The organism is Sulfolobus islandicus Y.N.15.51 (assembly GCF_000022485.1).
Taxonomy (GTDB): Archaea; Thermoproteota; Thermoprotei_A; order Sulfolobales; family Sulfolobaceae; genus Saccharolobus; species Saccharolobus islandicus.
Genome location: NC_012623.1, coordinates 460,670 through 518,340 on the forward strand (window position 1 = coordinate 460,670; position 57,671 = coordinate 518,340).

59 protein-coding genes and 8 pseudogenes (2 of these 67 running past the window's edge) are annotated in these 57,671 nt (G+C 35.7%); 23 read left to right on the top strand and 44 right to left on the bottom strand.

Features of this window, described 5'->3' with window-relative positions:
* The 10 genes from YN1551_RS02380 to YN1551_RS02425 all read right to left on the bottom strand — a co-directional run.
* Nucleotides 1-22: the start of a hypothetical protein gene (locus tag YN1551_RS02380; protein WP_009989099.1), read on the bottom strand. 365 nt of this gene lie to the left of the window's left edge; the window shows 22 of its 387 coding nt (coding positions 1-22); the start codon lies at nucleotides 20-22; its stop codon lies off the left edge, out of view.
* Nucleotides 19-636, bottom strand: a complete 618-nt coding sequence (locus tag YN1551_RS02385; protein ID WP_009989100.1) for a hypothetical protein — start codon at nucleotides 634-636, stop codon at nucleotides 19-21. The genes YN1551_RS02380 and YN1551_RS02385 overlap by 4 nt, the downstream gene beginning before the upstream one ends.
* Nucleotides 627-1,502, bottom strand: coding sequence for an ABC transporter ATP-binding protein (locus YN1551_RS02390; RefSeq protein ID WP_012716600.1), 876 nt, complete (start codon nucleotides 1,500-1,502; stop codon nucleotides 627-629). The genes YN1551_RS02385 and YN1551_RS02390 overlap by 10 nt, the downstream gene beginning before the upstream one ends.
* Before the next feature lie 34 nt (nucleotides 1,503-1,536).
* Nucleotides 1,537-1,899: a DsrE family protein gene (locus YN1551_RS02395; RefSeq protein WP_009989104.1), complete on the bottom strand. Its 363-nt coding sequence runs from the start codon at nucleotides 1,897-1,899 to the stop codon at nucleotides 1,537-1,539.
* A complete protein-coding gene (locus YN1551_RS02400; protein WP_009989105.1) occupies nucleotides 1,896-2,174 on the bottom strand; it encodes a hypothetical protein in 279 nt (92 codons plus the stop codon). Before YN1551_RS02400 ends, YN1551_RS02395 begins: the two co-directional genes overlap by 4 nt.
* The gene (locus tag YN1551_RS02405; protein WP_009989106.1) at nucleotides 2,174-3,403 is read right to left on the bottom strand and encodes a YeeE/YedE family protein; all 1,230 of its coding nucleotides are present in this window, start codon (nucleotides 3,401-3,403) and stop codon (nucleotides 2,174-2,176) included. The genes YN1551_RS02400 and YN1551_RS02405 overlap by 1 nt, the downstream gene beginning before the upstream one ends.
* 3 nt (nucleotides 3,404-3,406) lie before the next feature.
* Nucleotides 3,407-3,655: a sulfurtransferase TusA family protein gene (locus tag YN1551_RS02410; RefSeq protein WP_009989107.1), complete on the bottom strand. Its 249-nt coding sequence runs from the start codon at nucleotides 3,653-3,655 to the stop codon at nucleotides 3,407-3,409.
* A gap of 81 nt (nucleotides 3,656-3,736) precedes the next feature.
* Nucleotides 3,737-4,072, bottom strand: coding sequence for a DsrE family protein (locus tag YN1551_RS02415; RefSeq protein WP_009989109.1), 336 nt, complete (start codon nucleotides 4,070-4,072; stop codon nucleotides 3,737-3,739).
* Complete coding sequence (locus YN1551_RS02420) at nucleotides 4,065-4,427, bottom strand: hypothetical protein (RefSeq protein ID WP_009989112.1); 363 nt, start codon at nucleotides 4,425-4,427, stop codon at nucleotides 4,065-4,067. The genes YN1551_RS02415 and YN1551_RS02420 overlap by 8 nt, the downstream gene beginning before the upstream one ends.
* Nucleotides 4,428-4,470: 43 nt before the next feature.
* Nucleotides 4,471-5,445, bottom strand: a complete 975-nt coding sequence (locus tag YN1551_RS02425; protein WP_012717128.1) for a sulfurtransferase TusA family protein — start codon at nucleotides 5,443-5,445, stop codon at nucleotides 4,471-4,473.
* 299 nt (nucleotides 5,446-5,744) lie between these two features.
* On the opposite strand from YN1551_RS02425, the gene YN1551_RS02430 reads away from it, so the two are divergent.
* From YN1551_RS02430 to YN1551_RS02440, 3 genes are read left to right on the top strand one after another with little or no spacing between them, the layout of a single operon-like run.
* Complete coding sequence (locus YN1551_RS02430) at nucleotides 5,745-6,965, top strand: YncE family protein (RefSeq protein ID WP_012714317.1); 1,221 nt, start codon at nucleotides 5,745-5,747, stop codon at nucleotides 6,963-6,965.
* Between the two features lie 10 nt (nucleotides 6,966-6,975).
* Nucleotides 6,976-7,887, top strand: coding sequence for a hypothetical protein (locus tag YN1551_RS02435; RefSeq protein WP_012714316.1), 912 nt, complete (start codon nucleotides 6,976-6,978; stop codon nucleotides 7,885-7,887).
* The gene (locus tag YN1551_RS02440; protein ID WP_012717129.1) at nucleotides 7,872-8,408 is read left to right on the top strand and encodes a TQO small subunit DoxD; all 537 of its coding nucleotides are present in this window, start codon (nucleotides 7,872-7,874) and stop codon (nucleotides 8,406-8,408) included. The genes YN1551_RS02435 and YN1551_RS02440 overlap by 16 nt, the downstream gene beginning before the upstream one ends.
* Here the strand turns inward: YN1551_RS02440 and YN1551_RS02445 are convergent.
* Both YN1551_RS02445 and YN1551_RS02450 read right to left on the bottom strand, forming a co-directional pair.
* Nucleotides 8,405-9,409 carry a hypothetical protein gene (locus tag YN1551_RS02445; RefSeq protein ID WP_012717130.1) on the bottom strand — a complete coding sequence of 335 codons (1,005 nt, stop codon included), beginning with the start codon at nucleotides 9,407-9,409 and terminating at the stop codon, nucleotides 8,405-8,407. The two genes, YN1551_RS02440 and YN1551_RS02445, sit on opposite strands and share 4 nt — an antisense overlap.
* A complete protein-coding gene (locus tag YN1551_RS02450) occupies nucleotides 9,375-10,088 on the bottom strand; it encodes an ATP-binding cassette domain-containing protein (RefSeq protein ID WP_012714313.1) in 714 nt (237 codons plus the stop codon). The genes YN1551_RS02445 and YN1551_RS02450 overlap by 35 nt, the downstream gene beginning before the upstream one ends.
* A 292-nt stretch (nucleotides 10,089-10,380) precedes the next feature.
* Here YN1551_RS02450 and YN1551_RS02455 point away from each other — a divergent pair, with 292 nt between their 5' ends.
* Complete coding sequence (locus YN1551_RS02455; protein WP_012717131.1) at nucleotides 10,381-11,988, top strand: hypothetical protein; 1,608 nt, start codon at nucleotides 10,381-10,383, stop codon at nucleotides 11,986-11,988.
* A gap of 50 nt (nucleotides 11,989-12,038) precedes the next feature.
* A complete protein-coding gene (locus tag YN1551_RS02460) occupies nucleotides 12,039-12,701 on the top strand; it encodes a helix-turn-helix domain-containing protein (protein ID WP_009989122.1) in 663 nt (220 codons plus the stop codon).
* Here the strand turns inward: YN1551_RS02460 and YN1551_RS02465 are convergent.
* The 4 genes and pseudogenes from YN1551_RS02465 to YN1551_RS02480 form a co-directional block, all read right to left on the bottom strand.
* Nucleotides 12,698-13,372, bottom strand: coding sequence for a hypothetical protein (locus tag YN1551_RS02465; protein WP_012717132.1), 675 nt, complete (start codon nucleotides 13,370-13,372; stop codon nucleotides 12,698-12,700). The genes YN1551_RS02460 and YN1551_RS02465 overlap by 4 nt on opposite strands.
* Nucleotides 13,373-13,639: 267 nt before the next feature.
* Complete coding sequence (locus YN1551_RS02470; RefSeq protein ID WP_012715675.1) at nucleotides 13,640-14,884, bottom strand: IS256-like element ISC1332 family transposase; 1,245 nt, start codon at nucleotides 14,882-14,884, stop codon at nucleotides 13,640-13,642.
* Nucleotides 14,885-14,928: 44 nt separating this feature from the next.
* Nucleotides 14,929-16,335: pseudogene (locus YN1551_RS02475) on the bottom strand (hypothetical protein); the annotation flags it as partial.
* 48 nt (nucleotides 16,336-16,383) lie between these two features.
* Complete coding sequence (locus YN1551_RS02480) at nucleotides 16,384-17,109, bottom strand: hypothetical protein (RefSeq protein ID WP_012714310.1); 726 nt, start codon at nucleotides 17,107-17,109, stop codon at nucleotides 16,384-16,386.
* Nucleotides 17,110-17,716: 607 nt separating this feature from the next.
* Here YN1551_RS02480 and YN1551_RS02485 point away from each other — a divergent pair.
* Both YN1551_RS02485 and YN1551_RS02490 read left to right on the top strand, forming a co-directional pair.
* Nucleotides 17,717-18,502 (top strand): helix-turn-helix transcriptional regulator, encoded by a 786-nt coding sequence (locus YN1551_RS02485; RefSeq protein WP_012716593.1) that lies wholly within the window; start codon nucleotides 17,717-17,719, stop codon nucleotides 18,500-18,502.
* Nucleotides 18,503-18,569: 67 nt separating this feature from the next.
* Nucleotides 18,570-19,103 (top strand): hypothetical protein, encoded by a 534-nt coding sequence (locus tag YN1551_RS02490; protein WP_012717134.1) that lies wholly within the window; start codon nucleotides 18,570-18,572, stop codon nucleotides 19,101-19,103.
* A gap of 92 nt (nucleotides 19,104-19,195) precedes the next feature.
* On the opposite strand, the gene YN1551_RS02495 is transcribed toward YN1551_RS02490, so the two are convergent.
* Both YN1551_RS02495 and ilvD read right to left on the bottom strand, forming a co-directional pair.
* Complete coding sequence (locus YN1551_RS02495; protein WP_012717135.1) at nucleotides 19,196-20,599, bottom strand: carboxypeptidase M32; 1,404 nt, start codon at nucleotides 20,597-20,599, stop codon at nucleotides 19,196-19,198.
* 30 nt (nucleotides 20,600-20,629) lie between these two features.
* Nucleotides 20,630-22,306 (bottom strand): dihydroxy-acid dehydratase, encoded by a 1,677-nt coding sequence (ilvD, locus tag YN1551_RS02500; RefSeq protein ID WP_009990927.1) that lies wholly within the window; start codon nucleotides 22,304-22,306, stop codon nucleotides 20,630-20,632.
* Nucleotides 22,307-22,526: 220 nt separating this feature from the next.
* On the opposite strand from ilvD, the gene tatA reads away from it, so the two are divergent.
* From tatA to YN1551_RS02525, 5 genes and pseudogenes are all read left to right on the top strand, one after another.
* Entirely contained in the window at nucleotides 22,527-22,802 is a 276-nt protein-coding gene (tatA, locus tag YN1551_RS02505) for a twin-arginine translocase TatA/TatE family subunit (RefSeq protein ID WP_009990928.1), read from the top strand.
* A gap of 10 nt (nucleotides 22,803-22,812) precedes the next feature.
* Nucleotides 22,813-23,682 (top strand): annotated as a pseudogene (tatC, locus tag YN1551_RS02510) (twin-arginine translocase subunit TatC).
* Nucleotides 23,683-23,732: 50 nt separating this feature from the next.
* Complete coding sequence (locus tag YN1551_RS02515; protein WP_012716587.1) at nucleotides 23,733-24,350, top strand: class I SAM-dependent methyltransferase; 618 nt, start codon at nucleotides 23,733-23,735, stop codon at nucleotides 24,348-24,350.
* A 43-nt stretch (nucleotides 24,351-24,393) separates the two neighbouring features.
* Nucleotides 24,394-24,918, top strand: a complete 525-nt coding sequence (locus tag YN1551_RS02520; RefSeq protein ID WP_012716586.1) for a DUF998 domain-containing protein — start codon at nucleotides 24,394-24,396, stop codon at nucleotides 24,916-24,918.
* 103 nt (nucleotides 24,919-25,021) lie between these two features.
* Complete coding sequence (locus YN1551_RS02525; protein ID WP_012717136.1) at nucleotides 25,022-25,291, top strand: hypothetical protein; 270 nt, start codon at nucleotides 25,022-25,024, stop codon at nucleotides 25,289-25,291.
* Here the strand turns inward: YN1551_RS02525 and YN1551_RS02530 are convergent, their stop codons facing one another.
* The 9 genes from YN1551_RS02530 to aldhT form a co-directional block, all read right to left on the bottom strand.
* Nucleotides 25,292-25,642 carry a Zn-ribbon domain-containing OB-fold protein gene (locus YN1551_RS02530; protein WP_009990935.1) on the bottom strand — a complete coding sequence of 117 codons (351 nt, stop codon included), beginning with the start codon at nucleotides 25,640-25,642 and terminating at the stop codon, nucleotides 25,292-25,294.
* Nucleotides 25,639-26,796: a thiolase family protein gene (locus tag YN1551_RS02535; RefSeq protein WP_012717137.1), complete on the bottom strand. Its 1,158-nt coding sequence runs from the start codon at nucleotides 26,794-26,796 to the stop codon at nucleotides 25,639-25,641. The genes YN1551_RS02530 and YN1551_RS02535 overlap by 4 nt, the downstream gene beginning before the upstream one ends.
* Entirely contained in the window at nucleotides 26,793-27,467 is a 675-nt protein-coding gene (locus YN1551_RS02540; RefSeq protein ID WP_048052270.1) for an SDR family oxidoreductase, read from the bottom strand. Before YN1551_RS02540 ends, YN1551_RS02535 begins: the two co-directional genes overlap by 4 nt.
* 171 nt (nucleotides 27,468-27,638) lie before the next feature.
* Nucleotides 27,639-27,848: an SDR family NAD(P)-dependent oxidoreductase gene (locus YN1551_RS18050; RefSeq protein WP_080513563.1), complete on the bottom strand. Its 210-nt coding sequence runs from the start codon at nucleotides 27,846-27,848 to the stop codon at nucleotides 27,639-27,641.
* A gap of 415 nt (nucleotides 27,849-28,263) precedes the next feature.
* Nucleotides 28,264-28,458 carry a helix-turn-helix domain-containing protein gene (locus YN1551_RS17355; protein WP_338054703.1) on the bottom strand — a complete coding sequence of 65 codons (195 nt, stop codon included), beginning with the start codon at nucleotides 28,456-28,458 and terminating at the stop codon, nucleotides 28,264-28,266.
* A 2-nt stretch (nucleotides 28,459-28,460) separates the two neighbouring features.
* Nucleotides 28,461-28,697 carry a hypothetical protein gene (locus tag YN1551_RS17360; protein ID WP_012716585.1) on the bottom strand — a complete coding sequence of 79 codons (237 nt, stop codon included), beginning with the start codon at nucleotides 28,695-28,697 and terminating at the stop codon, nucleotides 28,461-28,463.
* A gap of 40 nt (nucleotides 28,698-28,737) precedes the next feature.
* Nucleotides 28,738-28,944 (bottom strand): hypothetical protein, encoded by a 207-nt coding sequence (locus tag YN1551_RS17365; protein ID WP_238527869.1) that lies wholly within the window; start codon nucleotides 28,942-28,944, stop codon nucleotides 28,738-28,740.
* 115 nt (nucleotides 28,945-29,059) lie between these two features.
* Nucleotides 29,060-29,971 (bottom strand): proline iminopeptidase, encoded by a 912-nt coding sequence (pip, locus tag YN1551_RS02555; protein WP_012717139.1) that lies wholly within the window; start codon nucleotides 29,969-29,971, stop codon nucleotides 29,060-29,062.
* Nucleotides 29,972-30,052: 81 nt separating this feature from the next.
* Complete coding sequence (gene aldhT / locus YN1551_RS02560) at nucleotides 30,053-31,489, bottom strand: 2,5-dioxopentanoate dehydrogenase (protein ID WP_012717140.1); 1,437 nt, start codon at nucleotides 31,487-31,489, stop codon at nucleotides 30,053-30,055.
* Between the two features lie 86 nt (nucleotides 31,490-31,575).
* On the opposite strand from aldhT, the gene YN1551_RS02565 reads away from it, so the two are divergent.
* Nucleotides 31,576-32,460 carry a fumarylacetoacetate hydrolase family protein gene (locus tag YN1551_RS02565; RefSeq protein WP_009990945.1) on the top strand — a complete coding sequence of 295 codons (885 nt, stop codon included), beginning with the start codon at nucleotides 31,576-31,578 and terminating at the stop codon, nucleotides 32,458-32,460.
* A gap of 34 nt (nucleotides 32,461-32,494) precedes the next feature.
* Here YN1551_RS02565 and YN1551_RS02570 read toward each other — a convergent pair whose 3' ends face one another.
* Nucleotides 32,495-33,907, bottom strand: coding sequence for an MFS transporter (locus YN1551_RS02570; RefSeq protein ID WP_187146884.1), 1,413 nt, complete (start codon nucleotides 33,905-33,907; stop codon nucleotides 32,495-32,497).
* Nucleotides 33,908-34,371: 464 nt separating this feature from the next.
* Between YN1551_RS02570 and YN1551_RS02575 the strand changes: the two genes are divergently transcribed.
* Nucleotides 34,372-35,673 carry an MFS transporter gene (locus YN1551_RS02575; protein ID WP_012712201.1) on the top strand — a complete coding sequence of 434 codons (1,302 nt, stop codon included), beginning with the start codon at nucleotides 34,372-34,374 and terminating at the stop codon, nucleotides 35,671-35,673.
* Here YN1551_RS02575 and YN1551_RS02580 read toward each other — a convergent pair.
* Entirely contained in the window at nucleotides 35,670-37,004 is a 1,335-nt protein-coding gene (locus YN1551_RS02580; RefSeq protein WP_012716582.1) for a hypothetical protein, read from the bottom strand. The genes YN1551_RS02575 and YN1551_RS02580 overlap by 4 nt on opposite strands.
* Nucleotides 37,005-37,039: 35 nt before the next feature.
* Nucleotides 37,040-38,161, bottom strand: coding sequence for an arabinonate dehydratase (gene araD / locus YN1551_RS02585; protein WP_012716581.1), 1,122 nt, complete (start codon nucleotides 38,159-38,161; stop codon nucleotides 37,040-37,042).
* A 93-nt stretch (nucleotides 38,162-38,254) separates the two neighbouring features.
* On the opposite strand from araD, the gene YN1551_RS02590 reads away from it, so the two are divergent.
* Complete coding sequence (locus YN1551_RS02590) at nucleotides 38,255-39,478, top strand: HD domain-containing protein (protein ID WP_012716580.1); 1,224 nt, start codon at nucleotides 38,255-38,257, stop codon at nucleotides 39,476-39,478.
* A gap of 73 nt (nucleotides 39,479-39,551) precedes the next feature.
* Here the strand turns inward: YN1551_RS02590 and YN1551_RS02595 are convergent, their stop codons facing one another.
* Complete coding sequence (locus tag YN1551_RS02595) at nucleotides 39,552-41,495, bottom strand: Sip1-related alpha-galactosidase (protein ID WP_012717143.1); 1,944 nt, start codon at nucleotides 41,493-41,495, stop codon at nucleotides 39,552-39,554.
* A gap of 63 nt (nucleotides 41,496-41,558) precedes the next feature.
* Between YN1551_RS02595 and YN1551_RS02600 the strand changes: the two genes are divergently transcribed.
* Nucleotides 41,559-43,076, top strand: a complete 1,518-nt coding sequence (locus YN1551_RS02600) for an MFS transporter (protein ID WP_012717144.1) — start codon at nucleotides 41,559-41,561, stop codon at nucleotides 43,074-43,076.
* A gap of 25 nt (nucleotides 43,077-43,101) precedes the next feature.
* Here the strand turns inward: YN1551_RS02600 and YN1551_RS02605 are convergent, their stop codons facing one another.
* Together YN1551_RS02605 and YN1551_RS02610 are read right to left on the bottom strand one after the other, a co-directional pair.
* Nucleotides 43,102-44,253 carry an LUD domain-containing protein gene (locus YN1551_RS02605; RefSeq protein ID WP_012714293.1) on the bottom strand — a complete coding sequence of 384 codons (1,152 nt, stop codon included), beginning with the start codon at nucleotides 44,251-44,253 and terminating at the stop codon, nucleotides 43,102-43,104.
* Complete coding sequence (locus tag YN1551_RS02610) at nucleotides 44,246-45,145, bottom strand: heterodisulfide reductase-related iron-sulfur binding cluster (protein WP_012717145.1); 900 nt, start codon at nucleotides 45,143-45,145, stop codon at nucleotides 44,246-44,248. The genes YN1551_RS02605 and YN1551_RS02610 overlap by 8 nt, the downstream gene beginning before the upstream one ends.
* 63 nt (nucleotides 45,146-45,208) lie before the next feature.
* Here YN1551_RS02610 and YN1551_RS02615 point away from each other — a divergent pair, with 63 nt between their 5' ends.
* Entirely contained in the window at nucleotides 45,209-45,838 is a 630-nt protein-coding gene (locus tag YN1551_RS02615; RefSeq protein WP_012714291.1) for an MBL fold metallo-hydrolase, read from the top strand.
* Between the two features lies 1 nt (nucleotide 45,839).
* On the opposite strand, the gene YN1551_RS02620 is transcribed toward YN1551_RS02615, so the two are convergent.
* The 4 genes and pseudogenes from YN1551_RS02620 to YN1551_RS02630 all read right to left on the bottom strand — a co-directional run bounded on the left by YN1551_RS02620 (nucleotide 45,840) and on the right by YN1551_RS02630 (nucleotide 47,068).
* On the bottom strand, nucleotides 45,840-46,058 hold the full coding sequence (locus tag YN1551_RS02620) for a hypothetical protein (RefSeq protein WP_012714290.1): 219 nt from the start codon (nucleotides 46,056-46,058) through the stop codon (nucleotides 45,840-45,842).
* Nucleotides 46,059-46,192: 134 nt separating this feature from the next.
* A pseudogene (locus tag YN1551_RS15680) lies at nucleotides 46,193-46,417 on the bottom strand (zinc ribbon domain-containing protein); the annotation flags it as partial.
* Between the two features lie 29 nt (nucleotides 46,418-46,446).
* Nucleotides 46,447-46,881 carry a PIN domain-containing protein gene (locus YN1551_RS02625; RefSeq protein ID WP_012716576.1) on the bottom strand — a complete coding sequence of 145 codons (435 nt, stop codon included), beginning with the start codon at nucleotides 46,879-46,881 and terminating at the stop codon, nucleotides 46,447-46,449.
* Complete coding sequence (locus tag YN1551_RS02630) at nucleotides 46,841-47,068, bottom strand: AbrB/MazE/SpoVT family DNA-binding domain-containing protein (protein ID WP_012716575.1); 228 nt, start codon at nucleotides 47,066-47,068, stop codon at nucleotides 46,841-46,843. Before YN1551_RS02630 ends, YN1551_RS02625 begins: the two co-directional genes overlap by 41 nt.
* Before the next feature lie 333 nt (nucleotides 47,069-47,401).
* Here YN1551_RS02630 and YN1551_RS02635 point away from each other — a divergent pair.
* Nucleotides 47,402-48,059, top strand: a pseudogene (locus tag YN1551_RS02635) (IS110 family transposase); the annotation flags it as partial.
* A 354-nt stretch (nucleotides 48,060-48,413) separates the two neighbouring features.
* A pseudogene (locus YN1551_RS02640) lies at nucleotides 48,414-48,827 on the top strand (transposase); the annotation flags it as partial.
* A gap of 6 nt (nucleotides 48,828-48,833) precedes the next feature.
* Here the strand turns inward: YN1551_RS02640 and YN1551_RS18055 are convergent.
* A pseudogene (locus tag YN1551_RS18055) lies at nucleotides 48,834-49,024 on the bottom strand (hypothetical protein); the annotation flags it as partial.
* Nucleotides 49,025-49,180: 156 nt separating this feature from the next.
* Between YN1551_RS18055 and YN1551_RS02645 the strand changes: the two are divergent.
* On the top strand, nucleotides 49,181-49,666 hold the full coding sequence (locus YN1551_RS02645; protein ID WP_012714287.1) for a MaoC family dehydratase: 486 nt from the start codon (nucleotides 49,181-49,183) through the stop codon (nucleotides 49,664-49,666).
* Here the strand turns inward: YN1551_RS02645 and YN1551_RS02650 are convergent.
* From YN1551_RS02650 to YN1551_RS02665, 4 genes are read right to left on the bottom strand one after another with little or no spacing between them, the layout of a single operon-like run.
* Nucleotides 49,659-50,162 (bottom strand): hypothetical protein, encoded by a 504-nt coding sequence (locus YN1551_RS02650; RefSeq protein ID WP_012716573.1) that lies wholly within the window; start codon nucleotides 50,160-50,162, stop codon nucleotides 49,659-49,661. The genes YN1551_RS02645 and YN1551_RS02650 overlap by 8 nt on opposite strands.
* Nucleotides 50,163-50,171: 9 nt before the next feature.
* Nucleotides 50,172-51,593: a hypothetical protein gene (locus YN1551_RS02655; protein ID WP_012717147.1), complete on the bottom strand. Its 1,422-nt coding sequence runs from the start codon at nucleotides 51,591-51,593 to the stop codon at nucleotides 50,172-50,174.
* Complete coding sequence (locus YN1551_RS02660; RefSeq protein ID WP_012717148.1) at nucleotides 51,574-53,241, bottom strand: hypothetical protein; 1,668 nt, start codon at nucleotides 53,239-53,241, stop codon at nucleotides 51,574-51,576. Before YN1551_RS02660 ends, YN1551_RS02655 begins: the two co-directional genes overlap by 20 nt.
* The gene (locus YN1551_RS02665; protein WP_012714283.1) at nucleotides 53,238-53,801 is read right to left on the bottom strand and encodes a hypothetical protein; all 564 of its coding nucleotides are present in this window, start codon (nucleotides 53,799-53,801) and stop codon (nucleotides 53,238-53,240) included. The genes YN1551_RS02660 and YN1551_RS02665 overlap by 4 nt, the downstream gene beginning before the upstream one ends.
* A gap of 55 nt (nucleotides 53,802-53,856) precedes the next feature.
* Here YN1551_RS02665 and YN1551_RS02670 point away from each other — a divergent pair, with 55 nt between their 5' ends.
* Nucleotides 53,857-55,218 (top strand): hypothetical protein, encoded by a 1,362-nt coding sequence (locus tag YN1551_RS02670; RefSeq protein ID WP_012717149.1) that lies wholly within the window; start codon nucleotides 53,857-53,859, stop codon nucleotides 55,216-55,218.
* Nucleotides 55,219-55,244: 26 nt separating this feature from the next.
* On the opposite strand, the pseudogene YN1551_RS02675 reads toward YN1551_RS02670, so the two are convergent.
* Nucleotides 55,245-55,757, bottom strand: a pseudogene (locus YN1551_RS02675) (MFS transporter); the annotation flags it as partial.
* 236 nt (nucleotides 55,758-55,993) lie between these two features.
* On the opposite strand from YN1551_RS02675, the gene YN1551_RS16970 reads away from it, so the two are divergent.
* Together YN1551_RS16970 and YN1551_RS02685 are read left to right on the top strand one after the other, a co-directional pair.
* On the top strand, nucleotides 55,994-56,158 hold the full coding sequence (locus tag YN1551_RS16970; RefSeq protein WP_009990129.1) for a hypothetical protein: 165 nt from the start codon (nucleotides 55,994-55,996) through the stop codon (nucleotides 56,156-56,158).
* Entirely contained in the window at nucleotides 56,145-57,236 is a 1,092-nt protein-coding gene (locus YN1551_RS02685; RefSeq protein ID WP_048052272.1) for a hypothetical protein, read from the top strand. Before YN1551_RS16970 ends, YN1551_RS02685 begins: the two co-directional genes overlap by 14 nt.
* 36 nt (nucleotides 57,237-57,272) lie before the next feature.
* Here the strand turns inward: YN1551_RS02685 and YN1551_RS02690 are convergent.
* A pseudogene (locus YN1551_RS02690) lies at nucleotides 57,273-57,671 on the bottom strand (MFS transporter); its annotated part runs 435 nt beyond the window's last position; the annotation flags it as partial.

The following is a 57,671-nucleotide window of genomic DNA, read 5'->3' on the forward strand; positions in this document are numbered from 1 at the left end:
AATATATGCCTACTCTCATCATATCTGCACCTTCCTAAAGGCATAGTATGCTAGGTGACCCAAAATTAGATCTAGTGGCAAAAGATAATTAAATATAATCATATTTCCAGTTATTTCTATTCCAAGAACGAGGAAGATTAAGCTTATACTTATGAAGAAGCTTCTAAAGGGTCTTTTAATCAATATTGCAATCAAATAGGAGGAGTTACAGAGGAGTAAGTATTCGGATATGAAAATGCTTATCCATGTTATGGGTGGAGTAAATGATGATAGAAGAAATACTAATTCTGCAATCAAGAGAAATAGTCCACCTATTAGCAAAACATCAATGAAATATGATAGAAGAAATATTGCCCTCCTATTTCTCATTTGTAAAAACGATATTATTGTTCCGTCATATAGATCTTGCCCCATCCCTAGACATATATTCCTTATAACTAGTGTAGATAATATTATACCTATTGTAAATGTAATTATATTGAATAGGAGCTGATCAACGCTTGCATTTCTAGTCTGGGGATGAAAGAAATTAAATGATGCCACTATACTAACACTTAAGGCCAACTCTAAGTCAATGTACGAGAGTAATCCATATTCACCATATCGATGCTTGATTAGAAAACTAACTACTCCCACCCCGTCTCCCCTTTGATACTTTTATCTATTATAGAATTTCTAACGTAAAATATCCTTACCCCAGCATTGGATAAGATTTTAGAAATTTCAGCTAAGTTTCCAGAAATCCTTATCTGGTTACCTATGACTTCTATCCTCCTATCCTTTAACGCTTCTAGAGCCTTACCTATATTATCAACCACTATGTAAAACTCTTCGAGAAAATTATTTCTTAATAGCTTATCTACTTTGCCGAAGAACTTCATAATTCCATTGTTTATTGCCAGGACGTGAGTTGAGAACGCTAAAATTTCAGCTGGTATATGGGATGATATGAGTACAGTTAAGCCCATTTTTTCTCTTAACACTGCAAAAGTGTTGTAAACCTCGTATCGTGATGTTATGTCCAGATTAGCTGTAGGTTCATCTGCTATAATTATTTCCGGATTTTTTATCAAGGAAAAGACTATTTGTAATTTCTGCTTAGTACCAGCTGAAAGTTCTCTAACTTTATTTTTCATAAAATGTACTAGATTAAAGTCTTCTAATAACCTTTTAGCGTCGCTGAGAGGATAGCTAAATTCACTGGAGACTTCCTTCACTATGTCAATTACAGTAAGGTATGGTGGTAAAAATGGCCTATCCAATATTATCCCAACTTTTCTTGGTATTTTATTGCTATTCCAAGGATCCTCTCCTAAAACACTTATATAGCCTGATGTTCTATTTATTAGCCCGCCAATTATTTTAAGCAGTGTTGATTTCCCAGCACCATTAGGACCTATTACTAAGGTTATACTCTTTTCCTCTATGGAGAATGTAAGGCCATGGAGTACCTCAATATCGCCATACCTCTTTGTTAAATTGATAGCATCAATCACGCTCATATTACGAAATACGTTATTGACACTAAAAAACTTTTTAAAAGATTAATGTGGCTTTAGCCTCGGAACTCTTTAATGCGAATTCCGAAACACCGCTTATCTTAACCTTATCCAATAGCCTTTCATGATTAACGTTCTTAACTTTCATTCCAAATTCACATGCTGTAAGTTCTATATCATCACCTCCTAATTCTATTAGATTTTCATAGTAATAGGATAATGGCTTTACGTTAGGTAGCTGTATTTTCTCTATTTCCTTTGTTACTCCCCTTAACCCATCCATGGTGAAGAACATGTACACTTTATTTCCAGAAGAGGCGTAGCCTATGGCAGTTATATAGGCCATATAGAGTTTTTCATCTTCTCCAGATATTACCATTATTGCATATAAATCACTCATTGTTTATTCGCCTCCTCCAATTCTCTAACCGTCTTAACTAGATTATACCAGAAGAATATGAGTCCCAAATAAACTACTACATAACAAATATATCTGGTTGCCTCTATATATCCTTGCAATTGTGATGGGGATATGTAAGCTGAAAATACGCCGTTTTCTAATGCCACATTATTGTTGGAAACTATGTATTGTACTGAGAATCCATACCAACCTAATGCAAATAAACTTACTACTAAGGGTGCTAATAATCTTCTAATAATTGGTAAGGAAATCATTATAGCCACCTCTCTTGGACTTTAATCGCTAAATAAACTCCTAATAACATTCCGAAGAGGAATATAATACCGTCATAACCTAATTGGGCAAAATTAGTCCACATTAATCCTACATTGCATCCAAGGGCCATTCTAACGCCTATACCAACTAACATTCCTCCTCCGAACCCTATCAGCAGTCTACTCTTATTTCTTGGTATTCGTATTTTGAAGTCACCACTTAGATATGATGCTGAGAAAGCTCCAATACACAACATTATTACCATTAGCGTACTTGGGTCGACAATTGGTAGCGAATCGTTAAACCAAGGTGTGTTTAGAAATAACTTGACGTTTCCTAACATTAGCAAGTATTCAAAGAATCTACCGCCATCAGACGAAGTTATGACTAGGTAATTGAAGGTGTATCCAGCACCAACTATGAAAACTAAAAGTAAATCTAATGCCAATATTATTGTAGTCAAGTTAGTTCCATATGGTTTTCTTAATAGTATCAAATCTTTAATTTCCTTGGTTAACGATACCTTTTCTTCTCCAGATGTACTTATGTTTTGATTATAATACGCTCTAGCTGCAGGTAAATTGATACGTAGACTAGATGAGATTGCCCATTTTCTCTTAGTGTACTGTTGCAAGTATATTCCAATGAATATTAGTGGTAGGCTAACTACTAACGTGGTTATATAGACTGACATATTTGAAATTGAGTGAAATATAATGTAGGGCAAGTATTCAACATATCCTCCGTTCGTAGTTGATAAAATCCCATTAGCCATTGTGTATAGCTGGAAGGGCCATATACCTATTGCAAATACATATGTGCCTATCATCATTCCGAATAGCTCTATCCAATTTTGAACATACCCACTAGCAGCCCTATAAAGCATTGATAGATTACAACCACCTGCTAATGCTGCACCAAAGCCAAATATTATAGAGCCAACAAGGATATACCAACCTGCAAAATAGTTATAATAATACTGATCAAATGCTGGAATAACTCCAAATGCAACTAGTAATCCGCTTCCTAACGCGGACAAACCGAATAGTATTAAAAGGGCTCCAAATCGCTCATAACTTTTGGCCGTAAATATTGAAGTCATTGCGTTTACAAAACAATAATTACCTCTTTGGGCTGCCCAACCCAAAATAAATCCAGAAAGAGCGAATAATCCGTAGATTAATGCCCAACTCTCTTGAAGTACTGGCTGTAGTACCATACTTGGCATTGATTATTTCACCTTTAGGATTCTCACCTTGTAAAGTCCGTTATCTCTTATCACTACAAATGGGTACCCTAAGGATTTACATAAAGAAGGTAAAGTAACATGTACTGCGGGTTCGTGATCTGTTAACACTTCTAACATTTGTCCTACTTTCATTTTCTTCAATTTTTTGCTCGCGCTCATTTCTGGAACAGGACATTCCTCTCCTCTAACATCAAGAACCTCATCTGGTTGTCTTAAAGTTAGATCTTCCACTTTGATTCCCTCAAAATATTACGTATTTTTAGGTAATTATAAAAGTTGTGATATTATAAACCCTTATTAAAGTTAATATAATTAAATTGTAATAATCATATCTACAGTATCTAATACTTTTGCATAAAAGTCAGGGAAACAGCCTATCTTTGCTTCCTCTATTAGTTTATCAGCTAAATTTCTCATGTATACGCATTGATCACAGGCTTGCAAATATATACCCCTTTCCCTACTAAGTTTACCTAATCTTTCGGCTAAGGGATTATCTTTCATTAGAATATAGACATTATCGTGTATAAAGAACATTCCAATAACTTCAGCGTTGTGTCTGTTTTCCTCTAACTGCGGTACTACCATCTGCCCTAAAATATAAGAACCCAAATTGGATTCAACTATATAGGCAATTTTCTTAACCATTGCTGACACCATTTATAAATTTCTCAACAACTTCATTCACTATCTGGTTAGTTGTAAATCCCTTGATTTGACGTAGTTTTTCCATGGAGTTATCTCTATTTATTTTTCCCTCATTTTCAATATATCTCTCACAAAGTGCTTCTAAGGTTATTATGAGTAGTGGACATTCAGAACTTTCATAATATATTTTCCCATCTTGAGCCCTATAGAGTGTGAACCACCTAGAATTATCTATTCTAAAATAGCCCAATTTTTTGGCATTTATCTTCTTCTTATAGCTAAATAACCTTTTCATTAGAAAGTCTGAAGCGTATTTCCTATTAACTATGCAACCACATTCATCCTTAAGCTCCATAATGGGAAATACACGCTTAGTCCAAATAAATTTTTGCAAATAGTCAATCTAACGATAAATACATGACATTTGTTTCTCCAGCTAACTTCTTTAAACATTCTAATGCTTGGTAATCTAATAAGGTTTCATTTTCAGTGTCAATCCTAGCACATACCATTTTGTTACTCTTAATCAGTCCAGTAAATAGCCATCCCCTACCTAAAGGTGCTGATGAAACTAGGCAAATGTCTTTTTCACAATTAAATCTATAATTCTTAAAATCATTAACTTTTTCAACTTTATGGAATTTCACGAAATATGTATATAAAAACGACATGAATTTCTTATCCCTAATTAGTTCTCTAATCCTAGCCTCGTTGAATTCCTTAATGACCTTAACGTATTCATCAGTGTTAATCGTATTACTTAAAACTAAAATCCTAAAAGATACGTAGTCTTCATATTTTAGGACCTCATATCTACAGTTAAATAACTTAATTATTTCTGGGATAGTGTGAGCTACTGCAGCTGGATTATCAGTTAAAGCTTCTATTATTTCTCCCCTATTAGCCTTCATCAATTCTCTCTTTAACGTTATTTCAGGGACTGGGCACTCTTCTCCTCTAAGATCTACTACTTTATCTGGCTTAAGAGTAGAAATTCTAAGATTATTTTCAACTTTTTGCTTTCCTATTAAATATTTTGAATATTCTTCTAAATTTTTCCTTATTGAATTTGCTATACTACTTAGGAGTTTTTCGAGAATTCCTCTGTAACTTATTTTTACGTTTATTCTCTCTTCGCTTTCCTTCTGGAACGTTATATTTATTATGAATCTTCCATTCTTTTCTATTATATCAAGGCCATCCTTTCTCGGCTTGCATATACATTCTACTTTTAGTCTGAATATGGTGAGGTAACAAATATACCCAAAATCTAGCTTTTTTATATTTGATAATTTATATAACTTATACGAGTTTTCAAGGTCTAACAATGACTTGAAATCTTCAGCGTAAATCAGTGTAGTTTCCTCTATCATTGTTTAAAATGATGTTAATTCTATTTAAAAAACTTATCTTCAGCCATTTAGCGCATAACTGAATTTAATTTTAAGAATAAAAAGTCTATTCTTATGATATAACAATAAGAAAAATGTTGATGAAGAATTTTCTTAGTCAACTAATTTATTTTGGTTCAAGGGTTTTCTTAATTTTATGCAAAAGTATTAGATACTGTAGATATGATTATTACAATTTAATTATATTAACTTTAATAAGGGTTTATAATATCACAACTTTTATAATTACCTAAAAATACGTAATATTTTGAGGGAATCGAATGAATAAAAAGCAGTTAATAAAGGCGTTGTCCAGTTATCAATTATGGTTAATAGTAGGACTCATAGTAATTATATTGATAGGAGTAGGGGCTGCATACATTATGTTAAAGCAGTCTCAATCGTCATCAATACCTAGTTCGACCCAAACTACCAGTAGTTCAGTTTCTACTACTACTTCTCCTCAATACAGTTTCCTAGTATTCACACAGAAAGGAATTGCAGAAATAATAAACCCATCATCCACTACTCCTTTCCAAGGATATACGCATTCCATTAACATCTCTACAAACGTACCACAACAAGTATACTGGTGGGTTGAGTATCCATTTGAAAATGCTGCACAATCACGATATTACCTCATACCAGTAAATAATGGTACGGTTTACGCAATCGATGCTAATAGTTTAAAGATCGTAAAGGAATTCAATTTTGGAAATAGTATAGGATTTATAGGAGTTGCATACTCACCAAGTCAACAACTAGTCGCAGTAGCAGATGGTCCAAGCGGTATCTTAGCTCTAATCAACGTTTCATCTCTTAACGTATTATGGGAACAGCATTTCGTCTCTCCAGTTAATGGTAGAACGTATTATCCTTGTGACGTTAGATGGAGTCCAGATGGAAACTATTTAATAGTTCCAATGAGATTTAACAACAGCGTTGATCTTATAGCGTTAAACGGTAGCTTAATTAAGGTTTTACCCACTGCTGCTGGTTCACAACCCTATATGGTAAGCCCTAATATGCAAGGCACAATGGTAGCGGTAGAGTACGTTGGAAATAACTCAGTTGGGTTTTACTCTTTACCATCATTGAAATTGCTAGGCATCTTACAAATGCCCAACGGTACAATACCACAGAGGGGTGTATTCACTCCAAATGGAGATTACTACCTTGAGGCACCTTCAAATACGAATCAAGTGTTTGTGATATCCACATCCACTTTTCAGATAGTCAAAACTATAGACTTGCCATCATTTAGTGTTAAAGGCTTAGCAGATATAGAACTTATGCCTGGAGGGCAGTACGCATATGTAGTGATTCACGGTAATGTACAATCAGGTGGTATAATAGCTCTAATATCCGTAAGTAGTTTAACGGTAAGTAGCTATGTACCTTTGTCTACCGCTCCAGCAGTGATAATTCCAGTTCAAAACCAAGTAGCAACTTACCTAGTTGATAACGTTTTGTTACCTCCAGTTACTGGGCTTCACTGTTAGGGGAATAGGGATGAAAGTCCTACATCCATATTTCTATACTTTTTTGTTTTTTAATTTTACCGTATTTCTCCCAATTTTAATAAATGGGATTAGGATAGTTAGTTTGTGGTATTCTCCCTTATCTGATACCGGACAACAAACGTTTATACTTCCCTTCTTAATATTCACCGTTATATATCTTGCTTGTTCTAGTATATTTGGGTACTTCCTTTATAGACACAAGGAGAACAAATTCATACTAGTGAAAGGAGACTTTACCGTATTAAATATTATGAAGAGTCTTCTAAACGATAAGGCGTTTAGAAAAATACTAATTTTCTATTCAGTTTCCTATTTAGTATCCTTCCTAATAGTTAGCGGAGTCATCTTGGTCCCGAACATCAACATTAGTCCCTATTTTTTAAAGCTAACAACTATAACATACGATGCATATGGAATTCAAATCTACTTTAATTTCTTCGTTCTTAACATACCAATGATCATCTTTGCTCTATTAAACACGTTAATACTATCATTTGCGTTCATGCTAAGCTACTATACCATTTCACTAATATATGTGTCATACAATTTAATGGAATGGAAAGTACCAAAGACCTTTAGGATAACTGCAACAAACATTGCAGGAGGATTTTTGACAGCCTCTGTCCCATCAATTGGAACAATAGCGGGAATTTGCTGCTTAACCCCTACTGCAATAAATTCACTATTGTATCTCGCTTCCTCCTCGTTCCCATTAATAAGTAAAAACCTAGTGTGGAAGTACACAATCTATATGGGAATGCCCTTACTCTCTACTATCTCCCAATTAATATTACTCTCCTCTCCCGTATTTGCTGGAGTGGTAATTCTCTCTTTATCATTGTACTCTCTCATACAAATTAGCAAGAAATTAAGAGAGGGATTGTTATGGCAAAGACAATGATCTCCGATAATTTTACATTAATTTTAAGGATATCAACGGCTTCCATATGGCTCTATGCGGGTATTTTAGGAAAACTTCTCAATTCAGGATTTCTGAATCCATCTTCCGAACAGTATGTAGGTTTTACAATACAGTACTTAGCCCAAGGATCTATTATAAGGCAATTTTTATACATAGTCGCAATGCCACATCCGGTTCTAGTTGGAACCTTAGTGATGATAGGAGAGATCTGCTTTGGGATTCTAATCCTTATAGGACTAATGAGCAGACTATGTGGTGTAGTAGCATTTTACACTAACTTAATTTACTTCTTATCTGCTAGCTGGACTGGAGCTGAGGAATATGGGTTAAATCTTCTAATGATGATAATAAACGCGTACATAATAGCCTATGGTTCTGGTAATTTCTCAATAGACTCTTTGGTTTTACGAAAGTTTAACGTTGTAAATAACAAGATATTATGGATAATAGTAGGTAGTGTGATATACATTGCTGTCATTGTGTATTTAATACTTATCTAGGAAATTCTCAGTTTTATATATCCAACTATTAGGAGAAGAGTTGCTAAGAGAGAATATAAGTATCTATCATATATTACTAAATTTACAATATAAAATCCTAATATTACAGAATAATATATCATGTTCTTACTTCCGAATGGCGCCAAACCGTAAACACCTAAAGAGAAAGAGATTGAAGCTATCATATAAGGTAAAATCAAGGCGATGTCATTACCTATCAAAATGAATTCAAACAAATAAAATGACAGACTGGATAACATAATTGTCAAAGGTATCTCAGCTATTAACTTTCCGACATATACTTTAATTGTTCCTACTAACCTCATAATTTGCCTTAATTCGCCTCTTGGAAAAGAGGATAATAAATAGTAGTCCATCAAATCGATAAAGGAAAAGAAAAATAATAAAAGGATAATGAGAGGTATCTTTAGCGTGTTTGAAAAATTATTGTAGGTGAAATTGACATCTAGAGGAAGATTAACATTGTCTGAATTAATCTCAAAAATTGTATAATTTGAATTTTCTTGTTTAGGATCTACTGCGATGAAAGTTTTACCCTTAACGCTTATTATTGAAAGATTTTGGCTGGAATAATATTTTAAAAAGAGACTTGAAAAAGCGAAAGTAGTTGAAGAGTTTGGTATAGTTAATGTTAGATTTACGTTCTTTTGAAATGAATTTATTATTACGTTAATCCTAGTATTATTCTGAATATAAGCCACTGGAAGATACAAGTAAAATGACCCATTATTTGTCTTAACGCTCTCTGTGAAATTGTAGTATGACAACTTTATTTCTGAACTTACACCTTTTCCTTGAAAGTCAAAGACATAGCCTGATACTTTTATCCCATAAGAAGAGCCCTCAACGATTCCTATAACGCTTATCGATTCGGAAAGAATTTGCGCAGCTATTAGTGACAGACTCAGAGCTATAAGAATTAAGAAGACGAATACAATTGATCTTTTAAATTCCTGCATAAAAATATAGGAAAACCTCATCTGGTGTCACTCTAATAACCTCATACTTAACTCCACGTTTATCTAAATCAATTTCAATACTATTCTCGTTTTCCCTTTCCCATATCTCACTATTCTTAAATCTTATAACCTTGTACAACAATCCACTCTTGGGACCATCGAAAACGACCCTACCCTTAGACATAATTATAACTCTATCTATTAAATCCCATATATCCTTAAGGTTATGGTGAGCAATTATCACACCTCCTTTAAATCTCCTTATCAAATCTTTAGTTAGAGAAGAAATTTGGGACATGTCATCGACTATGAGGTGGTTAGGGGAAAAAGGTAATGAAAGAGCTAAGGACAACCTCTTTTTCTCATCTAAGGATAGATCCTTAACCTTCTTATTTCCATCTAATCCAACAAAATCTAAATAATGATACTCCTTATTAACATAAGTCATTACGTCTTTAACACTGATAGTGGGTATAAATTTGGGTACCTGAGGTATATAAGCGATCTTCCTCTTATCTTCTAAATACACTTTACCTTTAGTTGGTTTCACATCTCCAGCTAGCATCTGAAGTAGTACAGTCTTTCCTGAGTTATGAACACCTATAACTCCTACCTTCTCGTTCTCATAAATATCTAGATTAACTTCAACTACTGCAGAACTTCCGTGAAAAATTTTACTTACGTTTATTGCCCTTATCACGTTAAAGTTTACTCGTTTTAAAACCTAATATATTTTCTTGTGATTTGATAACAGCAGTTATAGGATTTTCCTTGAATGCCTGAATGTGAAGATAATGCCGTCATTAAGCTATAAATTCTCTCCTTGATATTCCAAACGTATATTAATTATATTGGTTTAGCGTCTTCTCTTTATCAAGGTCAGTAAACTTAATTAATTTGTAGTTAAGTGACGGCACTTTCTAAAAAGCCATCAAGAAATGTCAGTTCCTCTAAAATTTGATATATAAATATGAGAAAAGTAATGTTTAAATGTGAGTGAGAAGCGCGCGTCAAGAGTATTAACGATCATATTAATAGTATTGATTTTATCAGAATTTTGTAATGGTATATTGGTTAAGACGAGCACTATGAAAAATATATTCATCAGTTTAATTGTCTTAGAAGGAAAGCCAATAATGGTAATCCAGACTTCTAAAGCTGATTTTCTAAATATAACTTTAGAAGATGTTAATAGAAATAGAATAACTTTGCCTACCATTTCTCTTAACGAGTCCAACGTTCTAACGTACACTTACGATGGATATCTAGTAATTGAGATGCGTGCACAAGGAAGTTTAACAGTCTATGTTATAGACTCCTCGTTAACCTTAATTAGTAATATAAAGCTAAACTATAATTATTCTGTTCAGTATCCACTCTTAACTGGAGACTATATAGTTCTGATTAGCAAGAAGCTAGTGGGAGTAATAAGTAGAAATATGACCACTAATGGTTCACTTTTAGAGGAAAACATTCCCATTTATAATATTTCTATATCAGCAACTAATTTTCTTAATAAATATGAAAAGAATATTAGCATAAGCGATGTTATCGGATATCCCTTAAATCTTACACTAATTAAAGATCATATTATAACTGGGTCTTTCTTTCCACTAAATGAAGTATTACCCATTTTCACATATAAAAACTGGATTTACATAGTTTATCCTATATATTCTAATTCCACAATAGGGGAATATGAAATAGAAGCCGTAAATTTAAATACGGGGTCAATAAGTTCTACAGAGATTAAATTTAGGGGGTATATGAGTGGATATATTCCTTCTAACTTAGAGGGTCTGCGATTTCTAGTATTCTACAACGAAAGTAACATCTCGGTTTACTCTATTAATGGGAGCTATATGGAAAGCTTAGAGATAAATAATTATACCAAACAACTAGAGAAGCCTTATGCAATATATACACCGCTCTTTCCCTCAGTACTGCTTTCAAGTAGCTTAACCCTTGTTAATCCAATTGTTGTCCCACTGTCTATTGAAGTAGGGCCCATTATCAATGTAGTCAATTATTCTGTTAACGTTTTACCATCGGTTGCGAATCGTATTTCAGATTATTATTTGTTAGCCAACTTCAATCCCTATCTATACTTAGTTCTATTTAATACTACTTATGGACTAAATATTCATAACGTATCGAACTTTTATATTTACAATAAATCTGTCTTATTAATACTTTTTTACAATTCGACTATATCATATTATCAAATTGGTAAGAGAGGTTTAAATAGACTTCCCTCGGGTACAATGATTTCAACTGGTCTTGTTGTGGAGAACAACTCTGTACAGTATTACCATAATCCTATATTCTTCTATCAGAACTTTCCTTTAATTCAAGGTTCTCCCATAATAATGAAATACAATAACGGTACTTATGAATTAGCTATAAGCTTGCCAAATTCCACCATTTATATACCTAAGGGTAAATTGTACTTATCACTGGGAGATAAACTCCATGAGATAAATTTCAGTATTCCTCGGGATAATGATAGCTTTACGAATTATATTATCGTCTATGTTATCATATTACTAGTATCAATTGCAATATATATTATAATTCGCGAGAAAGATAGAATTTCATAGTAAGATGAACCATCTAATCCTTTTAAATTCAAACATTACTATATTCTATAGTGATAAAAAGTTACACCATAGTGCTCTCACACGACGATTGGAGTCGTTACACTGAGAGATTTAACGAAGAGGAATTATATGTAAAGGTTGTAAGGAGAATTCCATCTTTAGATGGACTCACTGAAAACGTTATGGGTATAATTTACGCTAAGGACAAGGAGTTTTATAGGCAAATAATTAGAATGCTGAGTAGAAATGAAACAACTATTGATTTCAGAATAATAGATGAGTACAAAAACAAATCTAATATCAGAGCAATATACGCATCGATAGAGAGTCTTAAAGGAAGAATAGCTGAAAGATTATTAAAGGATTGTAGAATTTTTAGCATGTCAGAAACTATATATGAAGGAATGGAAAGATGGAACGTAATTGCTGACTCCGAAAACTTCATTAAGATCATACCAGAGGTGAAAGAGCTAACTTATGAGTTTAAAATTATTGAGGAATCTTCAAATCCACTCCTTTCAGTAAAGGAAGAGCTAACGCCTAAGGAATTATCAATTCTGAAGCTAGCCTTTGATAAGGGATACTTCGAAACGCCTAAAAGAATAGGACTAGAGGAGTTAGCAAATGAGTTGGGTATTTCTAAACCAGCCATAATGCAAGTTTTAAGAAAGGCTATTGCGAAGTTGACCGAAAAGAGTATAAAAGATTTTTAACCGGTTAGAGAGCTTAAAATTCCCAACCCTATCATAAAAATTCCTAGAAATAGTAGTGATAGCCTCCCTGCCTTAGCTAGAATTTGGAAATTCGCTTTCACTCCTTTGACCAAACCTTTGTATATTAATAAAACCACTATGGATTGGGCTATCCATGAACCTATTCCAAATAATAGTCCAATTAAGAAGGTGATATTCCCACTAATAAGTGTACTTAGGGCAATGGTTAATAACAATATTACTATAAAATCCCCTCCAAAGGCCGCAGCTAGGCCGTGAATCCAGATTAATTTGTAATCTGGATTATTATCTTTATCCACAACTTTATCCTTGCCTTTAATAATGAAAATTAAGGCAACTCCTATCATTGTCAGCCCTACTATAACATCTACTATTGGGTCTAAGTTGTAATTCTGAAAGAATGAGAGAAGTTGTCCAGTCAATGCGCTCAAACTAGCCCAGACGAGTGTTAATGCCACTGCGAAAACGCTTGTAGAAACTATTGCACCTTTCATATTCCTCTGCATTATTCCATAGGATACGGTAATTGGCCATGTATGTTCGTCAGGTTTAAGTCCATGAACTATACCTATTATAAAAATTGCTAAAGGCCAATAAATGCCTAAGACTAATAATATTTTATGTGCTATTGGCTCTAGTATATCTGGCAACGATAATATAGCAACTGCAATTCCGAGAGATATGGAAAGCGCAATTATGAGTTCTTCCTCTCATATGGTATGAGGGTAACCCTAAAGTATATAAATTTTTCTACTAATAACAAAGGAAAAGGACAAAAAACATTTAAAAAAGAATTTTTACCTTCTTCTAACTAACACCACGGCTATTACTATTATAACTATTAGTACAATTATTCCAATCGCTATATATGTGGGGCTACTGGGTATAGTTGTGTGAGAAAATATGTAAGCAGAAGGTTAAAAGTCTTCATCAAGACTCACCTGGAACCTTGAAGCGTGGAGTTGTTTGAGATGATATGAGTAATGCCTTATCACCGACATGGGCCTGAACTTCCAACGCGAATTACTTTCATGGATCGAAACGTAGAGATAGACCTCCAAGGAGCGAAGAGAGGGAAAGTAACCTCCGAGCTCCTCCTCGAACCTAGCCAGGGTCGAGTTGAAACTCTCCGACGTGTTATTAGTGTAGAGGTAGTGTCTAATCTCCCTGGGGAAGTTGAGAAAGGAACAATACTTGTCAGCAGCGTCAAGAAGCCTCTTGGCTCGGGCTGGAGAAAAGGGTTGGACAAGTTGGCTGAGGGACAATATAGCCTTCCTTCCCTCCTCCACGTTCCTGGAGGACTTTAGATCCCTAACTCTAATCATTAGTTCCTCCTTCTCCTTGTCTGGGAGGACCCTCATGAGGTTCCTAACCATGTGTGTTATACAGAGCTGGTGTTGAGAGGAGGGAAAGAGCGTGGACACGACGCGATCGAGTCCAGAGAAGTCATCGCTCACGATTACGTCAACCCTGCTGACTCCCCTGCTTACGAGTCCGCTCAAGAAGGACTTCCAACCGTCCAAGTCCTCCCTATCCCTAACTTCGTAGTCCAAGACGAACTTATTCCCTTCTAAGTCAACTCCTATGGCAATGTAAATGGCTCTCTCCATGATCGACTCGCTGATTCTGACCTTTACGATCTTCACATCGATGTAAAGGGCTAGGAGATCGTGAGGTAGTTCGCGGCTCTTGTATTCCTTGAGTTTGTTGGATATTCTCTCGGCAACCCGATTCATTACGATCTCACTATACGGTATTCCCTTGGCTGCTAACACGGCCTTGACTTGACTTGGAGTCATGCCTGATAGAACGAGCTGCTGGAGGAAGTCCTCGTAATCTGGGCTGGTCCTCTCGTACTTCTCCGGAAGGATCTTGGGTCTGAAGCCACCCTTTCTGGTTCTCGGTACTCTGAGTCTTAATACTCCGTCTCCGGTTCCCAGATATCTGAAGTAGGTCCCGTTCTTGTGGTCGTCCTCAACTTCTAGGTAGGCTTCCCTCTCTTCCATCATGGCCTCTTGCAAGATTATCTCCTCTATTTCCCTTAGGCTAACTCCTTCTTTGATTGCCTTTCTTATCTTTTCTCTTATTTCTTCCATTACCTTCATGGTATTACTCTCCCTTATGGTATTACCCCTTCCGGGGTTATTTTTACTTTTTGTCATTATTTTTCACCTTTTGCTACCACAACTATAACTGGTAGCCCCTAATATGTTGAAGATGGATCGTCAAATATTTCCAGTTTTCCATTTATGATGAAGTAATTGGAAGAGTTTAATTTAACTAATGTATCATTCTCTACCTTATAGACGCCAATTATGGAACCATTATTAAGCGTCGTAACGTTGAATAGGATGTATTGTGAAGACACGTTGACTACGACCTTCTGTGCCACATGAACGTTACCGTTTAAATGCACATTGGTAACGTTTACCAATAGCGGAAGTGTTACACTAACATTATGAGTAGTATTGGCTTCTGTTAATACTACGAATTTTGACGTTGAATTTAACGTTATTTCCGCTAGCACGCCTTTATGATTATTCACTATGACTAAATGAGAAATGTTAACGATTGCAGTTGACGTTATATTACCTTCATCGTTTCCTACTATCATTACTGGGACTCCATTAATGTAAGTGTAACCCATAAAGTTGGCATGTACTTGTTTTACTCCACTTACCGTAACTATCTTAAGTTCAGTAAATGCGATGTTATAATTAAGTCCAATCTTAACTGGAATCATCTCTAGATTTCCAACAATACTCGAAATGTGTATATATCCTAGAATTGTACCATTTACTCCATAAAATTCTATCGTCTCAAAATCTGCACGTATGTTTCCCTTACCTGACATTACTGGAACTAAGCCTTCTCCTTTCCAAAATAAGGCAGGAGTCAGTGTGCCATTAAAGTACGCTGTAGTAACCTTATATCCATTAACAGTTGCGTTGCTTTCTGTCCCATTATAGTTAATACTGACCAGTAATGGAGAATATCTCCTTGGTATTTGCGCTGTAGCAGTTAGCTCTCCACTAACCGATACTTTAGCCTCTACAGATGTTACCGGGAATAAGTATAGGCTTATTTTATTGCTTATACTTACATTTTCTTTATTAATTGCCAATGTTGCATTAGCTATTGTGGAACCGTTTGCGAATTGAAGCATAACTTCACTTGTTCCATTAATATATGCATAAGCGTTAATATCAGTAGCATTAAAACCAGCCCATATCAATTCTGTCTCATTTGCACTCATTATCACTATTCTTATTAAATCAGGTAAGTCAGTTTTTATCGTAATGGTGTTATTAGTATAAGCTGATACGTTAACATATCCCTCAAATTTTTCTGGAGAAGAAGCAAATAATAAAGTGTAAACTGTTCTATTGTACGTTACCTTAAACGTTTTGCCGTCACTTAGGGTTGTATTGTATGTAGCTGAACTTACAGTATAAGTTACTGTACTTGCACTTAATGGACCATTAATACCGGAGGCTCTGTATACACTATCATATCTTTGATAATACACGTGTATTGTAGGACTTGAACTAGCTGAAATTAGAATTGTTGCGAAAACCGTTAAGAGGGGAAGTAGGAGGACTAGCCATTTCATGTGAGATAGTAGGACGTTTCCCCTATATAAGGGTTAAATCGTTCCGCTTCATGAAACGGGTTGAATTTCAAATAATTTCTTCACTAGATTTATATCACGAACTAATATAAACTCATCTGAGTTTTCATTACTGTTGCTGTTAGTGGAGTTTCCTATAAATTTAAAGTAAAGACCTATATCGTTAAGTATTTGTTGTGGCGTCAAATTCTCATAACTCTTACCATAAATATAAGCAGTTACCTTAACATCATCCTCCTTTATAGTTACATTTACATAGGTTTGGTTAAGATTTAACGTTACGACTTGACCATCTTCAAAATAGAGAATAACATATAATTGAGAAAACGTTATATTAGGCTTGATACCAACAATGTATATTCCATGTTCTTTAACGTGTATCTTAAATTCAGCCTTAAATGAAAATGAATAGGTCTGAGGCTGTTTAGTAGTAGTTGAAGATCCAGAATTAGTAGTAGAGGACTGAGTTGTAGTGATAGTTGAAGTTGCTCCAGATGTCGTGTTAGTTGTGGTTGAACTAGACGGAGAGATAATTTGCACTGTGGAGACATTTATTGGAATTCCACCTACTGGCTGAGTAGGTCTATTGTGTAGTGTATAATAAAGTTCTACACCTAAAATTACATTTACAATTAAGGTAATAATTACCAAACCTACCAAGAGTGTTTGTCTATCCACGATTTGTAATTGGTTGAATATTCCATATAAACCTTGGTTCCATGAAACAGTGAAACAATACACTTTAGAATGACGCATTTACGTCAAAGTATAGCAAATTAAGTAACCTACACGAGCTACATGAATTACCTAATATCATAAACCTTTTCATAAAACTTGAAGCGAATAGTTAAAAGTAAATTGCATCTTCTGGAGGGGCGATTCAGGTCTCTTTTGCGAATTGTAATTCATGAATAAGATGGAGATAACAAAGTAAACTGCTGAGCGTGGATCTCCACCTAGTCAGTGGGGTGGTATTTGATTAAATTCATTACGATTCTTTAAATAAACTGAATTCGCAAAGGATGCGTGAACGGACTTTTTGGAGATCAAGTGAGATATAAGGACGTATACCAAATTATTATCGCATCAGGATTCTAATTATCTTCAATTATTTTTAGATAATACTATACTAAAAGTCATTTCATTATAGTTATTGCAAAGGATTCATATAGCCATAAAACTCTTAAAAATATTTTTAAGAGTTTTAATTATAATTGAATTCTAAGGGAGATCTTAGAACCTATGCTTCTTTAATTATAGAAAATAAGATAAAGGCATAATTCCTAACGACAAGGAGAAGTTGAACAACCCAATATTTAGAAATCGCTAAGCTAATAAACTGGTTAATATTTAGTTAAGTTTGATGAAGATTTTGCTATTATTGCTCTTACCATTGATAACAGTCCCAGTCATTATTTCACACTCTTCAATCTTAAATATTTATTATAACGGTACTGTAGAGGCTGAACTTACTGGTAACGTTAATCAATTCGTCCTGATAGGGCATAATATAACGAACCTTAAGATCATTGGAGCCAAATATAACTTGTCCGGAAATACATTATATCTCACTCCCAGTAATACTACTGTTTTCATTTACTACAATGCCATACTACCTAGAGGAGTTATCCAAATTAATGAGCCATATAACGCTACAATCAATATTTATCTACCTCTTAACTCCTCTATTAATTACATTTCTCCACAGCCCTACAGCTTTAATGTAATGAGCGATTATTATAATGTTACTTTTGCAAACGTAAATAGCGTCATATTGCTCTATACGCTTTCTTCCCATGTTACTACAGCACAAAATGAATTGGAGATTCCTATGATAATAGGTGGTTTAATAAGTAGCGATGCAGTACTAGTTTCACTAATCATATTCTTGCTAAGGAGAGGAAATGTTAGGGTTTTGAAAGAAGAGGAAACAGTAGATTTCGTTCCAGAGGTGTTGGATGAAAGGGATACTATTGTGTTAGAGGCAATAAAAATGGGTACAAATACATTAGCTGATATTGTGAGACAGACTGGTTTACCTAAATCTACTGCATATAGGAGAGTTAAGAAGTTAGTTAAGTTGGGATATATAGAGGAGATAAGAGAGGAAGGTAAGATTAGGTACGTGGTAAGGAGCGATAAGAAATAGCTGTTTCACTGTTCCGGAACGCCTCCCTTAAAAGGATGAACTTATAAGAGAATATGTAGGTGAAAAGATGAATAAGCTACTCCTGCTCGGTGTATTATTAAGCACGATATTAGTAGGCGGTGTAGTAATTGGAGAGGAAATAAGCGGAAGTTTAGGAACTATAAGTTACAATGTGACCTCACCGACTATACAAACTACCTTAGCCTCATTCAATTTAGGGAATTTAACTGCGGGACAAAAAGGTACATTAACGGAAAACGCTACTCTTACTGTTTCGGCTAATGGTACTTATACCATAAAATTAAAAGAAGATGTATTAGGAAACGTATTCTCTGAATTTAACGTTACAATTCACATTGCTAATTATACCTTTACGTTGTCACTTCACGGAACGGAGCACTATACATTATACCTTAGCAAGGGTACCTATACGGTAAACATTAAGATATCTTATGTGGTATCACAAAATCCTGAGGCAAAGTCAGTTAGTAATATTCCATTCTTAATGGTGAAATATGGAGGAGAGCAACAAGCACAACAAACCCAGACGGCAGAGCATGGAAAGAAACATCATGATGACGATAACGAACAAGATGACTAAAAATAAGATAGACTAAAAAGGGAGATATAAGGTAAAAAAATATTTTTGTCAGAAAGGACCCAGTTCTTCACCATTTAGAGAGAGATTTCACATCACGCATTATATTTCTCTCTCATATAATCTAATAGCCTAGATGGGTTATATGCCTCACCAAATGACCTCATTTGTAACTCCTTTGGTGAATATATTGATCCGTATTTATGAATTCTCTCTCTTAGCCAATTCTTTATCCCCTCTATATTACTAATATCGAAACCTCTCTCACTCTTCATGTGGTAGTATACCATACCAGCTATCACATTTCCCAATGTATAAGTAGGGAAGTAACCAAAAGAGCCTTGACTCCAATGAACGTCTTGTAATACTCCCTCTCCATCATTCTTAGGCCTTATATTTAGATATTTGTCCATCAAATCATTAAATAGTGAGGGGAATTCGCTAGCTTCTAAACTACCCTCTATTGCCCTCTTCTCTATCTCGTATCTGATTGCAATATGAAAGTTATAAGTAACTTCATCAGCGTCAACCCTAATTGGTTGCCTCTTAACGCCATTAACATAGTAATATACATCATCAATGCTATCCTTAACGTTTAGCAAGGGATAAATGGTTTTAATAAAGCCATAACTCCTTCCTACTACGTTTTCCCAGAATCTCGATTGCGACTCATGAAGGCCCATGGAAGGAGCATTTGCTAAAGGAGAGTATTCTAGACTCGGATCTATTTGTAACTCATATATTGCATGCCCGCTCTCGTGCACTAGAGAATAAAGAACTCTCTTGAAATCATATCCTTCATACCTTACTGTTATTCTAACATCATTTCTACTCATTGATACTGTGAAAGGATGAGGAGAAACGTCTATTCTAAATCTATCCTTAGGCATCTTTAGTACCTCATAAGCTATTGCCTCTATGGTTTTACTCATCTGAAAAACATCATATTTTTCATCCTCAAAATGATATTTTCTAGTAAACTTATCATCGATCTTATTGAGAATCTTAGACAAACCGGGTAATAACTCGTTGAATACCCTTTCAGCATCGGTGACAGTAAACCCTTCTTCATACCTATCTAAAAGTGCACTATATGGATGATCCTTATACCCTAGCTTATGTGCTATCTCTCTCTTAATCTCAAGTATTTGCTCTAAATAAGGTTTGAATGCGTTAAAATCGCCTTTAGCTTTAGCGTTTCTCCAAACTACAGTAGCTTCAGATGTTATTCTATGAAGTTTCATATCCAACTCTTCTGGCACAGCGTCATAGTACTTATATTCTCTATCTAAAACTCTTTTTAAACCCTTTTCAATATCACTTTTTGGCTCTAACTTTTCTATCTCGCCTCTAATGCCTAACGACAATTTCCTCCTTAAGTTACTTAGCCTGGCTAAAGCCTCTCCCCTAGCCTTAATCCCAGATTGGGGCATGTAAGTTTGGATATCCCAATCCAGTAAGCTTATTGCGTGTTCAATTGCCCAAATGTCTTCATACATAAAGGAGAATTAGAAGAATTAAATAAAAAATTAAGCTGGTCTAGTCACAGCCCCCATTGACGCCTGGGAGACCAAGGAGGCGTATTTAGCCAATAGACCAGACTTGTATCTTGGAGATGGAGGAGACCATCTTTTCAGTCTATTCTTTATCTCCTCCTCGGATAGCTTCAAGTCAAGTCTTTCGCTCTCCACATCAATCACTATAGTATCTCCATCTTCAACTATTGCGATAGGACCACCTACCATTGCCTCTGGAGCTACATGGCCTACCATAGGTCCCCTAGTGGCTCCGGAAAATCTACCATCAGTAACTAAGGCAACGTTATTCAAACCCGCACCCATGATTGCCGCTGTAACTCTCAGCATTTCTGGCATACCTGGAGCTCCCTTAGGTCCTTCATATCTTATAATTACAACTTCACCCTCACTAACTTCGCCACTTTGAACTCCCTTAAAAGCGTCGTCCTCGGAATTATACACCTTAGCCTTTCCTTCAAATTTAACAACGTTAGTTGCGGCTACCTTAATTACGGCACCTTCTGGGGCTAACGATCCCTTCAATATAACTATTCCTCCTCTAGGCTTAATCGGATTCTTAACATCCCTAACTATATGACTGTGAGGTACATTAGGATACTTGTATTGCTCAAGGTTTTGCTTCATAGTCTTTCCAGTAACTGTTAAAACGTCACCATGAAGTAGACCAGCGTCTAGTAGTTTCTTTAAGACTACTGGGACACCTCCAACTTCGTCCAAATCAGCCATCACGTAATCTCCACCAGGTTTCATACTTGCAATATATGGTGTTCTTTTAGATATCCTATTGAAATCATCTAAGGTTAATTTCACTCCTGCTTCATAGGCTATTGCCAATAGGTGTAATACCGCGTTTGTTGAACCACCCATAGCCATTAGCGTTGTTATTGCGTTCTCAAAGGCCTCAAAAGTTAATATTTCCCTTGACTTTATTCCGTTTTCAATTAAACTACCTAAAGCTTTTCCAGTCTCCTTCACATACATTACTCTCCTAGATGAGGTAGCGGTTGGTGATGCACTACCTGGCAATGCCATTCCTAATGCCTCCGACATTGAGCCCATAGTATTGGCTGTAAATAATCCAGAGCAAGTTCCCAATGTCGGATGTGCCCTTTTCTCTATTTCGTATAACTCATTTTCTGTTATTCTCTTCGCTAAATATGCGCCTATTGCCTCATGTACATCCTCTATTGTTAGTCTTTTACCCATAAAGTACCCTGGCTCTGCTGATCCGCCATAAATGTAAATTGAGGGAACGTTTAACCTAGCCATTGCCATTAGTATACCAGGCGTTGTCTTATCACACCCTCCTATGCCCACTAGTCCATCAAACGCGTGAGCATTAAATTGCGCCTCTACCATATCTGCTATTAAATCCCTGCTAACTAAACTATACCTCATTCCTTCAGATCCCATTCCAATGTTATCGTTAACTACCATGGTTGGGAATGCTAATGGGGATAAACCGGCTTCCTTTGTCCCCTCCTTAGCTACTCTTGCTAAAGCTAATGTGTGGAAGTTACAAGGGCCTGCCTCACTCCATGCTGTGGCTATGGCAACCAATGGTTTACCTATCTCTTCATCCGTTAAACCTACAGATCTTAGAAACGCTCTGTGTGGAGCATTATATATGCCATGATATCTCGAGGGACTATTTAATTTTGCTGGCATATAGAGAAATCTAAACTGAAACTAATAAGTGTTCATGTTTACAAGTTAGGTTTAACAAGGATGATTTTAGTATGTCTTCCCTCCCAGTAGAACCATTTCACCTTATTTTGCAACTAAAAACCTCAGAAAGAGAAGGGAGTCGTTTAGGAGCGGTACGTAGGAAAATTTATTAATCATGAATAATAAATATGATCATAAGGGTGGGGCGGGAGGGTAAATTATGATAGATAATCCTACTGATATAATTATAATCTTAGTGGTTATTGCTGTACTCTTCTTTGGATCATCTAAAATGCCAGAGCTTTTCAGAGCTTTAGGAAGATCAATGGGGGAGTTCAAGAAGGGACAACTAGAAGCAGAAATGGAAATGCAACAAATGATGTCTAGCAATGTAGTTGAAAAGGGGGAGAGGAGTGAAAGTGTAGAAGAACTTGAGAAGAAAATAGTAGAATTACAAAAGCAATTAGAAGCACTAAAGCAAAGTAAGAAGGCCTGAGGTATTCCACGTGGAAGAAAAAGCAAAGGAGAGAGGTAAAGAAGAGAAGAGTTTTTTCGAAGAAAAGCCATTATTAGATCATTTAAGAGAATTAGCAATAAGACTAAGGAGAATTATAGCAGCATTAGCTATTTCGTTCTTCTTTTACTTCATGACAGGTTATGAATGGATTAATATAGATCCATTACAAATACCATTTCTTGGGATAAGTATCTCAAAAATTCCAATTCCTTATCCGTCATTTTACGATAGTATTGCAGTACAAGTAACCAAATTCTTTATTTACCATGAACTGCCAGCCAATACTAAGATAATAATAATAAACTTATTTGATCCAATATATGCGTCGCTTTATGTTTAACTTTACCTCGCACTATTGACCTCGCTTCCCCTCATAATTAGAGAAACTTGGGCTTTTTTAGCTCCGGGACTATATAAACATGAAAAGAAAATCTTTAAGCTAACCATGATTCCAGCATTTCTACTTTTCTTCTCTGGTTCTCTATTTGCGTTTTTGATACTAATCCCCTTAATGTTTGACATGATATCATTTTATACCGAGTCTTTAGGTCCTGCCGTAGAACCTACCATAAGTTTAAGTTCGTTCATATCTACAACTTTCCTATTAATGGGGTCGTTAGGACTAGCATTTGAGATGCCACTGATAATGATTGGTTTAGCTCACCTAAGAATAGTTAAGGCTAGTACTTGGAGGAATTATTGGAGATGGGGAGTTCTGGTATCCTTTATAATTGCATGGATAATATCACCAGGTACAACTGGTGGCGTTATGAAAACAATAATAGGATTATCACTATCGAGCCTATACTTTTTAGGAATGGGAATCTCTTTCTTAGTAGAGAGGAAAAGGGAATCTTAAGTTATAAATAGTAGTTATCTTTATAATCAACACTAAAGATATTTACCAGTGTGGAGAACTCGGAATCGATATTAAACGCTCTAAAGGAGATATTTAACGTGGATCTTAGCAAATACTGGAATGAAGCTGAAGAAATAAACAATGGGATTAAGCGGGTTTTAGGGAATAGTTTTAGATATGCGCTAAGTGAAACCAAGAGATATGTCCTCTATTCGATAATAAAATACTACAATCCAGATATAGTAATTGAAACTGGCGTTGGTCCAGGTGTATCAAGTACAATAATCCTCTCTGCCCTGGAGAGAGGTACGCTACACTCCATTGATGTAAGGGAGACTTTAGAGAATGGAAAACAAGTAGGATTTCTAGTCCCGGAACAGTTAAAGAGTAAATGGAAGCTATACATAGGAAGGAGCAGAGATATCTTACTTGATCTATTAAAGAAGTTAGGTAAGGTTGATATTTTTCTTCATGATAGTGAGCACACGTTTGAGAACGTAACTTTTGAGCTGAATATTGCTTGGGATTACTTGAGAAATGGTGGAATATTGCTTATAGATAACCTAGATTTCACTGAAGCACCTTATTATTTCACTAAACAGAAAGGGGTAAAATTATATGAGCTAACAAATGAGACTGGAGGTCTTGGGATTATAATTAAGAGTTGAAAATAGATAAATATTTAAGTTTAATAATGTACAAAAAATACTGATGATGTTAAATAGAACTAAGGTATCTGGTTATCTCATATTAGTGGGTGTATCACAATTTTTACTATTTTTTATAATATCGGAAATCTTATACCCAAATTATTCAGTCAAATATAACTATATTAGTGACTTAGGAGTTGGAAAAACTGCAATAATATTCAACACATCCATAGTCATAATGGGAATACTAGTCATAATAGCCTCAATACTACTAAGGGCAAACTACTCACCATTAGTCTTTTTAGTAGGGCTAGGAGCAGCATTAGTAGGTATATTTCCGGAGAATACTGGGCTACCTCATTTGATTGCCTCATTAATAACTTTTCTTTTCGGAGGGATAGGTGCATTAGTTACTTCCATTAAGAGGAATTACTTTTGGGGAATACTGGGTATAGCAACATTAGTTTCACTAATTCTATTCATTCTTAAGGATTATGGATCTTTAGGGCCAGGTGGTTTGGAGAGGATGATAGTTTATCCAGAAATAATATGGGGAATAAGCTTCGCAACGTATTTAACACGTTAATTGTAGGCATAGAAATTATAATTTAGACGACTATTAATGATATTAATGTAAAAATGTTAACAAGAGAAGCTTTATATTCTCTTATAAGAAATGTAGAAATGAAATGAGTTTCAAATTTGAGGATATAAAAAACATATTGCAAAATCCTTCAATTAAGAGATTTAAAGTTAGTGTGAGGAAAGCAGTAAATTTTTCTGAGAGCAATACCTTCCAATCAATATCGAAGACAACAGTAAAGGAGGGGACTAACTTTGAAGGTATGTGGATTAAGTGCATTAAGGAAAGATTAGAATGCGATGTAGTAACAGAAAAAGGGGATCTATATATAATTAATTTTAAAGATAAAATAATAATAAAACTTGAATATATTTAACTATAACTTATATGCCAATACTTTATACTTACCATCTTCCAACGAGTTAATTTTAACCTTAACTTTATCACCTATCTCCACATCACTTGCGAAATTACAATATATCTTAAATCCCTCCTCTAATTCCACGATTCCGTATATGGAAGTATCGTTTTTCCTAAATATCTTAGTCCACGAGAAAACCTTACCTATTCCACTACTTCTTAGAACCTCTAAATCTCTTGATCCACATTTAGGACACAAATTCCTAACGTAGAAGAAAGTATTCATACACTTCCTGCATCTAATATATGGTAAATATCCACTCTGTACTATTTTATCATAAGTGGAATATATTTCTTCTAACCTCATTTCTTCTCACCTAATACTAAAGATACCGAATGAGACCTATTCCACCCACCAATTCCATTTAGGAATACAACGTCAGTACCCTTAACCTGATGGCCATCTGCCATATCGTTTAATTGAAGTAAAGCTTCTTCTAAAATAACACCACCACTCATGTAAGCGGGTTGACCAGTATTCAAACTACCACCCCCAGTATTAATGGGAACATCACCCTTGAATGTGGTATCATGATTTTCAAAGAACGAACCTCCCTTACCCTTTTCCGCTAAGCCAATATCCTCAACTTGTAGCATAACGGTAATGGTAAATGAATCGTAAAGCTCAAAAGCGTCTATCCTTCCATTTAATAATCCCTTAGAACTCTCAACAGCTGGAGTATATACTATCTCATCTAGCTCTGTAGGCATAAAAGGCCAATGAGCCTCTCCATATCCCAAGATGTCTATATTTGTAAGGGCTGACTTGCTGCCTCTCTTACTTACCACAAAAACGTGAAAACCATCTATAGGGTAAACTATCTCAAGAAGATGCAAAGGATAAGATACTAGTGGAGATTTCAAAACTTGCTCTATAGTTAGCGGATCTTTAAACATGGCCTTACTGTTTTGCATTGCGTTAAACCTTTGCCTAACTGCTATTAAGGCCCTTTGTTCGTCCGTACTTTTAAAGAGGTACTTATGCCTATTGGCTACCAGTGCGTAATCTGATACTGGGTTTAGATCGTTAAGTCCTCTGAAAAGCCTATCAAATGGTGTTAGAGATACGTTAGGGTATGCCTTATCTATTGCATCCACGGTAACTCCCTTATTTCTCAGTTCTGTAGCTTTTCCGCCTACTATACATAAGATTGTTTCACCTTCTCCAGCCTTAATTGCCTTATATGCCCTGTGTATCATACTTAAGGCTGAAGCTCCTCCATAATCAAAGATTTGAGTGAATTTAGGTCTTATTCCAAGATATTGGGCCACTTGGTTTGTGAAAAAGTGGGAATTAGCGTAACCGTCGAAGGTTCCTGGCAAATATGTAAGATATATTCCATCTACGTAATTCTTGTCTAAACCTGCCATTTCTAATGCAGAAAATACAGTATCCGCTAATAATTCAAAGGTTGACCCTTCATACTTTTTGTAGAGACTGCTGGCGAAACCAGTTATCACAACACCAAACCCCCGGTAACTCCTATTACCTCTCCCGTTATGTAGGATGCTTCTTCAGAGGATAGGAAAGCTATTAGATTAGCTACCTCTTCTGGACTACCAACTCTACCCATTGGTATTCTCTCTATAATTTTTTGTCTAACCTTCTCTGGAACTGCCCTCGTCATTGGAGTATCAATGAAACCTGGAGTTATGGCGTTTACGGTGATGTTATATTTAGCCAATTCCCTTGCTAGAGTTTTCGTGAAGCCTATAACCCCAGCCTTAGCTGCTGAATAATTAGCTTGTCCAATATTCCCCAACCAACTCATTGACGACATATTTATTATTCTTCCGTAGTTTCTTCTTATCATTCCATCAACAACTTGTTTAGTCATATTGAACATACTATATAGGTCGACTTTCATTACCTCATCCCACTGTTCAAAAGTCATCTTAACAAATAAGGCGTCCCTATTTATCCCCGCATTGTTTACTAAAATATCTACGTAATCTATTCCTAGGATCTCAGTAGCTTTTTGATAGAACTCCTTAGCTGAATTGAAATCCCCCACATTTACATAAAGGGGAAGGACTTTAGAACTTGTCTGTTGGGTGATTTCATTCACGACGTTTTTAAGTTCCTCTAATTTCACATCGCCGTTGACAATAGTTTCAGATAAACCGTGAATTTTATGTCATTTGATATCATTTAACATTCCTAGCTCTTCTCATGAAAGTTTATAAATTTTGTAGTTACATACTAAAATGTAGAAGAGAGCCCTACAGTGAACTCGATGAGCAATGTGAGGGGGAGGATGGGTTCGATGAGGCTCCCCATGTCCTCGAGGGGAGTGGTTTAACTACCGCTCCCGTAGACGGCATGGGGAGCCGGACAAGGGGAATGAGGACGAGAGGTTGAATACAAATTCATGAAACCTCAATGAAAGTCCGACCCCTAAAACTACGGTAGCTCCCAGACTCGCTAATTTGAACGCTATGGCCCTTCCTATTCCACTAGCACCTCCAGTTACAATGGCTATTCTCCCGCTTAAATCACAGAATTTACGCATATAAGAAGAAAACGTGAGAAAGGTATTAAAACATTAGACTTTACAAATATCGTTTCACTATTTATCCTCGCCATAAGGAGCAAAACTTTTAGTTATAAATCTTCGTATTGCTATGGATATATGGGAAGGTGCCTTTGAGCCTTCCAACTGTTCCTTAAGTTCCGAATAGATGAGGGAAACCTTAGCAGTTTGGAGCTAAGAAGACATATTGTAATGTCTGCAAACATAGTTATAGCTCCAAGTTAATTGTTTCCCTTTTAATATACTGCACCAAGCGCTATATTCAACGGGTTACTTCAAGGATTACAACATATATTTAAACATTTGTAATTGAGATTAAATGCGACTAGGAAAGTATTAGAAGACCATACCTCATCAAAAATTAATTAAAATGACGTTTAAATTTCAGAACAAATTATTGGGAGTTTATAAATAACTGGCTCAAAATTTTCCTCAACCCATTTCTTATATGCCTATCTAAAGTTACCTTAGTTACTCCAAACATCTCAGCCAATTCTTCTAATCTGACTCTTTTAGGGTATTCGAAGAACCCTAGTCTAATTGCAGTTGTGAGTCTCTCCCTTTCTGTAGGAGTTAAAGAGTTAATTATAACTAGATCATTTTTATATCATTTACCTTAGTTTTTTCCATATCAATATTTTCTACCTTAACGTCTATTCTCTTCAGACCGTGCGATATATTTGAGAGAATTTCCTCTTCTCCAAAGAAATACGCATACCATTCCTCTATTCCATTACTTATGGATAAGTTTGTTATGACTGCGTTATTTTCTATCATGACTTTTGTAACCGAGTTGTCAAAATTTTTAAAATAATACAATAAGGCCACTTTGCTAGATCTTGGTCTATCTATGTTAGCTACTTTTATATTATTGCCATCTCTTCATATTAATTGTTGATATGAAATCTGAAAGTTCGTTTTTATCATTGGAGTAAATCTCAGCTATTTCGAAAATTGAATTCTTAGTTATCAGTGGAAAGAGATACATTACCTTGGCCTTTACTTTGAAATCAGACGTCTTATAAGTCCAACACGAACCGTGCTTAATATCAAGCTTGACTTTATAAACATGCATCAAGTCTTTATATATCTGCTGACGTAAATATATTTATATTATTATTGTGATAGTATCAATTACTAACTCGCTATTGGATTTTAACGAAAAACTTCATTAGTATTATAAAAAGGAATCACTTAACCATATTAAGTGAATACACTTGATCGATAAACTCCTTTATAACTTCAAGATACTTATCCTTTTCCTCCCACATGGCCATATGGGAGCTATTCTCGAAAATGACAAGTCTAGATCCCTTAATATTTTTATGAATAAGCTGAGCTACATTAACAGTTACTTCATCGTATTTTCCCACGGTTATTAGAGTAGGAACAGTTATTTTATACAATTGCTCAGTAACGTCCCAATCCTTTATTGTTCCAATGATAGTAAACTCGTTCGGACCATTCATTATTTCATACGTCCTCCTTTTTTCTATGTACTGGAAAGTCCTTTTAACTGGTTCCGGCATTTCCTTAAGTCTCAATAGATGTTGACTATAGAAGAAGTTTACGGCATCTAAATATTCTGGGTTTTTGAAATCACCTAAACTTTCATATCTCTTTATAATTGTCTTGTACTTATCTGGTAATTCCTCAATTAATCTCCTCATCTCTTTAACGGTATAGGGAACACTTGATAGTCCACTACTTACAATAAGACCTCTTAAAAACTGTTGATACTTAAGTGCATAAGCTATTGCCAACGCTCCACCGTAGGAGTGTCCCAATAATACAATCTTATCATTGCCGAAAACTTGCTTTCTAAGTTCCTCTAATTCCTCTAAGCCGTGATCTATGGTATAATCAGAAGTATCTTTAGGGTCGTCGGACCTACCGCAACCAAATTGGTCATAAAATAAGACGTTAATTCCGTAATTTGACAAGTCAGCTAAAGGTATTAGGTAATCATGAGAACCTCCAGGACCGCCATGCAAAGTGACCAAATTCCCATTACTACCCTTTACTCTATACATCTTATAGTATATGTTTATTCCAAAGATTCTCTTATAACCTTCCTCCACATTTATAGAATAACCTTTCATAGTGATAAAATAGTATGACAAGATGATAAAAAACCTTGACTTGCAACTTTGAATTAAGATGATATGAGAAAAAAGAATTAATTACCAGCCTTCGTATACTGTCTTCTCCTTAAGGTAGAACTCTAAAGCATCTTCTCCCATCTCTTTCCACGTAGTGGCTCCAGAATTCTTAAAACCACCAAATGGTGCTTGCAATTCCAGTCCGACTGTTGGCTTATTAACCTTTATAACTCCTGCCTCTACCCTACTAACGAACTCGTTAATCGCCTTGATATCGCTTGCGACTATTCCAGCTGTATGTCCATAGTCTACAGCGTTAACTAGCCTTATAGCCTCATCTAAATCTTTTGCCTCAGTGACACTAAGTACTGGACCGAAAATCTCTTCTTTAAATAGCCTCATATCAGATGTGACTCCTTCGAAAATTGTAGGTTCTAGGAAATATCCCTTCCCTGGTATTATATTTCCACCATAAATTAGTTTTGCTCCCACATTCTTTCCGTATTCTATATATTCTAAGTCTTTCTTAAATTGACCTTCATCTACAACTGGACCCATATCAACATCTTCAGTACCCGGTCCTACTCTCCACTTCTTAACTCTTTCTAGTAGTCTTTGTTTAAATTGAGTATATACATCCTTGTTAATTATTAACCTACTAGTTGCAGTACATGATTGACCAGTTAGTCCAAATCCTCCTCTTACGGCTAATTCAGCAGCTAACGTTAAGTCAGCGCTCTTATCCACATATAACGCGTTTTTACCTCCTAGCTCTAGTTGAATTCTTGTCATTCTATTTTTATTTCCTACGAGTTTGTAAATTCTCTTACCTACCTCGGTTGATCCAGTAAATGATACTGCAGCTATATTATCATCACTTACTATGGTATCTCCGACTTCACTTCCCTTACCAACTACTAAATTCACGACACCCTCTGGCAATCCAGCTTTAGACAATACTTCTACCAATTTGGCTACCATTAACGGTGTTTTCGTCGCTGGTTTTATTATTGCAGTGTTACCCGCAGCCAAGGCTGGAGCCAATTTCCATACTGGTATTGATAATGGGAAATTCCACGGCGTAATTAAAGCTACTACGCCTAAAGGTTCCTTTACTGTAAATATCCTAGTATTAGGATCTGCTGAAGGAAGCGTTTTCCCAGATATCTTAAATGCTAATGCTCCATAAAATTTCAGTAAATTATAACTTCTTGTCACTTCAAACATACTATCCTTGAGAGTCTTACCCTCCTCTAATGTCATCAATAGCGCAAACTCTTGGGCTTCTTGTTCCATTAATTCCCCTGCCTTAAGTAATATTGAGCCTCTTTTAGGTGCTGGAGTCCTTGACCATTCGTCGAATTTGGCTACAGCCTTGTTTATAGCTTCTTTAACGTCATCTTTTGTATATAATCTTATCTTAGCTAATACGTGATCCTTATCAGCCGGATTAATATCAAGGTATTCTTCCCCACTGCCCTTAATCCACTTGTCAGCCAATCCCTGATACGATTTCATACTAACTATATCACCTTAATGGTTTTTATTTTGGTATGCTAACATGTTTACTACCAACTTTATTATATGCTAAATGCATTTTTATCATGATGAAATTATTTAGAGTTGTAAAAAGAGGATATTATATAAGTTATGCAATATTAGATAATAGTACAATAATAAGGTTAGATGAAGATCCAATTAAAGCTCTGATGAGGTATTCGGAAAATAAGGAAGTCTTAGGAGATAGAGTTACTGGAATAGATTATCAGTCTCTGCTAAAGAGCTTTCAGATTAACGATATTAGAATAACAAAACCAATTGACCCTCCAGAAGTTTGGGGATCTGGAATATCGTACGAAATGGCCAGGGAGAGATATTCTGAAGAGAATGTAGCAAAAATATTAGGTAAGACGATCTATGAAAAAGTGTATGATGCTGTTAGACCAGAGATATTCTTCAAGGCTACTCCAAATAGATGCGTGGGACATGGTGAGGCAATAGCGGTGAGAAGCGATTCCGAGTGGACACTTCCAGAGCCAGAATTGGCCGTAGTATTAGACTCCAATGGTAAAATCTTAGGCTATACCATAATGGACGACGTTTCTGCCAGAGATTTAGAGGCTGAAAATCCTCTCTACTTACCACAGTCTAAGATATACGCTGGTTGTTGTGCCTTTGGGCCAGTTATTGTTACCTCCGATGAGATTAAGAACCCATATAGTCTTGATATCACTTTGAAAATTGTGAGGGAAGGTAGAGTGTTTTTTGAGGGATCAGTGAATACAAACAAGATGAGGAGGAAAATTGAGGAGCAAATACAATACTTAATTAGGGATAACCCAATACCGGACGGGACGATTCTAACTACAGGTACTGCAATCGTTCCAGGAAGAGATAAGGGGCTTAAAGATGAGGACATCGTGGAAATAACTATAAGTAATATTGGGACACTCATAACTCCAGTTAAAAAAAGAAGAAAAATAACTTAGTTTTTATTATTATTAAAATTAACTACTGTACACTCTATTGTGGATTCTCTTCTAATTCTTCCACATCTGCTAATTTGTATGTCCTTGTATCATAACCTATTATTAACCCTACTATTCCTGTTAATACACCATAAATTGCCAAACCTAATGTCAAGGAAACTGGGTTATATGTGATACCAACAATTCCTATTAGCAATCCTATAAAAGCAGCCAATTTTACCCAGAAATATCCCCATCCCGCAGCAGTACCTCTTTCTTTGGCTCCAAAAAATGCATTTATGGATGTCATCCCTTGACTGGCTGGACCTATGACATGGAAGAAGTAAAATAGGAAAGAGAACACTACAAAATATATTAGTGGTAAGTGATAAATATACGTAAGTGCAATTAACCCTACTGAAATTCCCTCACCTATTGCTCCTATTACATATTGTGATTTAGTACCAATTTTAGGTGTTAGCCATGCTGTCAAATAGCCACCTATTACGCCTCCGGCATATAGGAATGCAGAAGCTACTATTGAGGCAAGTGGCCCAGCCAGTTTTAGCGCTACTAATATATAAGGTACATAAAAACCAAATGTATAGAATATGAATCCTTGTTCAAAGTTACCGTTAAAGGAATAGACCAGCTCCCTCCATTTACTCGCTCTAAATATACTAAAGGCACTCCTTACTCCTCTAGCTGGTGCCCTTAATTGCAAATCTACGTCTGGGACCTCTGGCAAATCTATTCCGTAGGTCTGTTTCAATATTTTCTTGGCAGTAGCTAATCTACCTTGGTATGCTAACCATAATACCGATTCTGGAATCCTACCTCTTAGTAGTAATATTACTAAAGCTAGAACACCTCCAACTATCATAATAATTCTCCATAATAAGGGAGATGTCAATGAGTGAACTGTAAAGAAGAATGGAACTACCATTAAAGCTATGGTAACCTCGTACATGATATACCATTGTATTTGCCATAGATTCGACCAAAATAGTCTCTGTTTTTTCTCTAAATACTCGAATATATAAGCAAAACCTGTTGCAGTATCAGCCCCTAAAGCGAAACCTAATAAGCCTCTAAAGATTGATAATTCTAAAATGTTAGTAGATAATCCTCCCAAGATTGCCATACCCGTAAATAATATCATGTTAAGTATGAACATGTTCCTCCTACCAATACGATCGTTTAGCCAACCGCCAACCACTGCACCTATAATAGCACCTAATTGTACTGCACCTATAGCCAAGGAAATTAAAACAGATGGTACAGAAGAGAAAGTGCTCTTAAGGGATGCAGTACCAAAAGTCATACTTGCGAAGTCATAGGCATCTAGCCAGAGACTAGCTAATGCTAAAATTACTATATATCTTGAGGTTATATTTTTTGTATTCAAAACCGTATCATATATCTTTTTGATACCCCTATCTATTTCTTCTTTAGAGTATTGTGACATACTCTCTCCATCAGAATAATCATACATTAAGTGCTTTGTGGATTAGTTGAATTTTCTTAGATCTTAAGCTAGGAGAAGTAAAATAAATTCTAAATCTTATGTTGAGTTAAAATTTAGCTATACGTTCCTATTGAGAAAAACTGAAGAATTCCACAAAGCATACATTAAGGAAATATTTAAATAGATAGCTTTACCAGTAAAGATTCTTACTATCCTTTATTTTTGTAGAAACATAGCTTGATTTTTATGGGGATAGCTTTACTCACTAAATCCTTATTAGTTCCTAGCTGATAAAATATTCTTCCTAGTTAAATCTACTTTATTTATTATAAATAAATTCTACTAGATCTATACCTTCCTATTTTCAATTATATCTCCAAGAGATTAATTTAAATATATCTTGTATAGTTACATATTTATAGTAAATAGTAAACTTTATTAATAATGGGAAGAAAGAATTTCTTATGGGAGGAAGGGAAATAAGCACTGGGCAAGTAATTAAGGTAGCTGTAGGTACTTCCCTAGGTACTACAATAGAGTGGTACGATTTCTTCCTATATGGGTATGCTGCCTCACTAATATTTCCGAAACTGTTCTTCCCACCATCATACAATCCACTAACGGCTCTGCTAGTATCCCTATCTACCTATGCAGTGGGATTTGTGGCAAGGCCAGTAGGTGCGATGATATTTGGACATTTAGGAGATAAATTAGGTAGAAGAACAGGATTGCTGTGGGATTTAATACTAATGGGTATAGGAACTGGGATTATAGGTTTCCTACCAGGATATTCACAAATAGGTTTTCTGGCCTTAACAATAGCTACAATCAGTAGAATTCTACAAGGAATTGGTGTTGGTGGTGAATGGGGAGGAGCAACTACCTGGTTAACTGAATACGCTGCGAAATCAAGATGGAGAGCATTTTGGGGAAGCTGGGTCCAACAAGGTGTTCCCATAGGATTATTATGGGCTTCCGCGATACTAGGTCTTTTTGCAACATTTCCTAGCAGTTCACCTCTAGCTTTGTTGAATTACGGATGGAGAATAGCTTTTTGGATTGGAGCCATTGCAGCTGTCATAGGTATAGTTATAAGGCTAGCATTACTGGAGAGTCCATTATTTGAAAGAGTCATAGAAAAAGGAGAAGTTTCAAAAATACCATCCATAGAAGTTTGGAGGAAATACTGGAGTAAGATACTCTTACTGGCAGCTTCGTGGGCAGCTCAGAATGCAGGCTTCTACTTATATTCAGTTTATTCAGTAACCTTTCTTGCTGGAATAGGTTTCCCAAAGAGTCTAGGTCTCTTAAGCGTAACGGTCTCTGCGTTGATAGGCATATTCATAACGGTATTATTTGGAATTTTAAGCGATAAAATAGGGAGAAGATTAGGAATGATGATAGCGTTTGGATTTGGCTTAGCCTTTAGCTTCCCATACGTTTTACTGCTATTTTCAAAATCATTTTCAATAATATTGTTAGCACAAACACTCATGGTAGTAGCAGTACTAGGATCTTACGCTATAATTCCGGCTTTCTTCGCTGAGAATTTCCCTACAAAATATAGGTATTCTGGTACCGGATTGTCTTACCACATGGCAGCGCCATTTGCTGGTGGACTTGCTCCAATAATAGTTGCCGATCTAGTAGGAGAGAAATATTTAGTAAATTGGTGGGCCTTTGGTGCGGTGTTCGCGGCTTACTTCATTATATCACTAATTGCGCTAGCTGTACTTAAAGAGACTAAAGGGAAGGAAATGGATTAACACTGTAAAAATCCCTCTTTCAATTCATTATTTTTTGATAACCACTCCAATACAATTTCCCTATTTTTCTTACTCAAGTAAATGAAGTTTCTGCATAATATTTTACCTAGTTCTGATGTTAACTTATTATTTAAAGAGAGAAGTTTGAACAAGTCAAAGTCGTTTATCCTTCTCCCAATCTGTTCTATAAATAATTTTAAATATTGTTCACGCTTAATCATTAACTCTAATACCTTCTCTTTATTGTCGAAAAAGAATATTGCATTGAAAGTAGTTAGAAGTCCATTGGCGAAGTTATCGTTAGATAAGGCTAAATCCAAAACCCTATCTTGATCTTCCTTCTTTAATTCATAAGCCTTACCCCTAATGAAACCAATGAAGCTTCCCAAAGATTCGCTTATACCCTCTCCAAACCCACGTGCGAAATCGGGGTTTCCTTGAGCTATATTAAAGGCAAGACTCTTTAAATCCTCAGTCAAATACGCTAAGGAATTTCCGAAATTTCTACCCAAAACTTTAGACAATTCTAAATCACTCTCTCCTATTTTAATTATTATATCAAAGAACTCGTCCTCTAGTAATGAAAGATCAATCGATGACAGAAAGCCTTTAGCGAATTCCTTATCTTTTTTCACCTTTTCTATGACCTTCCTCTTCCAGTGATACGATAAGTTTTGAAAGCCTTTCCCTATACCTACACTAATACTTGAAAAATTGAGTAATTTTTCCTTCATTTTATCATTAACCTCGTAAAGTCTATAACCAATTATCTCGTCAATTTCCTTAATTTTGTTCAAAAAATTTTCAATATTATCTACCTTGTTTAGGTTCACTGATTGTAAAAACTCATAGAGAAACATCGAGTTATCCTTAAATATATCTAATATTTGCCTCCTAATCTCAAAAGGTAATTTATCGAATTGCCTTGCAATATTACTCCCCACATTTGGGATATGCTTTATTTGGGCTACGTTAACAGCCAATATCTTCATGATATCTGGATATTTGTAAAGTTCCAGATTTGCTAATAATTCCATTGCCATTACTGGGCTTAAATTTCCCAAATAGAGTATCAAATCCCTATCTAATTCAATCCCATCCATTCCTTTTGCTATTCCTCTACATAAGCTTTGATAATAGTCACACGACTTAACGAGTGCTTTCAGCGTCTCCTTATCAATTCTACTTACAACCTTTCCTATACCTAAACCTAACTGATAGAAGTTAACGTCCCTATCCAGTCTATTCCAATTATCGGCAGTTAATATTTGAATTAGTGCCTTAGCGTAGTCGGTAGGAAGGTTAGAAAGTAAATCTCCTATTCTCTCCATAATAGGAAGTTTTAGTTATTGGGATAAAAAAGAATTCACGACTTGCACTTGTACTCTTCAAACACTCCATCTCTAATTGTATAACCTAATCCCGGTCTATCCGGAACGACTAAGTGGCCATTGTCAATTTCAATGCTTTCCTTGAATATTTTGTCTCTTAAGTCATTTTTCCTTAGATGCATCTCTATCCAAGGCGAATTTAACGCCGCAGCTACATGCAAATTGCCAATAAGCGATATACCCCCTGCAGAATAATGTGGGATTAACGGATATCCCATTACCTTGGCCATATTCCCTATTTTCATCATCTCAGATATTCCTCCTGTCCACATTACATCTGTTTGCACAATATCGACTGCCCTCTTCCTCATTATCTCGTAAAATTCCCACCTAGTATAAGCAGTCTCGTAGCCTGCTATTGGAACTTCCAACTCCTCTGCTAGTCTGGCACTTAGATCAAGATAATCAGTTTGAATTGGCTCTTCAAAGAACCATATCCCCAATTTCTCTAACCTTCTTCCCATTTCCAATGCTTCTTCAAACGTGTAAACGTTATTAGCATCCACAGCTATTTTAACATCCTCTCCAACCACTTCCCTTATGGCCTTGAGCCTCTCGATATCTTCCTCCATACTTTTAGCACCAATCTTTACCTTAATTCCCTTAAATCCCATTTTAACGTAGTACGCTTCCTCATCTCTAAGTTTTTCAAGATCCTTCTTTTCGGAATAGTAACCTCCAGTTATATACGCTCTTACTTTCCTTTTGCTACCTCCAAGTAATTTATAAATTGGTTTCTTCGCCTTTTTCCCCATTATATCCCATAGGGCAGTATCTACACCACTAATACCAGCTATGGCTATTCCTCTTCTACCAAACCTTAAGGTAGCTTTATACATTTTATCCCATAAGTACTCAATGAGTTCCTCGTCTTCCTTAAGGAGCAACGGTTTCAATATTTTCTCTATTGTAACTTGAACTGCATCTGAACATCCGTAAGCCAACGACTCACCATAACCTACATAACCGTCAGAAGTCTCGATTTCAGTTACTACAATCTCCATTGGGTGCTCCGCTAACCCCTTAATTGCTAACGCATCCCTTTCATCGTTTATCCCTTCGTAACATAACTTATACGTTCTAATATCCTTTATCATGATAGTAAATAGCCAATTATACTTATAAACATCAATCCTAACAAGGTAAAGTTTGAGAGAAATTAATAAGTACTTTTGCAGATTTTATTTTTCATGAAGATTATAAGAGACCCAATCCACGGTTACATTGAGGTTGAGGATTTCATATTGCAAATTGTTTCTACTGAAATATTTCAGAGGTTAAGACATATTACACAAACTGGTTTAGCTTACCTAGTCTACCCTGGAATGAGACATACCAGATTTGAACACAGTTTAGGAGTTATGCATTTAGCTAAGGAACTTACCAGATACATTAAGATAAATTCTGAGCAATATACCGAGTTAGATTTCATTAATGAGGAGTATTTGAAACTAGTAGGCTTGTCAGGATTACTTCACGATATAGGACATCTACCCTTTTCTCACACTTTTGAAAACGCATTATCCTTAGCTAAAGAGGTTTATGGGATTAACGTGGAATATTATGGTAAGAAAACTCATGTAATATTTGGGAATAGAGTTATAGACTATTACTTGGGTAATTTCCTGGACAAGCTGTCTAAGAATTATGATGTTGTGAACTTTGTGCAAAGAGTAATATCCTCTACTCCAAGGACTAAAGAGGAAAGTCTAGCCTCACTAATAATTTCAAGTCCCTTAGATGCGGATAGAGGAGATTACTTGCTAAGAGACTCTTATTTTGCTGGTGTTGGGTATGGAAACTTCGACATTGAGAGGATAAAGAGATCCTTAATTTACGTTAATGGAAAGTTAGCAGTATTGAAAAAGGCCATACCAGTGGTTGAGCAATTCCTCTTGGCTAGGATGTATATGTATGAGACCATTTATTTTCACAGTGTGGTAGGATTATATAATGCAGTACTATCTCACGCAGTTGCTAAATTGATGCAAAAAAAACTTATACCTGATATCACTCCCGAAAACTACTTAAAGCTGAATGACGTTCTAATCATGTCTAAATTAGATGAGGCTGGGAAGGAATTCTTCAACTCCATAATCTATAGAAAGGGCTTTAAGAGATATAAGAAAGATATAACCGGTAACTGTTATGAAACGCTAGAGAAGAAAAGAAAAGAAATAAACGAGATAATGAGGGAGAATAATGGATTAATATTATATCACGATTTCTACGATGTACCATATAGCGAGGATGAAATATTTGTTTATGATGACGACGAAATAAGACCGTTAAGTAACGAGTCTAAAATTGTCTCATCCCTAAGTATTATTAAAAAGGGTATCATAGGCTACCACGAGAGCGTAGAGGATAAAATTAAAAAAATCCATGAAATTTTACGAGAATGCTCTCTTTAAGGTTATCTCCCATGAGCATTTGAGAAAACTCGTTCACGTAGAAATTATATTATTGTCAAAAATAAATCTCACCCTATTCTATACTAGCTGGTATTCCCTCCCTCACCTTAACTTCGTTTAGTTTAGAGTCTTTAACATATAATAATGTACCATCTGCCCTAGGAATCACTACGTTATTACTAGCTATTACAGTAAACGGTGGTAAAATGTATTCTCTTAAACCTATAACTTTGTTACTCTTCGGAAAAGTGATAGCGATCTCTACGTCGAGCTCTTTTAGCTTAACATTAAAGTTACCTACTCCAAATTCCCCAGAAAATACCTTGTAATAGTAATAGTCCTCATTATTATATTCTTCCTCTACATCTTCATCGTTTAGGTTAAAGAATGCAATAGCGTTATACCCTTTGACCTTACTCCTCATCTTCAACAAAACCTTTTCTCTTAATGGATCTTTGAACAATAAATCCTCAGTTATTAACCCTGGCTCATCCACTCTAACAACCTCACCATTTGGAAGAACTACCATTTTTAACAATTCAACGTTCATCTTCTCTGGATGTCTATCCGTAATATAAAGTGGTCCTCCACTGAAAACCCTTGCAACTAAGTGAACCTTTGCATAAGGATCATAAGACATGAACATGTCATAATCTGGATAAACTATATGAGAGATCACTAAGGAGTTGTACGCATTGAACATAACGTGAAGTTTCGCTCCGTCCTTCCAGAAGGGTACGTAGTCAATAGAATTCCTCATCACATTACTATAGAAATAATTGCAATAATTCTCTGGGTTCATCGACATGCAATTTATAACATCTTTCCCTACTGCATATTGCAAAGCAAGTTGAACATTCCTACTAGCTAGACCTATTGGGAACCCATCATATAGCGCGTGAATTACCCATTGATTATCAACTTTAACAAGATCAAAATCCCTTAAGATATTTCCATCAAAGTCCTTATAGAAATCTATTGCATCCTCAAGATTTGGAGGAGGTACATAACTATTGAGGAAATTGGTAAAATGTCCCTTTACGTCGAGTGACTTCATAAACTCTTGAGTCATTCCTCCCCAATGGGTGTTTATTGTATGCCATAAACCAACGTACTTAACGCCAATTGACTTTAACGAGCTTACAGTATTTCTGAAGCCACTTGGGAACTTCTTATTATCTGGCTTCAAACTCCTTATTGCCCTGTCGTTATTTTGGTCTTGCCATCCATCATCAATTATTACCCAACTCAATCTTACACTTTCCATTATCCCCTTTACTACTTTGATTAAATTTTCCTCATTAAGGTCCTTAGTTAAAAACGCGTTCCAACTACACCACCCTAGCCCACTCATGACCTTATGTGGTAAGTCCTTTTCCTTTCTTAGCTTGAAGGTATGAGTTTCCTTAGATGCAATACTAATTGCATTCTCAATTGCCTTATATGGATTATCCGAAGTACCTATAGAGAGGAAATAGCTCTTCCTAATTTCCTCAGCATTAATACCAGAGTAGATTTTAACTGAATCGTTAAAGAGATACGCCGTAACGCAATTGTTGGAAAGTGTAAATAAAGACTGATAAGAATTTCCACTCTTGACTAATGCGAAAACACTGTAATCTGGAATTGTGTTGAAGACGGGATAAAGCCAACATGGATAAGTCCTTATGTACTTCTCATGATCTAGACTTCTAATCTCGTATTTAACCTCCTTCGGAGGTTCAGTTACAGGTTCCATATCAATTGCCAATTGGTTATAGTATGCAAAAGCTTTCCCGTAGACTTCTGAATAGATTTGTTGGGTTGTAAATGAGAGAATTTGATCGGTCTTTAAATCGAGCTTTAACGTAATGGGAAATTTAGATAGTTTCACAAATGACTTTACCTCGATGCTGTATATCTTTCCCTCTTTATTATACTCCTTTGTATGAACCTTAACTATTGCTAAGTTTTCGCAATTTCCGTTACTATCACACCGATATTTATTCCCATTCTCGTCTTCTATCCAAATCATCATAATAATAATCAATATTACATATAAGTACTTTAACTTAACCAGTTAAAACCAAATAAACCTAGTATGTTAAGAGTATATGAAATAAAACTTATAAAGCCTCCAAAAAGATATATCTTAATGGCCGATAGTTACGATCTAAAATACGCTTATAAAGCACTGTTTGTCTTAGCTCCAATAGCCATTGCAGTAATGTACACTGAAGCAATGTTGATACCATCCTTACCTACAATTGCAAATGACTTTAACGTCAATTCGGCAACTGTAAGTTGGATTTTAACTGCATACCTTGTTAGCGGAGTCATCTCAAATCCGATTGTAGGAAAACTAGGCGACATTTACGGAAAGAAACGTATTCTAGTTTACGTAATGATAATCTACACAATTGCAGTCACATTGAATGGGTTTGCACCAAACTTTACCTTGTTCATAATTTTTAGAACTATCCAGGGAATTGGGTTAGGAATGTTTCCATTAGCGTTTAGCCTAATAAGGGAAGAATTTCCGCCACACTTAGTACCTAGAGCCCAAGGTATTGTCAGCGCTATGTTCGGTATAGGTTCGGCAATAAGTTTACCAATAGCTGCTACAGTGGCTCAAGATTTAGGATGGCAATATAATTATCACTTCATAATACCATTTGTGATACTACTGACTTATTTAACATCTAGGGAAATTAGGGAAAGTAAGTACACTAATCCAAACACTAAGATAGATTACGTAGGCGCTTTAGTTTTGGGACTCTCATTGGCCTTAATGACAATAGCCATTTCTGAAGCACCAACGTGGGGTTGGTTATCTCTCGACTTTTTAACCACAGTATTTTTAGGAATATTCCTCTTCTTTGGATTTATATTATATGAAATGAGAACTCCATTTCCGTTAATTTCAATAAACTTGTTAAGGGAGAAAAATGTGTTAGCTGCAAATATAGCTGCATTTGTAGCAGGATTTGGAATCTTCATGGCATATCAAGCAATAACTTATCTCCTTGAACTTCCAAATCCAGTAGGATTTAACCTAGATATTCTGACTACTGGACTGCTAATGTGGCCTGTGTCATTAATGCAGATGATAGGAGCCTTACTATCCTCTAGACTTATACTGAGGACTGGTACTAAATTTATAGTGGTAATATCATCAATAATTTTATCATTCTTCTATTTCATCCTAGGTTTAACAGCAATAGGAGGATCATCAAATAATCTTGCGACAATAATAACACTCTCCTCCTTAGCTACATTGGGCGCTGCAATGCTTAACGTTGTGTTGATAAATATCTTAACCTTTTCAGTTGAAAGAAGAGTTTTAGGAATTGCAACTGGAATGAATACAGTATTTAGACTCATTGGGGGAGCTTTTGGGCCTTCAATAGCCGGGTCTCTATTATCAACTTACTATCAGTATTTGGTATATCCAGTTACGTTGAATGGACAAGAAACGTTCTTGTCAGTTCAGCTTCCATCTGATTACGCGTTCCAACTCACATTCTATATAGCGTCAATTGCCGGCTTACTGATGGTCATAATAGGGAGCATGACAAGAGATATAAAAATAAGAGGGACTATGGTATCACAAGAATAATCAGCAAGATAACCTATATTTCTCGTCATCCCTCCCTTGTCCCAGCCTTCATCATAAAGAACTTGCTTTTCAAATATTCCAACACTTTAGGAATATTTATTTTCATAGGACATACCTCCCTACAATTACCAGCATGAGAGCAAAGCAAAGCAGGCTTATAATCATTATAAACTACACCACTCCACATTGCGCCCATTGGGCCAGAATAGGGAGGATCTCCCCATTTACCATCTAAAGCCCTATAAACTGGACAATGGAAATGACATCTACCACATCTTATACAGAGTAACGCCTCTCTCAATACCGGATCCTCATTAGCCTTTCTCCTACCATTATCTACTAAAATTAGGTGAAACTCCTTTGGACCGTGAGCTGGAGATACCCTCTTTTGCTCAACATCACCAGTTGATGAAGGACCAGAAGTAACGTTTATATAAGTTGGAGGATATAAACCAGCGTAGGCTGCTTGAACTAAAACCTCATACATTGCGTACTCCAGGTTCGGCAAAATCTTCTCCACACCAGTAATGGAAATGTGGACTGGGGGAACTACGCTACTCATCCTTATATTGCCCTCATTCTCGACTAAAACAATAGAACCTGCATCTGCAGCTACTGCATTAGCTCCAGTAATTCCTATGTCAGCTGTCAAGAACTTCTGCCTTAAAAACTCCCTAGCAACTCTCACAATATCCTCATGTTTATCTCCCGGATCTATACCTAACTTCTCCTTTATCAACTCCCTTATTCTCTCCCTAGTCATGTGGACTGCGGGGGCAATTATATGTGATGGAGGCTCATCAGCGAATTGTATAAGTAGTTCACCTAAGTCAGTCTCCCAAACCTCATTTCCTATGGACTGCAAATACTTCCTAATTCCCGTTTCATATGCAACCATTGACTTCCCCATAACAACCCTCTTACCACTACCTACAATTTTACCAACAATCTCCTTGGCTTGCTCAGCGTTTTCCACGAAATACGCCTTACCCCCAATCCTCTCTACAGATTTCATGGTCATATCTATGTAGTGGTCTAAATTACTAAGAACCTCTAATTTTCCCTCTCTGACCTTCCTTGCTAAATCTTCTAAATATGGATGTTCCCTTAATACCTTAAATACCCTAGGAACGTTATGCTCTACTCCCCTCTTTATTGCAATATCCCAATCACTCACCACTTATCACCTCAGCGAAATCGTAAGCTTCTACATAAGGAGAAAGATTAGCGTAACAAAATGGACAAGCTAAGAGAACTTTATTGTGAACACTCTTTAGTGCCTCAGCTCTATTTCTCGCTATTTTATCGCTAGCTTCCTTATTTATTGGAGCCAATGGACCTCCACAACACATCGAAGTTTCCTTACCAGTTATCATCTCATCCTCCTTCAACACTATTCCAGAACTCTTAATAACTTCCCTAATGGAATCCCTCATCCCCAGAAACCTTGAATAAAGACAAGAGTCGTGAAATACGAAAGTTCCTTCACCCTTAATCTTAATGTTTTTAATAACTTCAAAATAGTTTACAATCTCCACATTCCATGATGAAGAAAACATCTCCTTTATTCTAAAGAGCGTATAATGAGTATGAGGATCTACCGTAACTATCCTCTTAACGCCATGAGAGTTGAAAAGCTCGATCAATTTCTTAGCGTATTCCCTAAATTCCTCAATCATTCCCATTTCCAGTAAGATTGTACCACTATATGGCTCATCCTCATATAAATAACCGAAATCTACACTAGATTTTAGAACTGAAGTAATATTCCTCAGTATCTTATATGAGCGTGAATCCCTAGGCTTATAGAAGACCTTTAAGATCGATGAAAATCTTTCTATACCCTTAAATTTGGATAATGTAGGCAAAATTTCGTCAAATCTCTTTCCTAATTCAGCCAATTGATAAGAACAACCGGTGTAGATTATTGTCTCCCCACCTTTCTTAAGATTTAAACCATTAGCCCATTCGTAACAAACACTCTTATTTACCGGAAATGGAAGGTAATCCTCCATTAAATACTTCAATAGGTTCCTTCTAATGAAATTGATTTGATCTTTATCTATCATTAATGGAATTATCAACTCCTCATATAATAAGTTTTTATCCTAACGTGTGTAAGATTATATATAATGATTGTTAAAAATTTCATTACTGGGCCACTTGCAACAAACTCTTACCTAATAATTGCGGAAAAGGAAGGGGTAGTAATAGACGCTGGAGGAGATATGAGTGAACTAATACAAGCCGTAAGAAAAGAGAAGATTAACATAAGGTATATAATAGCAACACACGGTCATTTTGACCACATCATGGGAGTAAACCAATTAAAAAGAGAATTCCCTTCATCACTTTTCCTAGTTAACGAAAAGGATTTAGGCTTATTAAAGAGAGCTAGTGGGATGGCCCAATCATTTCTTAACCTATCAATTTCAGATGTGGTGAAACCTGACGGTTTTGTAAAGGAAGGTGATGAAATAGAATTGGGAAGGGAAAAGTTAAGAATTATTGAAACTCCAGGTCATACAATGGGTAGTATTTGCGTTCTAGCAAATGGATACATATTCACTGGAGATACGTTATTTTACGGAACTGTTGGCAGAACTGACTTAGGTGGATCTGAAAAATTACTGAGAGAGAGTTTAGAAAAATTGAAGAAATTACCAGATGAGATAATAGTTTACCCTGGTCACGGTCCATTTACAGTATTGGGATATGAGAAAGTAAAGAATCCATTCCTTACAATGGACATATTACCATAAGTTAGCCCAACTTACTTTCCAACTTATTTTCTAAATCATCTAAAAATACCCCTAACCTCCTAGCAACCTTTTTATCTTGTATTGATTGAATCTTATCTCTTATTTCATTCAAAAGCTCTTCTGCATCTTCACACTCATCACAATCCTCAGATGAACAATTAACACATTCATCTACTAGTTTTTCCGCCTTATCTAGTAGTTTTCTAACCTCACTCTCCATAATTCTATATATTATGAGGTGCTATATAATTATTTACTGATTTCCTTACCGCCCTGGAAGGGCAATGGTTTCTCTCATCGATTCGGAACTACATCTCTCACATGAGGGGCAGTCGAGAGAGTCAGAGACCCCCTTCAGCTTAAATTCATAATTGCAATAACATCACGGTCATTCTCATAACCGCATGAAGGACAGCGGAAGTATCTATAACTAACTTCCCTCATCTTTTTATTACACTTAGGACATGAAACAGAAGAATAACTGGGATTAACGAACTTGACAATAAACCCATGCTTCTTAGCTTGCCACACAATCCAGCACTGAACACGACGATACTGCATCAGATAGAGCTTATCACGAGACGTTATCCAGGTTGAAAGTATCCCCATTAAAGCAATATGACTCCTTTGGCGTCTATTCCTTTTTCTTTCAAGAAATTATAAAATGATTTATCCATGGTAATTAGTGGAATTTTAGTACTTTTATACGCAGTGTATAATATCGCATCAAATATATCCTTCCAACCCTTATTTAGGATTTCATATATCGTCTCGATTTCAAGTTCTTCAATAGGAATTAGTTTAACGTTGCTCAGAACATAAATTAACCCTTTCATTGCTTCTTCCGGTACTTTGTCTAATTTTAACTTCTTAGCCTCCTTAAATATTACTGCTAGAAGTTCTGTTAGCATTAGGTTAGGATAGTATATTGCCCTCCCTTCCAGCAATTCATCTTTTATACCTTTAACCTTAATCCCCACTAAAGGTAATAGAAAACTAGTATCAACTATTAATTCCGAGAGACCCGCTAATCTCTTCTCCAACCTCCTCTACCTCCTCTGGACTTATTTCAGCCCAATACTTTGAAGGTTTCCTTACCGGTATTAACTCTATCTTACCATCCTCTACTACTATAACTAACCTATCCCCCTCTTTTAAGTTAAGACTATTTGCAATTTCTTTAGGAATGTAAATCGCATTTCTTTTACCTATCCTTATGATCCTATCCATAAGATTTGTCTGATTAATCAGACTAATAAGACTTCCTATTATGCTTACATCTACATCACAAGAGAATGGGACGATTCACGGTAGTATTTTTGAAAAGTCCTTAGACTAGAATTAAAATTAATGCAGAATCTAATAACTACTTTCTAACTAAGATGATAAGTGTTTACCTATGGCGTAACTTTTCCTTACTTTTAATTACTTCTAATTCCGCCATGGGGCACCCCTCCTAAGGGATCATAAACTGTCACCCTTAAATCATTGGGGCTAGTTGAGGGAAACGCCTATATAGGTTTATTAGTCGAGGAGAGTAATACTCTCCTCGACTGGGGAAACATGGTCGAGAGGGAAACTGAAGCGAAGTCTTCGGGTAGTGGCGTGACAAACCCCTACCATCGGACTGAACATTGTGATAAAATTCACGCATATAGGTGTGATAAAGAGGTAGGGGTAATAGGGATAGATGTATCAAAGGACCATTTAATTACAAGTAGGGGGAGGGTGAGAAGATACGAGAACAAAAAGGAGGGTTATGAGGAAATCCTCAAGATGAAACCTTGCACAATAGTCCTAGAGCCTACCGGAGTATATGCAATAAAGCCTTCACAATACTTCAAGGAGAGAGGGGTAAGAGTACTACAAGTCAGCCCAAACGTGTTATCAAGGGAAAAGGAGTTTAGGGGAAAGAAAACAGATTTTTACGACGCAGAAAAATTAGAAAACATGGTCGACAAGGCTAAGGAGTACGATTACAACCCCTTAAAGGAATTAGTAACACTCTACCTCTTCCTAAAGGACATAGAGACGAAATACAAGAACAGGCTAAAGAGAGCACTATTCCTAGTAAGCGATAACGATAAGGTAAGCAAGGACAGGTTGGAAAAAACTTGCGAAAGGAGATTTCACACAGGAAGAACTATACCAACTTGAATACACCCCCTTAGTACTTGAGGAAATCAAAATCCTGGCTAAAAACCTCCTAGAAACGCAAGAGAGGTTCGGTAGACCCAAAATCTAATTAGTAAAAATAATTTTTATTCATTATTAGTAGTTCGTAACGATTTAATGTAATTAGTTAGATAATTATATGATAATTTTTATAAATTTCCAAGTACCATATTAGATTTTTTATATTTCCACACAATTAACTGAGGAATATTATTATAATATTAGAAAATGATAAAGATGTATATGATAGAATCTGTTTTATTTACATTGATTATTTAATACATTATTCTTAATGCTCTTGATTATGAGTATAATAAAATATATTCTTTTATTTATTAAGAAAAAATATGAGGTTTAATGTTGAATTTATATTTGTAATATGATTTTGGGTCTACCGAGGTTGAAGGAGGTTAGGAGGATGATTGAGGGGCAAGTCCCTCAAGACCACGTCCTATTAACGATACCAGGTGTTGGGAGGCTTGCAGCTGGTATTATTATTGGTATTGTTGGTGATGTTAAGCGTTTTCCTAAGCCTGAGTCCTTTGTTGCTTATTGCGGTTTAGATCCCGTAGTGGAGAGGAGCGGGAAGGCTGTGGTAAGTAGGGGGATTTCCAAGAGGGGTCATAAGTACTTGCGTAGCTTGTTCTACTTTTTAGCAATGAGGAGTTATTCTAGGAACCCAACCTTATTGAAGTTTTATGAAACACACAAGGATAGGTTGAAGGGTAAGAAGTTGTATGTCGCTTTGGCTAGGAAGTTGGCAAGGGTTGTTTGGAGTGTTTGGTATAATAATAAGCCTTATGAGCCTAAATAAGTAAGCCCTCCCCCGAATCGCCACGTGGGTTGAAAGGACCCACGTGGCAATGTTAGCTAATACTATGCTTGAAGTTTGAGCGAAAGATTTATTACTGAACGCCACTATCCTCCCATCCACACTTTTATCACTCCCCAAACCTCGTGAGCAGTGCCCGTCATCAGTTGGGAGATCACCAATAGAAAATACATTGTAATACTATATAAACATTATTTAATCAAAACGATATTTAGAAGTAATTAAAAATAACCAGTGGTTACGTAAAAGAGTTACAGTCTTCAAATAGAGAAAATTACAATATTATGAGTATGCTCAAGTATTGATTTTATTAACCGAAAATATTATGAATCTTTATGTCAGAAAACTCAGAAGGTCCTTATTTTGAAGATTTTAAAATAGGGCAAAAGTTTAAGAGTAAGGTAGGTAGGACTATAACTGATGTAGATAATATCTGGTTTACCCTTCTAACGAATAATAGTAATCAAATACATTTCAATAAGGATTACACTGAGAAATATTTCCCTGGAGAGCCTTTTAAGGGTAGATTGGTAGTAAACGGATTTTTAACCCTAGCCATAGTAGCAGGATTATTAGTAGAGCAAACTAGTCAGAATGGTTTCATGCTAGGTATAGAGAACGTAAAGTTTTTACACCCAGTATTTTCTGGCGATACTATTTACGCTGATGCTGAGGTCATTGAGGTTAGGGAATCTAAGAGTAGACCCAGTTTTGGAATAGTCAAGATAAGGTCATATGGATACAACCAAAAAGGAGAGAAACTCATAGAATTCGATAGAGTTTTTATGGTAAGGAAAAGAGGTGCAAAGTGGTTTAGCTAGTGAACGCTGTCTCATTAGGGTAAACTTGGGCAAACACTGTAACATTATAACCATTAATTTGGAGGACAACAGAAGAGTTCCATACGTAAGCTGGTAATGAGAAATTATAGATAAGGGGTTGTGGAAGGTGCTTGCCGTTGAGAGGTTGTGCTTGCCCACTAGCGATTATAAATGGTATTACCCTAGAGGTGACATTATAAATCACACTACCCTTCATATAATAGACACCCGTTAGAGTATAGTTACCATTCCCCTTTAGTACAATGAGAGTAGAATTAGCCCAAACTGAACTTGAGGAACTTTTTGGATAAGTAGAATTGAAAAATATTAGAATTCCACCACCATTTATCTGATTCTTTAGAACTTGAACATAGTCTAATTGTTTGGCTGAAGGTACAGAATAGTTATTAAGTATATAAAACAAGGGAACAAGTATCAATACTATTATTATTATAGCTATTATGAAACCGATATATTCTGATTGAGCCTTCCTCATGGTTAATCACTACAATTGTTGCCAATATTCTGTTACGGCATAGTTAACCGTTATGTTCATTGGTTGATTAATTATAACATAGGATGGAATATTCGGGAATGTGTAAGTAAATGATGTTCTGTTAGAATATTGGAATATAACTGTTTGTGCACCATAGGTACTTGATCCAGTAAATATTCCAGTGGGGTCAAAACTATAGTTCCCTCCAATTATCCAATAAGGATTAGGATTATTGTAATTATACACTGTACCATTGAGGATTAAGCAAACTTGACCATACTGTTTCTCATTATAATTTCCAATAATCTTAACTAGGTAGTAGTTATAATCATTTAGATAGTTCAAATAAACTGTTGGGTTTGTAGCTCCTGGTGGTACAAATATTAGAAAAGACTTTGCAACGTACGTCTTCCCGTTATATCCAGCGTTAGAATATGAATAATGACTTATTACACCTTGGGACTGTTGTGTAGTATCATTAGCTTGTAATGTTATGACTGTAATATTAACATACCCTGCTGGTACAGTAATTGTTTGCTCGTTTTGAATAGTATAACTGTTACCATTAACAAAAATCGACACATAGATATTACTATCACCTTTAACTTGTAAGGTCAAGCCCACAGTACTGGTTATTTGGGTGTAGTTGCCTATTAACACTACGGGTTGACCTCTTAAGGTAACTTGTATTCCTTGGCTAGAGGTTGAATTAACAGTAGCTAACCCTAAGACTATCCAATTATGAAATACACCAGTTATAATCTGTCCCTTAGAGTTCTGATAAAACACATACTGAGGCAGTCTAGTCACAAAAGTCCCAGTCTGGTTCGAGAACGCAATTGGAGTAGTAAAATTCTTATAGGTACCATATATGTTCGTAGTAACGTTAGTAGACACTGATGATGGCCCACTTGAGGTATATATTTGAGTCAAAATCTCTACTCCTCCTCTACTTGCGGTCGCAAAGGGACCTATTGATGATCCAGATTGCAAAAAGAATATATTGCCTAACGATGTGACTATGATGATTGGTCTACCTTGAATATAACTAGGTAAACTAATAACTTGACCTTTTGATATCACAAGAGGATATTTGATTGAAGTTAAGTTTAACCATATCCCGTTTGTATTGAGATATAGAATGCTCACAATCGTTAAATTCGAAGGGGGTACAAAGGTTCCATTAGAATATACCGCGTAAATTGAACTACCGTTATAGTATAAGGATGGATGACCAGTAGTTACTTGTGAAATTTGAAGGTTTTTTAGATAGACGTAATTATTAACTATAGAGGTTTTTACAGTATTATTCTGAGAAATATTGTTTAAATAGTATAAGAATGGTATGAAGACTAAGAGAATAACAAATATGAGAATAATAATTGATATCACGTTAGATAGAGCCCTATTCTTAACCATTGTTCCCACCATTTGGTATGGCACCGTATTTCCATTCCTCGTAATTAATTATTATAAGGGGGGAATTTATGTACATTATACCGTAATCCCCACTTTGACCTTTAGGATAGTATGCATAACCATTAGTATACGTTACATTATAGATAGTCACATTCTGTGGACAAGATAAGAGACCAGTATAATTTGTACCAGTATTATTTCCAACTTTAACAATCGTGAAGTTACCACTTAACTCTTGTAAATAATCTAAAGTAATTTCCAATTCCGTTCCACTCTTGAAATATATCTTTTCTGGAACGTAGTTGTTAATGTTTCCGAGTGTAATAACTTGATTTGTTCCTAAAACTTGAACCTGAAGTTCTTGTCCCGAAATACTTATATTAACTGGAGTAGAATTATAAGAAGCCCAAATACCTTGAGGAAAGTAGAAGTAATTTTCAGCAATTACTAAGTAGTATGTTTGATCTAGTTGGTAATTACCAATAATTTTGCCACTACCATTAACGAAGACTGTGTAGCTGTTGATTATATTTATCTCACTAGTGTTTGTTGATAAACCTGTGAATTGATAACAATTTATTTGACCACCTTGTATCGTTACTTTTCCATTCTGCATGAATATACCATTCTTAATTGGCATTACATTATAAGCACCTTGATAGTTGGTTGAGGTATAATCAAAGGTTATATTATAATACGAGGGAAATTGTATTATATGGTAACCATAAGTCAATTGCAATTGTAATCCAGTAGAATTTATATAGTATTGTTTATTATCTATTAATACTGGTATTGTATTGTTAAGTGAAGTTAAGGTAACTTGATTATTATTACTGGGATTTATAGTACTTCCTAATGGTAAATTACTAGTATTTATCACAACTGTAAATTTCTGTAACTGTGCCTTATATATCGCAGTTAAAACTAGAGGTCCGGTTACAGTAAAAGTGGTGGAAAGTTTAGAAGGCGAATTTAAATTCCCATATCCTACTATGGTCCAGTTCTGGAATGTAGCGGTCAAACCATAACCTTGTAAGAATATAGTAGAACCGTTCTTATCACTAATCGAATACGTCCCAGGATTTAGATAATAGACTTGCGGGGTTAAGAGTGATGGATTCGCCCCTAAAATAACTTGAATGCTTACTGGAATTACCTTGCTTCCATTTATAACAAATGCAGTAACATAAACTGGAACCTTACCCGCAGGTCCCGATATAGTAACTGTAGTAACTGAAGTGTTAGGATTTAGAAAATAGAAATTAGCTTGAGAAGATACTATTAGGATGGGTTGATTAAATGCAGCACGTGGTAAGTAAATGTTCTGGTTTCCAGCTAGTAGTATTGAATTTTTAAGAGCTGGAACCCATGTACTACCATTAAAATAGTAAATTTGTGTTATATTAAGTGGATACGGTATTGAGTTATATAAAAATTCGATATAAGGCATTAAGGAGGAATTGTAATATATATTGGGATTTCCTCTAAATACCTGATTTTCTTCATTTTTCTGAAGTTGTTGATAACCAGTACCGGCAATCTGCCCTTGGCTCGAATATATTGGAGTTGAGTTAAATATCAGTAATGCTGGTATCAATACGGAAAGGAGAACTATGAGCATTATTATTAAGAATATTGCGGAAGATAATGCTTTCCTCATGTTGAAGGTACCCCCGTAAAGGTATATGCTATTCTAAACCAATAACCGTTTGAGTTATATAATACCCAAACTACTAAAATATAATTACTCCCGCTTACTCCGTTTACCATTACCGTAACCGGAGTATTAAAGGGCACTGAATATGCTGTTATTTGAGAACCGTAAGTTATTTTACCGCTTATATCGTATATTGGTACACTTATTATAGTATTTTTAGCTAATTTACCATTTGATAAATAAACTGAAAATTGTGGAGGTGACTGAGGTGTTACTAACCCTACGTCTTGCTGTAAATATGAAGGTTCTGGAAAGACTATTAAAGTAACGTTTCCAGCTATTGCTGGATTATATACCTCAATTACTGTGCTTGCACTTGATGAACCAATTATTAATGGTCCAACTGATATTGTTGTTGACGAGGATATGGAACTGGCTTGTTGTTGAGCTAGGCTAAATATCTCATGAGGTATGAAATAGGAAGTAGTAAAACCAAATAATACTAATCCTATTAGAACTACTGCAATAACTATAATAAACTCCTCTGTAACTTCTGAAGGCATCTCTATTCTGTATTAAGAAAAAGTTATATATAAATCCTCGCTTAATATTCTATATATGCCTAGTGCAATTACGAATTTGTTGATAATAATCGTTACTGTTATAATAGCTCTCTCTGCGTTTGCAATATACTCAGCATTCTTTTCAGTTCAAGGTCTTGCATTCTTACAAGAGGAGAATGTGATAGGTATTTCTAAAATTGTTCAAGTAGCAGTTTCACAAGTTTCGTTTAAAGGATTACCACCTAGTTATAACTACTTTAATGTTAGTTACTTAATATGGATTAACTCCCCTACTAAGTATGTGACTGTTATACCTTTCGTTGCTTCACCCAGGTTGAACCCATTTTATATTCTCCCTAGCAATAGCCAAAACGCTAGTATATTCTTTTCTATGACTAATGGGTATATCCCATTAAATACTAAATTTGCCTTCAATGGTAATGTCTATTTGCCTCAACAAACCCAGTTGATTGGTAAAATTAACGGCGTTTATGCTTATAATCTGACTTCAAATCGGAGTTATATATTATCGGCTAAAGTCTCGAATGGCCAGATAATTATGTTATGGATATTGTACTATTATCAAGGTAAGTGGTATAGGTTAGATTACACTTACTTGAACCCATCAAATGCCGGAATAGGGGTTTATGTATTATCTGGGAGTGGAAACTATGTGGGAAATTCTAAAAATACTAATTTTAAACCTCCGCATCAAGTAACAAGCCAGACTGGATTAGGCTTTGGACTATGGTTCAAGCTTATCTCTAATGCAACTACTAAGACTTATCTTCTTAACGTAGCTATTACACCTACTAATAATAAAGATTTCTCAATTTTAGTTTGGGTTATTGGGAATAAGTTGTACGTTGGGACCTACGATCTGTCTAGTAATGAATATATAGCCCAAACCTATCTGATAACGCTTTATCAAAACAATTGGTATTTCATTAACTTTAGCTTAGGAAGTCAGCTACAATCATCGCAAGAGGTTAGTTTTACAATTTATAATTTGAGTAGTCAAAAATGGCTCAACACTACCACATTAGGAACTACTACGCAATCTAATGGATACATATCAACAGTTAAGTTTGGCTCATCATTAAAAACTGTTGCAATATCTCAAGCTTATTTTGTAACCTTGAAAAATAATCAAGGTTTACCTAACTTCTATAACGTTTCGAGTACAATGTTCAAGAATGGTCCGCTATACAACAATACTTATAATTACAATTGGACTATAGCAAAGTCTAATAATTTATATGCGATAGGTTATTGGTATTTTGTGAATCCAAGCTACCCGCCTCCTCCTACGATCCTTGGAATATTATGGTATTGGCCTAACGGAAATGGTAAAACTAACTATCCCCAAATATATTATATACCGGAACAAGGTTACAATACATACGTTTTAATATAACAAAAATTATAAACTTTTTTAATTATTTATTTTGATAATTCTTCAAGTTCAATCTTTGAAGCCTTAGGTCCTAAAATTGCTACATCTAGAGTTACTATAAGAGCCATTATGAATACCACTGTGTACATTGAAACTGGTCCGTTACTATATAACACTATTGGTAAGAGAGTTAACCAAATGTAGTTTCCTAATCTACTTAATGAGTACTGTACACCATCTGCAAAAGCCCTTACTCTAGTTGGATATAGCTCAGCGCCGTATTGATGGAAAGCATTGGAAAATATATTTGATAAGAAACCAAATGTGAAGCCAGTTGCTACTGCCTCCAGAGGAGAGGAGGAGAATCCAAAAGCTAGTCCTACTAACCCCATTAATAACATTACAATACTTACCTGCCATTTTCTGTTAAACTTTTGACTATCTATGATAAATATTGATGCTAGAGAACTAATAAAGTATGAGGTATAGATTATCATCGTGTACTGTAGAGTATGTACTAATGTGAAACCTTTCGCAAATAGTACTGATGGGGCCAGTGAGGGGTCGGACTTTCATTGAGGTTTCATGAATTTGTATTCAATCTCTCGTCCTCATTCCTCCTGTCCAGCTCCCCATGCCGTCTACGGGAGCGGTAGTTAAACCACTCCCTTCAAGGACATGGGGAGTTTCATTGGGTGCCTTCCTCCCCCTCACATTGCTCATCGAGTTCATTGTGGCATCCTCCAATTAAATATTAGCACAAAAATTTATAAATTTTATTGCTTCTAACACTCTTATGGAGCAAATAGTTTTCAGATCAACGGTCTCAAGTTATGGCACAGATAAGTATGGGAATAAGAGATATGGTATAACTATACCTTCAAAACTAAGGGATAAGGGTGAGAAATTATACGGTAAGGAGGTGATCGTAATTGTTATCTTACCAGATGATGAGGAATAAATTGATAGGGTCTAGGGAAGCACTAGATAACTTCCAATTCGTTACGATAAATGGTAGAGTCTTATTTAACGAGAAAGAGAGGGTTGTTAGAATTGCTAGGGCTTACTCACAAGTAGTTAAGAGTGCTATTAAACCATTGTTTGACGGGAAGAGTATTGATGAGTTAACCAAGGAGTTTTACAACGTTTTACCAAACTACATTTACCTCGAAACAGCTTTAAAGCAAGCTAAGACAATTGTTGATGGCTTGTTGGAGAGAGAAGAAGAGAAGGATAAAATTTTGCACGCTAAGATAAGGAAATTCTGGTTTGCCAGTAGGGGGAATAAAAGTGATAAGGGCAATAGGAATGTGAAGTTCCACGTTTTTCAAGACCACGTTGAAGTTAAAGTTAAAGACCCGTGGGGTAAGTGGGTTTATGGGAAAGCATATTTTGGAAAGGAGTACTTATCACTACTCCATGAGTTGGAAGAGTTGGCGAGTAATAAGGAGGAGGGTTACGGTGCTGTAATTTCTTTTGAAGAAAAGCCGATGATCCACCTCCAAATCCCACTCTGGTTGTACTTAAAGCACTTCTCTTCACCAAAACCTGTGGGTTACGGTTTGATTGCCGGTTTTGATTTAAATAGTGATAGGTTGAACGTTGTTGTGGTTAATGAGGAGGGTAAAGTTGTTACTAAAAAGACGTGGTGGTATTCGGATGTTACTAGACCAGGCTTTCCTAAAGGGAAAGCTATGGCTTTGCGTTTGAATGCTCTATCACAAGCCCTTAATTTCCTATCAAGGATTGGTGTTGATTATGTAGTATTTGAGGACTTATTCCTTGTTAAGAAGAGGAAGTTTACGAGGAGCAAAAGCGGTAATAGGAAGATAACGCGTTTTGCTAAGAAGCAATTATTAATCCACGGTGTTATTAAGGCGTTAAGGTTGGGTTTTAACGTTATTCTAGTTAATCCTAAGGGTACTACTAATTCAGAAGACCACGAGAAGGTGATGAGGGAGAAGGGTTTTGATAGGCATACAGCCTCAGCTTACTTAATAGCCTTAAAAGGATTAGGAATGTTAAATGATATCAAATGACATAAAATTCACGGTTTATCGAAAACTGTTGTCAACGGCAAAACCGTAATATACGCCAGCTTGTAAGAATTCAAAAACCCATAGCATTATTGTCCTCTTTCTATACAGTGGCGAGAATAGTTCAGATATTGTAACCCTTTGTGAAGTTATAACTTGGACTTGTAATGGTTCTCCCAATTGCCCCTTTTCCTTAATAGCTATTTCCTCCATCCTTCTAACTATTTTTTCAGCCTCATCCAATCTTCCCTTACTTTCTAACCATCTAGGAGATTCTGGAATTAGGAATCTAAATGGTATTATTGTAAGTATACCTAAGCCTCCTATTATGAATAGCCATTGCCAACCGTATAGAATGTATTTATGAGGCAGAAGAAGATAAGCTAGAATTGCGACGACTATAGGTGCAGTCCACGCTGCAGTATAACCTATTGCTAA

Excerpts from the sequence above, each read along its gene's own strand:
- YN1551_RS02390 (WP_012716600.1), bottom strand. The coding sequence starts at position 1,502 with ATGAGCGTGATTGATGCTATCAATTTAACAAAGAGGTATGGCGATATT.
- YN1551_RS02395 (WP_009989104.1), bottom strand. The coding sequence starts at position 1,899 with ATGAGTGATTTATATGCAATAATGGTAATATCTGGAGAAGATGAAAAA.
- YN1551_RS02400 (WP_009989105.1), bottom strand. The coding sequence starts at position 2,174 with ATGATTTCCTTACCAATTATTAGAAGATTATTAGCACCCTTAGTAGTA.
- YN1551_RS02405 (WP_009989106.1), bottom strand. The coding sequence starts at position 3,403 with ATGCCAAGTATGGTACTACAGCCAGTACTTCAAGAGAGTTGGGCATTA.
- YN1551_RS02415 (WP_009989109.1), bottom strand. The coding sequence starts at position 4,072 with ATGGTTAAGAAAATTGCCTATATAGTTGAATCCAATTTGGGTTCTTAT.
- YN1551_RS02420 (WP_009989112.1), bottom strand. The coding sequence starts at position 4,427 with ATGGAGCTTAAGGATGAATGTGGTTGCATAGTTAATAGGAAATACGCT.
- YN1551_RS02425 (WP_012717128.1), bottom strand. The coding sequence starts at position 5,445 with ATGATAGAGGAAACTACACTGATTTACGCTGAAGATTTCAAGTCATTG.
- YN1551_RS02430 (WP_012714317.1), top strand. The coding sequence starts at position 5,745 with ATGAATAAAAAGCAGTTAATAAAGGCGTTGTCCAGTTATCAATTATGG.
- YN1551_RS02435 (WP_012714316.1), top strand. The coding sequence starts at position 6,976 with ATGAAAGTCCTACATCCATATTTCTATACTTTTTTGTTTTTTAATTTT.
- YN1551_RS02440 (WP_012717129.1), top strand. The coding sequence starts at position 7,872 with ATGGCAAAGACAATGATCTCCGATAATTTTACATTAATTTTAAGGATA.
- YN1551_RS02445 (WP_012717130.1), bottom strand. The coding sequence starts at position 9,409 with ATGAGGTTTTCCTATATTTTTATGCAGGAATTTAAAAGATCAATTGTA.
- YN1551_RS02470 (WP_012715675.1), bottom strand. The coding sequence starts at position 14,884 with ATGACAAAAAGTAAAAATAACCCCGGAAGGGGTAATACCATAAGGGAG.
- YN1551_RS02480 (WP_012714310.1), bottom strand. The coding sequence starts at position 17,109 with ATGCGTCATTCTAAAGTGTATTGTTTCACTGTTTCATGGAACCAAGGT.
- YN1551_RS02485 (WP_012716593.1), top strand. The coding sequence starts at position 17,717 with ATGAAGATTTTGCTATTATTGCTCTTACCATTGATAACAGTCCCAGTC.
- YN1551_RS02490 (WP_012717134.1), top strand. The coding sequence starts at position 18,570 with ATGAATAAGCTACTCCTGCTCGGTGTATTATTAAGCACGATATTAGTA.
- YN1551_RS02495 (WP_012717135.1), bottom strand. The coding sequence starts at position 20,599 with ATGTATGAAGACATTTGGGCAATTGAACACGCAATAAGCTTACTGGAT.
- ilvD (WP_009990927.1), bottom strand. The coding sequence starts at position 22,306 with ATGCCAGCAAAATTAAATAGTCCCTCGAGATATCATGGCATATATAAT.
- tatA (WP_009990928.1), top strand. The coding sequence starts at position 22,527 with ATGATAGATAATCCTACTGATATAATTATAATCTTAGTGGTTATTGCT.
- YN1551_RS02520 (WP_012716586.1), top strand. The coding sequence starts at position 24,394 with ATGATGTTAAATAGAACTAAGGTATCTGGTTATCTCATATTAGTGGGT.
- YN1551_RS02525 (WP_012717136.1), top strand. The coding sequence starts at position 25,022 with ATGAGTTTCAAATTTGAGGATATAAAAAACATATTGCAAAATCCTTCA.
- YN1551_RS02530 (WP_009990935.1), bottom strand. The coding sequence starts at position 25,642 with ATGAGGTTAGAAGAAATATATTCCACTTATGATAAAATAGTACAGAGT.
- YN1551_RS18050 (WP_080513563.1), bottom strand. The coding sequence starts at position 27,848 with ATGCGTAAATTCTGTGATTTAAGCGGGAGAATAGCCATTGTAACTGGA.
- YN1551_RS17365 (WP_238527869.1), bottom strand. The coding sequence starts at position 28,944 with ATGCATGTTTATAAAGTCAAGCTTGATATTAAGCACGGTTCGTGTTGG.
- pip (WP_012717139.1), bottom strand. The coding sequence starts at position 29,971 with ATGAAAGGTTATTCTATAAATGTGGAGGAAGGTTATAAGAGAATCTTT.
- aldhT (WP_012717140.1), bottom strand. The coding sequence starts at position 31,489 with ATGAAATCGTATCAGGGATTGGCTGACAAGTGGATTAAGGGCAGTGGG.
- YN1551_RS02565 (WP_009990945.1), top strand. The coding sequence starts at position 31,576 with ATGATGAAATTATTTAGAGTTGTAAAAAGAGGATATTATATAAGTTAT.
- YN1551_RS02570 (WP_187146884.1), bottom strand. The coding sequence starts at position 33,907 with ATGTCACAATACTCTAAAGAAGAAATAGATAGGGGTATCAAAAAGATA.
- YN1551_RS02575 (WP_012712201.1), top strand. The coding sequence starts at position 34,372 with ATGGGAGGAAGGGAAATAAGCACTGGGCAAGTAATTAAGGTAGCTGTA.
- YN1551_RS02580 (WP_012716582.1), bottom strand. The coding sequence starts at position 37,004 with ATGGAGAGAATAGGAGATTTACTTTCTAACCTTCCTACCGACTACGCT.
- araD (WP_012716581.1), bottom strand. The coding sequence starts at position 38,161 with ATGATAAAGGATATTAGAACGTATAAGTTATGTTACGAAGGGATAAAC.
- YN1551_RS02590 (WP_012716580.1), top strand. The coding sequence starts at position 38,255 with ATGAAGATTATAAGAGACCCAATCCACGGTTACATTGAGGTTGAGGAT.
- YN1551_RS02595 (WP_012717143.1), bottom strand. The coding sequence starts at position 41,495 with ATGATGATTTGGATAGAAGACGAGAATGGGAATAAATATCGGTGTGAT.
- YN1551_RS02600 (WP_012717144.1), top strand. The coding sequence starts at position 41,559 with ATGTTAAGAGTATATGAAATAAAACTTATAAAGCCTCCAAAAAGATAT.
- YN1551_RS02610 (WP_012717145.1), bottom strand. The coding sequence starts at position 45,145 with ATGATAGATAAAGATCAAATCAATTTCATTAGAAGGAACCTATTGAAG.
- YN1551_RS02615 (WP_012714291.1), top strand. The coding sequence starts at position 45,209 with ATGATTGTTAAAAATTTCATTACTGGGCCACTTGCAACAAACTCTTAC.
- YN1551_RS02620 (WP_012714290.1), bottom strand. The coding sequence starts at position 46,058 with ATGGAGAGTGAGGTTAGAAAACTACTAGATAAGGCGGAAAAACTAGTA.
- YN1551_RS02630 (WP_012716575.1), bottom strand. The coding sequence starts at position 47,068 with ATGGATAGGATCATAAGGATAGGTAAAAGAAATGCGATTTACATTCCT.
- YN1551_RS02645 (WP_012714287.1), top strand. The coding sequence starts at position 49,181 with ATGTCAGAAAACTCAGAAGGTCCTTATTTTGAAGATTTTAAAATAGGG.
- YN1551_RS02650 (WP_012716573.1), bottom strand. The coding sequence starts at position 50,162 with ATGAGGAAGGCTCAATCAGAATATATCGGTTTCATAATAGCTATAATA.
- YN1551_RS02655 (WP_012717147.1), bottom strand. The coding sequence starts at position 51,593 with ATGGTGGGAACAATGGTTAAGAATAGGGCTCTATCTAACGTGATATCA.
- YN1551_RS02660 (WP_012717148.1), bottom strand. The coding sequence starts at position 53,241 with ATGAGGAAAGCATTATCTTCCGCAATATTCTTAATAATAATGCTCATA.
- YN1551_RS02665 (WP_012714283.1), bottom strand. The coding sequence starts at position 53,801 with ATGCCTTCAGAAGTTACAGAGGAGTTTATTATAGTTATTGCAGTAGTT.
- YN1551_RS02670 (WP_012717149.1), top strand. The coding sequence starts at position 53,857 with ATGCCTAGTGCAATTACGAATTTGTTGATAATAATCGTTACTGTTATA.
- YN1551_RS16970 (WP_009990129.1), top strand. The coding sequence starts at position 55,994 with ATGGAGCAAATAGTTTTCAGATCAACGGTCTCAAGTTATGGCACAGAT.
- YN1551_RS02685 (WP_048052272.1), top strand. The coding sequence starts at position 56,145 with ATGATGAGGAATAAATTGATAGGGTCTAGGGAAGCACTAGATAACTTC.